This window comes from Pseudomonas sp. NPDC087346, from assembly GCF_044744235.1.
In the GTDB taxonomy this organism is placed as follows: Bacteria; Pseudomonadota; Gammaproteobacteria; order Pseudomonadales; family Pseudomonadaceae; genus Aquipseudomonas.
Window position 1 is genome coordinate 175807 of the sequence record NZ_JBIUXX010000001.1, and the last position, 57671, is coordinate 233477.

A 57671-nucleotide genomic window follows, 5' to 3' on the forward strand; every position below is an offset into this window, starting at 1 on the left:
TTTCCAGACCCCAACTGCGTGCCGGCGGGGTGAACGACAACCAACTGCCATCGACCAGTTGCACCATCGCGACATAGTGCGCCCGGGGGCTGCCAGCCGGCCAATCACCGGGGCTGAAGCCCTCGATCTTGCGTTCATCACCTAACAATTGTTGCAGCACAGGCACTCTGCCCGCCTGAATCTGACTGCCATCGCCGGGCAATTTGAAGTCGGCTCGCTGTGCTTTCCACAAAACATCGAGCATCGGGCTGCTGGCCGCGCTCGCCAGTTGTGGTCGCAAACTCGCGGGGGCGGCTTCGATCACCCGCGCGGTCGCGGCAATCTGCTCGAGCAAACCCGTGCGTTCAATTGGCGGCCGCGCCCAAATGCCCGCGACCTGAACGAACACGGCATTGAGCGCCAGTGATGCGAGCATGGCTGCAACAATGGTCAGAGCAATGCGTCGGCTCAGCGTATCGCGGCGCAGGAATCGGCGGATCATCAGCGGCTGACCTTGGCGGTGAACATATAGCCGCCATTGCGCACGGTGCGAATCAGGTCCGGGCGTTTGCTGTCCGGTTCGATTTTGCGGCGCAAGCGGCTGACTTGCACATCGATGCTGCGGTCGAACGCTTCGTGGCCCTGGCCGTGAGTGAGGTCGATCAGTTGTTCTCGCGTGAGGATGCGCTGCGGATGATCGAGAAACACCACCAGCAAATCGAACTCGCCACCGGACAGCGGAATCATCACGTTCTCCGGCGAGCGCAGCTCACGGCAGGTGATATCCAGATGCCAACCGGCGAAGCCAATCACCGGCCGCGAGGGCTCGCTGGTCTGGCTCGGCTGATCGCCTGCACGACGCTGCACCGCACGCAACCGTGCGAGCAACTCCCGTGGGGCGAAGGGTTTGGTCAGATAGTCGTCCGCGCCCAGCTCAAGACCGACGATTCGATCACTGAGTTCGCCCATCGCCGTGAGCATGATGATCGGGATCGACATCTGTGCCCGCACTTTCTGGCACAGGCTGAGGCCGCCTTCACCGGGCAGCATCAGATCGAGAATGATCGTGTCCGGACGTTGCCGGGCAATTGACGCCCACATCGCCTCGCCATCCGCAGCCACCTCGACGTCGTAGGCATGCTGGACGAAGAATTTCTTCAGCAGGGACAGAATTTCCACATCGTCGTCGACGATCAGCAGTCTGCTCACGTTCACGGATTCCTTGGCGGGCAAAAAAGCAGCGACTCTAAAACCATTCTGGCCTGCGGGTCATATATTTCAATCGAGCAACATTTCTACGCTGTAGACATCAACCGGACATCGTCCGGCAAAACCCCTCGGGCACCCTGCACGCATTCCATTCGAGGGGGCATCCATGAAGGTTTTGAACTGCAGGTACATCGCCAAGGGCAACGCCACCCAGCGTCCGCTGATTCTCAGCCAGCGCACCACGGCACCCGAACACGATACGCCGATACTGTTCCAGGAAGCATGCCTGGGGTTGAGCGACGATCAGAGCCAGATCGTTTTGCGCCGCTACTACGAGCGTTACAGCCCGTCCGGTTCTCGCTGGGTGGAATACGTCCACTCCATTCCGACCGCCGACCTCATCCACTGGATCATGAGCCATGGCCAGTTGCGCATCGAGTCTTCGCAAGAAACCCCGCAACAATCTGCCCGCGCCTGAAAGCGTTGGCCATCCAGTGACACAAGGAACCTGGTATTGATGAGAAGCCATTGCTTAATGACGTTGCTGTGCACCGCCGGCCTGAGCATGTCGGGATGCAGCAGCAAAAAAATCGAGCCTGAAACGCAAAGCGGTTTTCTGCGCGACTACAGCGTCCTCAAAGAGCAACAGAGCGAATCCGGACAAACCGCTTTGAGCTGGTTCAGCCCGGCACTGGCGCGGGGCCGATACAAGCAGATCTATCTTGCGCCCAGCCAGTTCTACCCGGCCCCGACGCCCACCGAGCGGATTCCGCAAAGCACGCTCACCAGCGTGACCGGCTACTACGACGAGGCGCTGCGCTTTGAGCTGGGAAAAATCGTGCAACTGGCGGCAAAACCCGGGCCGGATACGCTGACGGTGAGACCGGCAATTACCCGGGTCGCCACCAGCACCCAAGGCTTGCGTTTTTATGAGTGGCTGCCGATCACGCTGGTCGCGGCCGGCATAAGCACCGCCACCGGTATCCGCGATCAGGACAGTGAAATCACCACCGAAATATCGTTGGAAGACGGTACGACCGGCGACGTCGTTGCCGAAGTGGTCCGCAGCGGCACGGGCGTAGCGCTGGACAACGACAAGCAGGTGATGACCGCCGACAACGTCAAGGCTGTGCTCGATGGCTGGGCCAGTGATTTGCGTGAATCCTACGTCGCGGTTCACCGCTGACCGGGCGGAAGCCGGTAGAAAAGCTCAATGCTCTTGAGCGTTTCGATCATCAAAAACAATACAGCCAGACTGTATAGTTTCTCTGCGCTGATGCTATCGTCAGCGCATGACCAAATCCTCGATCAACTCCGCAACCCAATCAGCCGCCCTGGCTGCCGATCTGCGTATCTCTTTGGGCAAGTTGATCCGCAGGCTGCGAGAGCAAACCCATCCGAACGACTTCACCTCCGCGCAGAAATCAGTGTTGCTGCGTCTGGATCGTGACGGCCCCTGCACTGTTTCTGCTTTGGCCCGGGCGGAAAGCGTTCGTCCGCAGTCGATGCGTGTCACCGTCGCCGGGCTGGAGGCGATGCAGGCCGTCAGCGGCAAACCTGATCCCGGTGATGGACGGCAAACGCTGATTGAGCTGACACCGGGTTTGCGCAAACACCTCAACGCCAGTCGGGCTGCCAAAGACGACTGGCTGTTACGTGCCCTGCAAGAACAACTCTCCCCTCAAGAGCAAGACCAACTCGCTGCGGCAATCAAACTGCTGGAGCGCCTCGCCGATTTCTGAATCATTCCAAACCTGTTTGAGGTAATCGCATGGCCCTGACTTCGCTTGATCCAGACACAGCGCTCATCATGAGCCTGTTTATCGCACGCCATTCTGGCCAGTTTCACGGTGGCAACACACCGCAGTCGTCGTAAGCGGCATGGCTATGTTCCGCTCGCTACGCAGCGTCAATTATCGTATCTGGGCCGCCGGTGCGCTGGTGTCGAATATCGGCACTTGGATGCAACGCACGGCGCAGGACTGGTTGGTGCTGACCCAACTCACCGCGCACAACGCCTCGGCGGTCGGGATCGTCATGGCGCTGCAATTCGGCCCGCAACTTTTGTTGCTGCCGTGGACTGGTTTTGCCGCCGATCACTACAACCAGCGCAAACTGTTGATGATCACCCAAGGCTTGATGGGCGCGCTGGCTCTGGTGTTGGGGTTGCTGACCCTGACCGGGATTGTGCAGCTCTGGCACGTTTACCTGTTTGCCTTTTTATCCGGTTGCGCCTCGGCGTTCGATGCTCCGGTACGGCAAGTGTTCGTCGCGGAATTGGTGGGTGAAAAAGACCTGTCGAACGCCATCGCACTCAACTCGACCTCGTTCAACGCCGCGCGGATGATCGGCCCGGCCGTGGCCGGCCTGACCATCGCTTCGGTGGGCACTGGCTGGGCATTTTTGATCAATGGCGCGAGTTTTTTCGCGGTGCTGGCTTCGTTGTTTCTGCTGCGCGTCTCGGGGCTGCATGCCAATCTGCGGGCGCTGCGAACCAAAGGCAGCCTTACCGAAGGCCTGCGTTACGTGTGGGGCCGGCCTGATCTGAAAGCGATTCTGCTGATGCTGTTCCTGATCGGCACCTTCGGGATGAACTTCCCGATATTCATCTCGACCATGGCCGTCGGTGCCTTTCATACCGATGCGCGTGGTTACGGCTTGCTGTCATCGACGCTGGCCATCGGCACCGTTGCCGGTGCACTGCTCGCCGCCCGTCGCGAGCGGCCGCAGTTCAAGTCATTGCTGATCGGCGCAGCAGTCTTCGGACTCGGCTGCACACTGGCCGCCGTTGCGCCGAACTATTGGTTGTTCGCCGCAGCGCTGGTGATCATCGGCGTCGGCGCCCTCACCTTCAGCAACACCACCAACAGCCTGATGCAACTCAGCACCGAGCCGGCGATGCGCGGGCGAGTGGTTGCGCTGCGCGTCGGCGTGGCGCTTGGCGGCACGCCGATTGGTGCGCCCATTGTCGGTTGGGTCGCCGACAATCTGGGGCCGCGCTGGGCACTCGCGGTGGGCGCGGCATCGGGGATTCTGGCTGCCGGCGTGGCGATCTATACGATGCGCAAGCGCCTGGATCAACCGAAATAGATCCTCTGCCCATTCAAACCGCAATCTCTTGGCTGTCTGGCTGCACTTTACGACGCCGACGCTCAAACCACAGGTAGACAACCGGCGTGGTGTACAGCGTCAGGATCTGTGACACCGCGAGCCCGCCAACAATCGCGATACCCAGCGGTTGCCGCAGTTCAGAGCCTGCACCATGACCGAACGCCAGCGGCACGGCCCCGAGCAGTGCGGCCAGCGAGGTCATCAGAATCGGTCGCAGGCGCAACAGACAGCCCTCCCTGACCGCGTCACGCGGTGACAACCCGCGCTGTTGGGCCTGCAAAGTGAAGTCGACGATCATGATCGCGTTTTTCTTGACGATGCCGATCAGCAGAATAATGCCGATCATCCCCAATACCGACAGATCCTGCCCGCACAGCATCAGCGCCAGCAGCGCGCCGAATCCGCCGGATGGCAGCGTGGAAATGATTGTCAGCGGGTGAATGGCATTTTCGTAGAGCACGCCGAGCACGATGTAGACCGTGAGAATCGCCGCCAGAATCAGCCACGGTTGCGACTTCAGAGAATCCTGAAATGCCTGCGCGGTACCCTGAAAACTGCCCGTCACGGTATCGGGCAGCGCGATGGCCAGCGATGCCTGATTGATCGCATTGACTGCGTCACCCAAGGCTTGCCCCGGTGCGAGGTCGAACGACAGGGTAATGGCCGGAAACACCCCCTGATGGTTGATGATGATCGGCACTTGCTCGGCCTTGACGCTGGCCAACAGGCTCAAAGGCACCAGCCCGCCGGAACTGGCGCGCACAAACAGGTGCTCCAGTGTGGCCGTGGATGTTTGCCAGTGCGGGTCCAGTTCGAGGATCACATGGTTCTGATCGAGCTGAGTGAACATCGTCGCGATCTGCCGCTGGCCGAAAGCGTCGTATAGAACATCGTCGATTGCCTGCACCGTCACCCCGAGTCGCGCAGCGGTAGGCCGGTCGATAACCAGCGTCGATTGCGCGATGGCCTGTTGCTGATCGGAAGTCACATGTTGCAGTTGCGGCAACGTTTTGAGTTTGGCCAGCAGCAGTCCGCTCCAGTGGTCCAGTTCGGCGCTGTCCGGGTCCTGCAGGGTGTATTGATATTGGGTCTTGCTGGCGCGGCCGCCGATCTGAATGTCCTGGTTGGCCTGCATGTAAACCTTGATCCCGGACAACGCATCCAGCGCCGGTTGCAGGCGGCGGATGACTTCACCAGCGCTGACCGAGCGTTCGCTGAACGGCTTGAGATTGATCATCACCTTGCCTTGGCTGACCGTCGGGTTCGGGCCGATCCAGAAATACACGCGGGCCACTGCCGGGTCCTGGCCGATGACTTCGGCGGCGCGGTTGACCTGCGCACGCATGGCGATCGGCGAAATGTCCGCCGCCGCTTCGGCCACGCCCTGAATCAAGCCGTTGTCTTGCTGCGGAAAGAAACCCTTGGGTATAGCGACATACAACACCGCCGTCACCGCGAGCGTGGCGATGGCCACCGCCAGCGTTATGCGCTGGTGATCGAGCACCCAGTCCAGACTCCGGCGATAACCGTTGTGCAAACCGTCGAACACACGTTCACAGGCTCGGGCAAAACGTCCGTCTTCACTCTCGGCATGGGGTTTGAGCAACCAGGCGCAGAGCATCGGCGTGATGGTCAGGGAAACGATGCAGGACATGATGATCGCAACGCTGACAGTTACCGCGAACTCGCGCATCAGACGCCCGACAATCCCGGACATCAGCAGAATCGGCAGAAACACCGCAATCAGCGAAACCGTCATCGAAACGATGGTAAACGCCACTTCGCGCAGGCCATCAACCGCCGATTGCAGGCGCGTTTTGCCCATCTCCAGATGGCGGACAATGTTCTCCATCACCACAATTGCATCGTCGACGACAAAGCCGACGGCAATCGCCAGGCCCATGATCGACAGGTTGTCGAGGCTGTAGCCCAACAGGTACATCACGCCGAACGTGGCCACCAGCGACAGCGGAATGGTCAGGCTGGGAATCAACGTCGCCGTGGCTTTGCGCAGAAAGACGAAGATCACCACGACCACCAGGGCAATCGACAGCAGCAAAGTGAACTGCATGTCATTGACCGAGGCTTCGATAGTCTGGGTGCGATCCCCCACTACTTGGACCTGTACGTCCCGGGGTAACGATGCCGTCAGTTCGGGCAATTTGGCCTTGATCGTGGCGATGGTCGACAACAGGTTGAAACCCGGTTGCTTGTGAATGTCGACGATCACCGTCGGTTCGGCACCCAACTGCGCGGCTTGCTGAGTGTCCTCGGCGCCGGCGATGACCCGGCCGAGATCGCCCAGCTTGATCGGCATCCCGTTTTTGTAGGCGATGACCTGATCGCGATAGTGCTGCGGATCTAGCAGTTGATCGGTTGCACCCAGAGTGATCGAGCGACTTTGCCCATCGAGACTGCCCTTGGGCTGATCCAGCGTGCTGACGCCAATCACACTGCGCACATCTTCCAGGGTCAGACCGCGCGCGGCCAATGCATCGGGATCGATCTGTACGCGCACTGCGGGTTTCTGTTCGCCATGAAAATCCACCAGACCCACACCGGGCATTTGCGACAGGCGCTGGGCAATGTAGTTGTCGGCGTAACGGTCGAGTTCCGGCAAGGTGCGGGTTGGCGAGGTGACGGCCAGCGAAAGCACGGTTCCTTCTGCGGGGTTGACCTTGTTGAAGGTCGGCGCGCTGGACATGGTTTTCGGCAGGTTAGGCGTGGCGGTGTTGATCGCGGTCTGCACGTCCTGCGCTGCGCCATCGATGTCCCGGGACAAGTCGAATTGCAGCACCACCTGAGTCTTGCCGGCGGCGCTCGATGAAGTCATCGAGGTTACTTGCGGCACAGCGGCAAAGGCGCGTTCCAGAGGTGTTGCCACCGAGGACGCCATGGTCTCGGCGCTGGCGCCGGACAGTTTGGCGGTGACCTGAATGGTCGGGAAGTCCACCGTCGGCAGCGGCGCCACCGGCAGTTGAAAGTACGCAAAAGCACCCAGCAACATGACCCCGAGCGCCAACAGGCACAGGCCCACACGGCGTTGAATCAATCCGGTCAGGGCATTCATCGGCTCGCCTCCGCCAGATCAATGGTTGTGTCGGCTTTGACTGGCATGACTTTCAGCCCCGGAGCAATCCGCGACTGGCCTTGCACCACAACCGTCTCACCGGCCGCCAGGCCCTGGCGAATCCATTGTTTGCCGCCGACCACGGCGGCAGCGTCCACCAGACGCGGTTGCACGCGCTGATCGGCACCGACCACGTAAACGAAATTGCCCTGCCGTCCCACTTGCACCGCATCGGCGGGCACCACTGCGACATTGCGTCGGGTTTGCACCAGCAAGCGTGCACTGACCAGTTCGCCCGGCCAGAGTTTTGCCGCAGCGTTATCAAACTGCGCCTTGAGCTGAATCTGGCCGCTGGCCGCCGTAACCTGACTGTCGATGAAACTCAGTTGCCCCCGGGCGATTTCCTGACGGCCATCGCGGGTCATGGCGACCACCTGCAACGCGCCTTTGGCGTTTTCTTCGAGGATTTCTGCAAGGTCATCCTGTGACACGGCAAACGCCACGGAGATCGGGTTCATCTGGGTAATCGTCACCAGACCGGTGGCCTCGGCGCCATGGGCAATCGAGCCGACATCCAGCAGGCGCTGCCCGGTGCGTCCGGTCAACGGTGCCTTGACCTGAGTGAACTCCAATTGCAGGCGGGCGTTGTCCAGCGCTGCTTGATCGGCCTGCACGGTGGCTTGTTGGGCAGCCAGTTGCGCCCGGAAGGTGTCGACATCCTGTGTTGGCCCGGCCTTGGCGGCAGCCAGTTTGCTGGCGCGATCCAGATTGACCCGCAAGTTCGCCAGTTGCGCCTGATCCTTGGCCACCAAAGCCTGAGCCTGAGCGACTTGAGCCTGATAGACCCGAGGATCGATCACCGCCAGCAGACTGCCGGCCGTCACCGTTTGCCCTTCGCTGAACAGCACTTTTTGCAGTTCGCCATCCACCCTCACCCGCACATTCACGCTATTGAGCGCCTGCACATTGCCGATGGCACTGATCCAGATCGGCAAGTCCTCGACGCTGACTTGCGCCATTTGCACCGGCACCGCGCCGGGATCGGTTTTCACCGGGGCGGCCTGGGCATGTCTGATCCATTGAAACCCGCTGAAGGCCACGGCCAGCGAAATGGCGGCGAGGCTCCAGAAAACAACGCGACGACGTGAGTACGGGACATTCATGGGTGAGCCACCTGGGCAGGAGATTGGGAAGCGAGGGTGTTCGGCGCAAAGTCTCCACCCAGTGCGCGGAACAGGCCGACTGCGGCTTGCAGGTGTTGCAGGCGTACTTGCAGCAAGGTGTCTTCTGCCTGGTATTGAGTGCGCTCAACGATCAGCAGCGTCTGGAAATCCGTGGAGCCCAGGCGATAACGCACTTGCGCCAGACGCGCCGCTTCCCGCGCAGAATCGACGGCGGCCTGATTCAGTGCGTAGCTTTTGTCGAGTTCGCGGGCGGCGCTGAGCTGAGTTTCGACGTCTTGCAAGGCCTCGACGATTGACTCGCGGTAACTGGCGGTCAGCTCCTGGACGTGGGCCTGATCAAAGTGCAGTTGCCCCTTGAGCTGGCCGCCAGCAAATAACGGCTGGCTGAGCGTGCCGATAGCGCTCCAGATTTGCCCGCCGGCAATCGTGTCGATCCCGCCGAGCAAGTCCAGCGACAGATTGGGCAGGAACGCGGCGCGAGCCACACCGACATCGAAGTTCGCTGACACCAGCCGCGCCTCGGCGGCCTGAATGTCCGGGCGTTGGCGCAACAAACCAATCGGCAGTCCGGTCGCCGGTTGCGGAACTTGCAGGGCGTCCAGCCCGTTGCCTTGCAGATGAAAACCTTCGGGTGGCGCACCGACCAGCACCGCCAATTGATACAACGCCAGATCCCGTTGCTGACGCAGCGGCGGCATCGCGGCCTCGAAGGTCTGCATGGCATTGCGCTGCTGGGCAACTTCCAGATTCGACACCGCGCCCTGACTGGCCTGAACTTCGACCAGGGCGAGGACTTGTCGTGCATCGTTGGCAATCGACTGAGCCAGGCGCAAGCGATCTTCCAGCGACAACACCTGAAAGTAACTGTCGGCGATGCTCGCCCCCAGACTCATGCGCAGGGTACTGGCATCAAAAACCGTGGCCTTGGCCAAGGCGTCGGCGGAATCCGTAGCGGCCCGTTGTTTGCCCCAGAAATCCACTTCATAAGTGGCCTCGGCAAACACACTGCGCTTGGGTGTGGTGCCGTAATTGTTCTGGCGCTGAAAGTTACCGCCCAGATTCAGCGCCGGGTATTGCCCCGCGCCCGCCACTTGCGCGGAGGCTCGTGCCTCGTCTATTCGGCTGACCGCCGCTTTAAGGCTGTAGTTGGAGGCCAGGCCACGCGCAATCAATGCATTCAGTTCCGCGCTGTGAAATTCAGTCCACCACTGCCCTCCCGCCGCCGCTTGGCTGTTGGCCGCGTCATTCCATTGCCGGGCCAGCGGCAACGGCGGTTGCTGATACTCGGGCACCATCGAGCAGCCGCCGAGCAGTAAAGCCCCGACCAGCATCAACGAAACAGGTGAGTGACATGCGGCGCGCAAACTGCGCATCGCCAAGGTTGAAACCGACATGGGCACGCTATCCCCCGCTAGAGCCGCAGTGGATTGCTCCACGAATGCGTCGAAGATAGCGAGGGCCGCCTGCCAGAGCGTTCGCCGGCAGATAAACTTTTATTTAAATGCGCCTGAGCCAGAGAATTTGCGCACCCTCAGTCTCAGCTAAGTTTCGCGCCGTAGCCTCTCTCCCATGCACTCAATGCACTGCTCAGGAGAGGCCCCACAGATGAATTCCAGCACAGCCGGATGGCTCAACAAAGTACCCGAAGTGACGTTGTCATTCTGGGTGATCAAGATCATGTCGACGACCGTCGGTGAAACCGGAGCGGACTTTCTTGCGGTCGATGCCGGTTTCGGCGCTGGCTGGACCAGCATCGGCATGGCCGCGCTGCTGGCCATCGCGCTGTTTTGCCAGATGCGCACGAAAGCCTACACCCCGTGGATCTACTGGCTGACCGTGGTGCTGGTGAGCATCGTCGGTACGCAGATCACCGACATTCTGACCGACATGCTCGACGTCAGCCTCTACACCAGCACCGCAGTGTTTTCGGTGTTACTGGTGATCAACTTTCTAGTCTGGTACCGAACCGAGCGCTCTCTGTCTATTCGCGAAATCGTTACGCCACGGCGCGAATTGTTTTACTGGGCAACTGTTCTCTGCACCTTTGCGCTTGGCACCGCCGCCGGCGACCTGGCGACCGAAGCGCTGGGTCTGGGCTTCACCGTCGGCGCAGTGATTTTCGGTGCACTGATCGCCGCCACTCTGGTCGCCTGGCGTCTGGGCGGCAACGTGGTGCTGACCTTCTGGATCGCCTACATCCTCACCCGCCCGTTCGGCGCATCCCTCGGCGACTTGCTGACCCAAGCCAAGACTTATGGCGGCCTCGGCATGGGCGCCACCTGGACCAGCGCGCTGTTTCTGACCGTCATCGTGATTCTGGTAGGCGCCGCACAGATCAGCGTCGGCCAACGCAAATCCATCACTCAGTAAATTCACTTAATAAACCCTCAAGGAATCGTTATGCGCCCGATTAAAAACTTCGTTCGTCACGTTTGCATCATGTCCGCCATTGCCTTGCTGAGCGTCGCCACCGGTTGCTCGAAACCAGCCGACAAAACCAAGACCGACGCCACCTCGCCAGCGGCAATGACCCAAGGTGCGGGCTCGAAACTGGGCGACTTGTCGGAGTTCCGCAACATTGCCGCCGACGTCGCCGGTCTGGTCGATAAAAACGACCTGCCTGCCGCCAAAACGCGAATCAAGGATCTGGAAACCTCGTGGGATTCGGCCGAAGCCGGAATCAAGCCCCGCGCCGCGAGCGACTGGCATGTTCTGGACAAAGCCATCGACCACGCACTCAGTGCCTTGCGTGCCGGCAGCCCGCAACAGAGCGACTGCAAGTCGGCCATGAATGAATTGCTGCAGGCCTTCGACTCGATGAAAGGGAAGCAGTAACCGAGCACAGATGCTTCAATACAGGCGCGAGGGTCATGACCTTCGCGCCTTTTTTTCTGGAGTGGACATGCGGATATTGCTGGTCGAAGACGACCCGATGATTGGCGATGCGATTCACGGTGCCCTGAGTGATGCGAGCTATGCCGCTGACTGGGTCAAGGACGGCCTCACGGCACTGGCGGCGCTGGAAACTCAACATTACGATCTGGTGCTGCTCGATCTGGGACTGCCCGGCAAGGACGGTTTGCAAGTGCTGAGCCGGATTCGCGCAAATAACAACCCGGTCCCGCTGTTGATCATCACCGCGCGTGACAGTCTTGATGATCGCCTGCGCGGGCTCGACGGCGGTGCCGACGATTACCTGCTCAAACCCTTCGATATCGCCGAGTTGCTGGCACGTATGCGCGCGGTTCTGCGGCGCAAGGGTGGCAGCGCCCTCTCGGTTCTGGAAAACGGTGTGGTGTCGCTGGATCTGGTTTCGAAAGAAGCCTCGACGGCGGAGAACCCCGGCGTGCTGCTTTCCAGCCGTGAATTCGCTTTGTTGCAGGCGCTGTTGATTCGCCCGGGCGCGATCCTCTCGCGCAGTGAACTCGAAGACCGCCTCTATGGCTGGGGCAATGAAGTGGAAAGCAACGCGGTGGAATTTTTAATCCACGCACTGCGACGCAAACTCGGCAGTCAGGTCATCAAAAACGTCAGGGGTGTGGGATGGATGGTTTCAAAAAGCGCTTGAGGGAATCGGTACAACTCAGGCTCTCCGTCACTCTGTCGCTGGCAATCCTGATCGTCGCGATTTTGGCCGGCATCTTTGCCTTCGTTTCCGCGTTCGACGAAGCCCACGAAATGCAGGACGAAACCTTGCGCCATGTGGCGGTGCTGTTCGATCGGCAACACATGACGCTGAAGTATCCCGAAGGCAAAAACACGCTCGGCGACGATGAGGAGTCGCGGCTGATCATTCAGTACCTGGCCGATGGCAGCAATGCTTCCGGAGTTGATGATGACGCGATCCCGCTGCCCTTCCCGACGACGCTGGCCGATGGTTTGTTCACGGTAAATGTCGGTGGCGAAGCGTTTCGCGTTCTGGTCAGAACCACCGCCCATGGCGAGCGCATCGCGGTCGCCCAGGAAACCGGCGCCAGGGATGCCGATGCGCGGGAAAGTGCCTGGCGCAGTCTGTTGCCGTTTCTGGTGTTGTTTCCGGTATTGCTGTTGGTGGTGGGTGATCTGGTGCGCAAGCTTTTTCGGCCCATCGCGACACTCTCGGCGGAGATCGATCAGCGTGCCGAACAGGAACTCCATCCTATCGACGAGAACCATCTACCCACCGAGGTCCGGCCGTTCGTTGTCGCGATCAACCGCTTGCTTGCACGCGTGGCGAACACCCTGGAAACCCAGCGCCGCTTTGTCGCCGACGCGGCCCATGAACTGCGCTCGCCGTTGACCGCGTTGTCACTGCAGGCCGAACGTCTGGCCGCCGCCGACATGTCTGCGCAGGCCCATGAGCGTTTGCTGCCGCTACGCCGAGGCATCGAGCGCGGCAGGAATCTGGTCGATCAACTGCTCAATCTGGCCAAGGCGCAAGCCGACAATCGTGTGGCGTTGCCGGTGCAGGTTTTGACGGTTTCGGTGCATCAGGTCTATCGGCAGGTGCTGGAAGACCTACTGCCGCTGGCCGAATTCAAGCAGATCGACATCGGTGTCGAAGGCGAGACCGACGCGCAGGTGCGCATCAGTGAATCCGAGCTGCACACGCTGGTGAAGAACCTGGTGGATAACGCCATTCGTTATACCCCGCCCGGTGGCCGGGTCGATCTTTCGGTGAGCGTCGTGAATGGCGCTGCGTTGCTGCAAATCAAGGACACCGGCCCGGGGATCGCCCCGCAGGAACGCGAGCGGGTGTTTGATCCGTTTTACCGTAGCCTTGGGACTGATGAAGCCGGCTCCGGGCTTGGCTTGTCGATTGTTCAGGCGATAGCCGAGCGCAACGGTGCGCGGATTGACCTGGCGTACAGCGATGAAACGCAAAACAGCGGTCTATGCGTCTCGGTATCACTGAAGCTCGGCACTGATGACTAGCGCTCCTCGACCGGTGTCACCTGAAAGCTGTAACCGGCACCCGGTACGGTTTTGATCAGCGAATGTGCAAAACCCTCGTCGAGTTTGCGTCGCAGACGGTGGATGTGTTTGTCGATGACGTTGTCATTGGGATCGAAGGCGTAGTCCCAGGCACTGTCGAGCAACATGTCGCGGGTGACCACCTGACCGCTGTGGCGCATCAGCTTTTCCAGCAGCAACGCTTCGCGATGCTGGAGGGCGATGACCCGGCCAGCGCGCGTGGCGGTACGGGTTGCGCAGTCGAGTTTCAGCTCGCCGACTTCCACTTGGCGCACCGGGCCGCTCGGTTGATCGCGACCACGCAGCAAGCCTTCGAGTCGTGCCAGCACTTCGGCGAACGCATAAGGTTTGGCCAGGTAATCGTCGCAACCGGCTTGCAGGCCTTCGACCTTTTGCTCGGTGGACGCTTGCGCGCTGAGCATCAGGATTGGCACTCGCAGTTGTTGCGCACGCACGGCTTTGACCAGGCCGATGCCGTCGAGGCCGGGCAAGCGACGATCGACAATCAGGGCATCGTGGATTTGTTCAAGGGCCATGCCCAGGCCGGTGTTGCCATCGCTGGCGATATCGACGACATGCCCGCTTTCGGTCAGCCCGCGCAGCAGGTATCCGGCAGTTTGGGCATCGTCTTCAACCACTAGAATGCGCAAGTAACCGTCTCCATGAATCGAACCTGAACTTTTATTTAACTGGCGGGAACGTGACGCGCCCCCGGGGTTTGCCACACTATGCCACCTCTGCCTGACAATGTGAGCGGTTCAACTGCCATGACCCATGTTCTGGTCGTCGAAGACGACTTGCCGACTTGCCGTGAAATCGAAGCAGCCTTGTGTGACCACGGTTTCACGGTGAGCTGCGTCCATAATGGTCGCGAGGGCCTGCTGAAGGCTTTGAGCGAACCGTTCGACCTGATCGTGCTCGATCGCATGTTACCCGGTGGCCTTGACGGACTGGGCGTATTGACCGCGTTGCGGGCAGCCAGCGTCAGCACCCCGGTGCTGATTCTCAGCGCTCTGAGCGCTTTGGATGAACGGGTGCGTGGCTTGCGAGCCGGTGGCGACGATTACTTGACCAAGCCATTCGAGTTCATCGAGTTGACTGCACGCCTGGATGCCTTGAACCGGCGCCGCACCGAACCGCCCTCGCAGGTGCAGGAGACACGCCTGCGGCTGGCCAGTCTTGAGGTCGATCTGCTGAGCCGAACCGTGCGACGCGGCGAGCGAATCATCGATCTGGTGCCCCGTGAATACGCTTTGCTTGAGCACTTGATCCGCAACGCCGGGCAAGTGGTCACCCGCACCATGCTCTTCGAAGCCGTGTGGAATTACAGCTACGACGAGCGCACCAATGTCATCGAAGTCCATATGAGCCGCTTGCGGCGCAAGATCGACGGTGAAGGCGAACCGCCGATGATTCATACCATTCGTGGAGCCGGTTATGTTCTCCGTTCACCTGAGTGAAATACCGCGCACCATCAGCTTTCGCACCGGTTTGCTGTTTCTCGCACTGTTCGGTTGCTCGTTCCTCGCGCTGTTCGGCTACATCTATTGGCAGACTGCGTTCTACCTGAAAACCGAGGCCGACACAGCGCTCTATCGTCAGGTGGAAAACCGCAGCGCCCAGGCCCCCGACTTGCAACTGCTGGAGATCCGCAAGCATGCCGTGCAGGATGCCGAGGCACGCTTGCCGCACAGTCTGTTCGACGCGGACGGCAAGTTCATTGCCGGGGCGATTCATCAGTTGCCGCCCTACTCTGCCTTCGACAAGCCGCAGGAGTTTCGCTGGCTCAAAGCCAACGGTCATCACCGCACGATACGATTCATCGTCCATCGTCAGGCCGACGGCAAGATTCTGCTGGTGGCGCAGGATATCCATGACATTCGCGAGTTCGACGAACTGCTGATCAATGCGCTGATTTCCGGCGGCATTCTGTTATTGGTGGTTGGATTGTTTGGCGCGGTGGCCCTGGGTTATTCGGCTCATCGGCGCCTGGACAAGGTCAGTCGCTCGATCAAAGGCATCATCGAGGGCGATTTGACCGGGCGCCTGCCGATTCAGGGCACCAATGACGATATCGACCGTCTCGCATCGGTGGTCAACGGCATGCTCGATGAACTCGAGCGCCTGATGAAGGAGGTCAAGGGTGTATGCGATGACATCGCCCACGATTTGCGCACGCCGCTGACCCGGTTGATTGCCGGGCTTGAACGCGCACAACGGCGCGGGCTCGATGAAGAGCAATACGCCGGCAGCATCAACGCAGCATTAACCGAAGCCAAAGCCCTGCTGCTGACGTTCAAGGCCTTGCTGCGCATCTCGGAAATTGAAAACAGCGCCCGTCGCAGTCATTTTGCGCCGCTCGACCTGAACCTGATCTGCGCCGACGCCGCCGAACTCTACGAGCCATTGGCCGAAGAGCGCGGTATTCAGCTGACGCTTGCTGAAAGCCAGACTCCAGCGATCATTGCCGGTGACGCCCAGCTAATGTTCGATGCAATTTGCAACTTGCTGGATAACGCCATCAAGTTTTGCCCCGATCAAAGTCAGGTGCGCCTGACCGTGATCGCTGAGCATTCGGCAGTCGGCATTCGCATCTCGGACAACGGCCCGGGGATTGCGCCGGCAGAACGCGAAGCGGTGTTGCGTCGCCTGTACCGCGCCGAATCGAGTCGCCATACACCGGGTAATGGCCTGGGGCTGAGCATGGTTTCGGCTGTCGCCCGTTTGCACGATATGCAATTGGCGGTCAGCGATGCGGCACCGGGCTGCCAAATCGATTTACTCGGCAAAACGCCTTCGGCAACAAGCGCGCTTCTTTTAAATCCCGGCGTTCAAAACCAATTGTAAAAATTGCTGCTTTTTTGACGTTTTTTTTCCAATCAGATTCGTAGGGTGGCGTATCCCAGCCCTACAGGTAGCCGTCAATGAATCCTCAAAGCCCTGGCGAGATCGAAGACGAAATTCTCAATCAAGCCGCCCTCTGGTGCATGTGTTTGCAGGACGAAACCTGCACGAGCGAAGAGCGCCTGGCTTTTCAGGAGTGGATTCAGCTCGACCCGCGTCACGCGTTCGAATACGCCAAGATGCTTGAGATCTGGGATCTCAGTGATCAATTGCCTGCCAATCCAGGTACATCGAAAAAGCTTCTGACCGAGCCATCAGCGCGTCGTGACGGTATGCGCAAAATGTAACGCGAACGTTGAAATCCGCGTTGCTGCGCTCCATCATTCGCCATTCTTTATGGCGTACCTGCGGCTTTGCCTTTGCGCCCTGAAACCTCTCATCCATTCTGAAATTCCAGGGCCATTGATGTCATTGCCAAAAAAGTGGTTGGTGCTTGCGAGCCTGACCGCGTGCTTGCTTAGCTTTGAATCCGCCCGTGCGGCCGAACCGTTGCTGTACACCGTCGACGCGGCACGCGCCTTGCCGGGTGAAGGTCATAGTTGGGGATTCGCTGCGCTGGAATCGGCGCGACCGTATCTGTTTATCGCTCGACGGGAGAATGGCCTGTCGGTGTTCGATGTAGAACAGCAACGCTTGCTCAAGACCCTCGACAATTCCGCAGGTGCCAATGCCGTCGCATTCGTGCCCCGGCATAACCGCGCGTATGTCGCCAATATGGACGGCTCGCTGGGCATCGTTGAGCTGGATCGTCTGCAAGTCGTTCGCCGTCTTAAGCTCGACTCGGGCAACCTCAATAATCTGCTTTACGATGCGAGCCGCGACCGGGTGATCGTCACCAGCGGTCGTCGTGGCGATCATTCGACGCTGTACCTGATCGATGCCAAAACCGACCAGTTACAAGCCTCGGTCGACCTGCCGGCAGAAAAGCTCGATGGCCCGGTCATTCTCGAAAACGGCACCTTTATTGTGCCGATGCGCGATGAGGATCAAGTGGCGGTGTTGTCCGGCGCAAAACTGCAGCAACAGACGTTCTTGAAATTTGACGCCTGCAAGAAGCCCGGCGCAATCGCGGTGGATGAAGCACACCAGCGTTTGTTTGTAGCCTGCCGAGGCGGCAATCCCACGCTGATCGTTGCAGATCTGCTCACGGGCAAAGCGCTCAGCACCCTGCCGATTGGCCGTGCGGTCAATACGCTGGCTTACGATCATCAGCGCGATCAGTTGCTGGTACCCAGTGGCGCCGATGCCAGCCTGACCGTTATCCAGCGTGATCCGCTAGGGCAGTATCAAGCGCTCGGCGCGATTGGCACTCGTCCCTGGGCACACAACATGGTGCTGGATGCCAAGCGCGGGCAGGCCTATCTGCTCAGCGCGGATTTCACCCAGCCTGCCCCGAGTCAGGAACAACCCAAGCAGGACCCGGTGTTTCACGCAGGCACCTTCACCGTGCTGACGCTCAAGGCAAACTAATGATTCATTGCAGACGCTTGAGCGTTGCCCAGGCGTCTGCGGTAAATCGGTAGTTTCTGTCTGCCTCTAAAAGAATCAACCCTTCGTCGCTCAGACCCGGGATACCCGCAGGCGCCCTGCTCTTTTGCGTCAGAAATCGACGGTGGCCGACAGCTGCAGCGTGCGCGGATAGCCCGGTGAGAACGCGCCATAGGACGCTACGCCCGACCAGTACTCACGATCAAAGACGTTTTGCACGGTGGCGCGGAATGTCGTCGGGCGACCTTCGATTTTCATCGCGTATCGCGCGCCGGCATCTATACGTGTCCAGGAATCCAGCTCCTGGGTATTGGCCTGATTGACGTATTGGCTGTCGGTATAAATCGCACCGCCGGTGAGGGTGAAGCCTTCCAGCCACGGCGTGTCGTATTCGGCCCAGATATTGGCTTGCACGTCAGGCACGCCGACCGGTTTGTTGCCACGGTTCGCGGCAGTTGCCGAATCGGTCAGCTCGCCATCGAGGAAGGTCACGCCACCCATCAGGCGCGTGCCTTTGGCCACTTCGCCGAACATGCTCAGCTCCACACCACGGTTGCGTTGTTCGGCCTGTACCGAGAACACATTGCCCGCGCCCACTTCGCCGCTGGGTTTCTCGATCTGGAACAACGCCAGCGTCGTCATGAACGTACCGTGCTCATACTTGACGCCGACTTCATGTTGTCTGGACTCGTAAGGCGCAAAGGTTTCGCCGGCGTTAGCCGCAGTGCCCGGGGCGATGTCACCTTTACTCAAGCCTTCTACATAGTTGTAGTAAAGCGAGACGTCTTCCCACGGCTTGACCACCACGCCAACCAGCGGCGATGTGGCGCTGTCGTTATAACGGGAACTGACCGCACCCGACGCCGCATAGTTACGCGACTCGATGTCCTGACGACGTAAGCCGAGGGTCAGTTGAATGCGATCATCCAGCACCGACAAGGTGTCGGTGACTGCAACGCCGGACAGTTCCGACTCGGAAACCCGCAGCACTTTTGGCGAGTTGATGTATTGCTTCGGCGCGTCAATCGGATGGTAGATGTTCGAGCGGATTTCCGTGCCGTTGTTGATGCCCCGGGACAATTCATCCTGATACCGCGTCGCCATGACCGTCGTCGTGTGCGTGACAGGCCCGGTGGCGAAGATGCCGCGAATACCGACATCGGCGGTCGAGCGATCAACGTTGAATTTGTAATAACCCGGAATGTTGCTGGTATCGCCGGCATCGTTGAGGATTCTCGGCACCTGGTCAGACATGCGCTTGACGTCGGATTTACCGCCGCCGGCATGGGCGAATACGGTGACTGCATCGTTCAGGTCATATTCACCGCCGAGCAACGCCGACTGTTCCTTGGTGTCCGACCAGCCCCAATCCTGTGACAGGTTGGTGCGGCCGTTAGGCGCCGACGGAACATCGACGCCCGGCGCGATGGTGAACGGACGCGAGGCGGCGTCGAAACTTTCTTTCTGGCTGATGAAATCGAGGTTCAGGCGCAGTCGCTCGCCTTGGTAATCAAGGGCGATGGCGCCGATATCGAGCGCGCGTTCCTGGTTATCAACGGCGGTGTCGCCACCTTGTGTGCTGCCGTTGAAACGCACGCCGAACTGGTTCTGGTCACCGAAACGGCGGCTGATATCCAGATGGCCGCCGACTTGTGAATCCGAAGCGTAGGTACCGGTGAACCGCGTGAGGTCTTCAGCCAATGGACGCTTGGGAACGATGTTGATCACCCCGCCAACGCCGCTGTTTGGCGAGATCCCGTACATCAGGGCGCCCGGGCCCTTGAGCACTTCGACGCGCTCGGCGTACTCGGTGAATACCCGGTAGTTGGGCGCTACGCCGTAAACACCGTCGTAGGCCAGTTCACCGATGTTGCCTTCGCCAATCGCAAAACCACGAATGAAAAACGAGTCGACGATGCCACCGGTCTGCCCCGTGGAGCGCACTGAAGGATCACGCTCCAGAGCATCAGCGACAGTCACGGTTTGCAGGTCGGCCAAGGTTTTGGCGGTGTAACTGGTTACGCTGAACGGTGTGTCCATCACGTCTTTGTTGCCCAACATGCCGAGCCGCGCACCACGGGCCACCTGCCCTCCGGCCAATACTTCCGGGAGCGCGGTTGCGCTGTTGTAACGGGCATTGACGTTAGTGACATCGAGGGTCAGGCCCTCGGCGCTGGCGTCGGCCGGCGCATTGGCCGCAACGTCGGTGGCCTGATCTGCCGCAACTTCCTGCTGCTCAGGGGCTGCCGCCCAGGCATTGGCGCTTCCTGCGACCAGAACAAAATTCAGCATGGCGGTATGAATGGCGAGTGTTAACACGCGCTCACCGCAAGGTCGACTGACAACAGGCATGACGTGAGGATCCTTTCAACGAGAGAAAATGGGAATCACTCCTAATGCCAGTCGACTTGCGAAAAAGTATCACCCTCGTCCGATATTTTTTATGCGGTGGTAGCTGATGCGATCACATCGTCAGCCATACAGGCAGTCCAGCGGGATCGCGACGACCGGGAGCGCCGGGTCAAATGCGTGCCGCGTGGTCTTGTACGGAAACAGCTCACCCCGGGCAATCGTGGTGAAAATCCGCGAGACCTCGAACGCCTGACCGGTCTGCCAATGCCGCACACGGACTCGCGGATCGGTGTAATCGAGCTGGATGCACGGCACTCGCTTCAAGCCCAATTGCAACGCAGCTTTGAAACGATGATTGCCGTCCATGACGATGCCTGACGTGCGCTCGATGATGATCGGTTCCAGCCAATGCCCGGCCCGCGAAATCGATTCACGGAGCATCCGCACATTGGCCGGATCGACCTGCTCGGACTGCAACACCTCGCACAGTGGCCGCAGCGAAATCCGATAACCGTGATCCATGGTTTGCCTCCTGATGACACCCGGCTCAGCAGGCTTCGGCCTTGGCCACGAGTGAGTGTTGGTCGGCGACATCGAGCAATCGTTGCGCGAGTTCAATCAGCGGCAGATCGACCATCTCGCCGTCCACTTGCACCGCGTGACTGCCGTCGGCCACGGCTCGCATCACCCTGTCTGCCCAGGCCAGTTGTCGGGCGTCGGGCAGGAAAGCTTTTTGCACGATGCTCAACTGCGCGGGATGAATGCACAGCTTGGCGCCGAACCCCAGGGATCGGGCGTAATGCGACTCCTGCTTGACCACGGCCAGCTCGCTGATTGCCGGTGTCACACCGTCGATGGGCGCCGGCAGCTGCGCCGTTCGCGAAGCCAGTACGATCCGGTTGCGGGCGTACAGAAACGCTTCGGGAATCTGGCTGCAATTGATATCGAGCGAGAAATCCAGCGAGCCGAATGCAAGGCGCGCAAGCCCGGGAATCGCCGCTATCGCCTCGACCTGTTGCAGGCCTTTGGCGGTCTCGATGATGGCGACAATCTGCAATTGCGGATTCCACGCCAACAAGCGCTCGACCACTTGCGAAAGGGCCTCGGGGCATTCGGCTTTGGGCAAGAAAATACCGGCGCAGCGCTCGGGATATCGCATGTCCCCAAGCCATGTCATGTCTTGGCGAAACAGCGCGCTGCTGACGCTGTTCAAGCGGATGTAGCGCTGACAGGTGACGCTCGGCGTTCGTTCCTGCCAGGCCCAGATTGCAGCGCGAGCCGCCGATTTGCTGTCCGGATGAACGGCGTCTTCCAGGTCGAGAATGATCGCATCCGGAGCGGCATCCACCGCTTTGGAAAAGCGTTCAGGACGGTTGCCCGGGACGAACAGGTAGCTGATCGGAAGCCTGGCGATGGTGTTGAGACGTTCAGTTTTCATGGAATCTCTCCTTGGCGTGCGTCAGTCGTGGTTTTTCAAAAATTTTCCGCTGTCGACAGCAAGCAAATTTCACTGCCGGCGCGGGCGGGTTTCAGCGAGCCTTAACGCCTTATTCATCAAGGTATTAAGGGAGTTTTTAATGTCGGGACGAACGAGTACAAGAGCGTGTAAATACACGTCTCTGTACGTCGCCTCGCCAGGTGTTTATTGGAAAATATTTGAAAACCTTACTTGATAACTGTTCGCGTTCGCAATATTGTTCAAGCAGCCAAGCGAAACTAATCTCGTATCAATGCGAAGCGTAATGTTCACCGGAAGTGCCCAGCAGTGATGTCATTTGAATGTCAGTTAATGGTTCTTCACAACGCAAAGGCCAGGAACTAATGGCTGACAGCTATATCCGTATAAACCTTATGGAACGGGGTTCTCATGTCAGATATTTGTGAACCATTTATTACGATCGATGGCTTCAAGTTATTTTCAGGCCTGGTCTGGCATCCGCCACCGAAGTCGAAATTCGTTTATGCCTGATTGGCAGAAAAAATAGTCCTGTCGATAGCGATCAGTTATCGATGCATCAATGGCGAGATATTCGGCGCCAGGGGTTTGCCATGCCTAATATAATTCCGACCTCAATAGATAGCTGTATTAAAGTCCATACGCCCGAGATGCTTCCGCCGTTGCTGGACTCCGTTGTTTCGCATTTGATCCACAATAAATCGCAGGACTTGTTTGAATTAACCACACAGTACGGCTCGCCATTAAATCTGGTATGGCCACATGCCTTTGAGTTGAATTCGGCCGCCCTGCTTGGGGTGTTGAATCAATATAAAGTCGATCACGCTATTTTTTACGGCGCCAAGGCCAACAAGTCCCAGTGTTTACTCGAAGCGGCCAGCAATTCGGGCATCGGCGTCGATGTTTCGAGCATCCATGAACTGCGTGCAGCGCTTCGTGCAGGCGTTCCGGCGCAGCGGCTATGCGCCACGGGGCCGGCCAAGACCACCGAGTTTCATCAAGCTTTGGTGGAAGGTGGATCGCTGATTTGCGTCGACTCACTGGAAGAATTCAGCCACCTGAACACTTTGCTCGAAGCACTGCCAGGCGCCGTGAAACCGAGGATATTACTGCGTTACAGACCAAGCAGCTGCCCGAGCAGCCGATTCGGTATGGGTGCAGATGACTTGCTTGAATGCCTGCAAATTCTGACGCGGGAACGCGACAAATTTCACTTCGAAGGTTTGCATTTCCACCTCGGTGGCTACGGATTTGAATCTCGGGCGCAAGCTTTTCGCGAGGTGACAGCGTTCATCACCGCCGCAAGGGAAATGGGTTTGAACCCGAGCATGATCGATATTGGCGGTGGTTTGCCGATGCGTTATGTCGAACCACAGAGGTACAGTAATTTTTTGCAGAATGACAATGTAGCCAGTCATTACTACAACGGTTGCGTCCCCGGCTCTTATTACCCTTATGGCAGTAGCCTGACGGCGTGTCAGTGGTTGACGTTATTCCTTGAGGCCGAACATTCGCCGGGACAAACCATCGCGAATTACTTGAAACTAAACAATATTACACTTGCGCTTGAGCCCGGGCGCAGCCTGGTGGATCAAGCGGCGATATCGGTGTTTCGGGTGACGCGCACCAAGCAGATCGCTGAAAACAAGACCGTCATTTTTATTGAAGGCAGTAGTTTCAGCGCTTGTGAAACATGGTTTTCGTCGGAGTATCTGGTTGATCCGATATTGATCAGTACTGAACATTCGCCACATAAACCGATGCAGGCTTACATTGCCGGCCATAGCTGTCTGGATGACGACGTCATCACCCACCGACTGATCAACTTCAATTGCACACCAAACGCTGGCGATCTATTGGTATATGCCAATACAGCCGGGTATCAGATGGACTTGCTGGAAAATGAATTCCATCGCCACCCCCTGCCCCAACGAATAAAAGCCACCTGTTGTACGGAAGGTAATTACGCATTCTCACCTGACTACTGAAAGGGAATACTTCATATGATACTGAATAAAGTTTCAGACCTTATTGGTAACACGCCAATATTGGGTATTGATATTCCGGATACCAACGCCCGACTGTTGTTGAAGATCGAGAAGAACAATCCCGGTGGCAGCATAAAAGACCGCATGGCACGCAACATGGTGTTGGGCGCGCTCAAGTCGGGTCGCCTGAAGCCCGGCGGTGTGGTGGTCGAATCGTCTTCGGGCAATACCGGCATCGGACTGGCCATGGCCGCCGTTGAGTTCGGTCTGCAATTCATTGCCGTGGTCGATCACCACGCAGCTCAGGACAAGATTGCGGTGATGAAGGCATTGGGCGCCGACATCCGATTTGTCGCCGGCACCTACCGCGAAGATGAAGTCGCCGTGGTCGAGCGTCAGCGCCTGGCGGCTGAACTCGCGCAGCAGATCCCCGGCGCAGTGTTCATGAACCAATCCGATAACGCCGCCAACGCTGGCGGTTACAGCGATTTTGTCCGCGAAACCATCGCCCAGTCAGCAGGCTCCATCGGCGCCTATGTCGGTTGCGTCGGAACTGGCGGCTCGATGACCGGCATCGCTCGCGGTCTTAAACAGCACAACCCGGACACAGTCACCGTCGCCGTTGAACCCGCCGGTTCAATCGTCTTCGGCCACCCCGGTTATCCGTACTACCAATCGGGTACCGGCACGCCCGCAGGTGACACCGTCGGCCTGGTGCTCGACTACAGCTGCATCGATCTCGGCGTGCAGGTGACCGATTCGCAAGCCTTCGAAACGGCTCGATACATCGCGCGCAACCTGGCATTGCTGGTTGGCGGATCAACCGGTGGTGCGATCTTCAAGGCACTGGAACTGATCCACAAAGGCGTGCTGACCGGCAATGTCGTGGTGCCGATTGCCGATGGCGGCGAAAAGTATCTGCACACCGTGTTCAACGAGAACTGGCTGCAAGAGCGCGACTTGCTCGACCCGAGTGTCGCCCCGCAACTGGATAACTGGCTAGGCAAGACTCAATGGCTGGAATCCAGTTCTGCGCCACTGCAATTGAGCGTCGCATGACCCTCCTCCCACACAGGAACGCCTCTCGATGAAACTGCTGAAAGTCGCCATCTGTGGCGGTGGCAGAACCGGACACCTTAATGCCGTCCTGTTCAAACAGATCCCCGATGTTCAGGTTTCGATGCTCACCAGCAACCTGGAAATCATTGAGCAACATGCCCGTCAGACACCGATGCAGGCATTGTTGCCGGACGGCTCGACACTGAGCGCACGACTGGATCGGGTCACCACCGATGCCAAAACTGCCGTCGAGGATGCCGACATCGTCATCATCACCGTCCCGGCGCATGCCCGACCGCAAACCCTGCAAGCCGTCGCACCGCATCTGGCCACCGGCAAACCGGTTTACGTCGGTGCCATTCCGGGGTTCTGCGGCTTCGACTGGCTGGCCGAAGCGCAATTGACCGAACGTCCGAACGTGGTGATCTGGGGAATGAAAGATGTCCCGCACACCGCGTTCGATCTGAAACCCGGGCTGTCGATCAAGATGGGCGGCGGCAAGAGTCAGCTGTATGTCGCAACGCATGCCCGTGAATCGCAGGCATCCCGCGAGCACCTGCAAGACATGCTCACCCTGCTTTACGGGCCGTGCGTGACGATGCTCGACAACTACCTTGAAATCACCCTGACACCGGGCAATCCGATCATGCACAGCTCGGTGATTTACGGGTTGATCGGCCCTTATGGACAGTGGCATCGCAAGATTTTCCCGCAGCGCATGTGCTGGTGGACCGAGTGCCCCGAGCTGGGCGCGTATTTCCTTGAACGCATGGATCAGGAAAGCCAGGACCTGTGCGCGGTCATCAGCCAGCGCATGGGCGTCGATCTGTCTTCGGTGAAATCCCTCAAGCAGGAAATTGTCGAGGCGTACGGCGAACAGATTCGCGACAAGAGCAGCATGCTGGCGATTCTGCGGACCAATCAGGCCTACAACGACATCCTCGCGCCCATGGTGCCCGCCGATGACAACCGCGCCGGTTATGTGATCGAGCGTGAAAGCCGCGCCTTCAATGAAGACGTCGCCTACGGCCTGGTGCTGTTGGTGGAAATGGCCCGGCGTTTCGACCTCAAGGTGCCTTACATCGAAGAAGTCCTGCAGTGGAGCGTTGGCTACATGCAAGGCCTGCGCGACTCGGCCCTCGATTACTTTCCAAGCCATTGGCCACGCCCGGCAAACGCCGCCGCTTGATTTCTCAATTCAATTTTCGACGAGCAGACCGCTGATATGGATGACTTCAAGACACTGATCGCCTACTCCCGTAAGAACGCCATGCGCCGCTTGATTCGCTGCCTTTTCGCCGAAAACATCCTCGACCGTGCGGCCCTGAGCTTTGCCGTCGAGGGCAACCGGGCGACGTACCCGCTTAAGTCCGGCCGCGCGCATCTGGCCTTTTCCGACATCAGCAAAGGCCCGGCCGACACCGTGGTCAATGAGGGTGACGTGGTACTGGTCACCGATGAAGGCGTACGCCAGATCATCACCAGCCATCAGGACATGCTCGATGTGCTGCGCGACAGCTTCGACTTTGAACCCACCGACGAAGGCGTCGCCGGGCTCAAGTCCGACATGGAAAACAGCCTGACCAATGACGCGCACGCCCGTCAGCATCGCCAGCAGTGGAACGCCCGACTGCATCAGGCGGCCAAGGATCAGGGACTCGATAGCTTCACCGACTACCTGCGCAAACATGCCAAGACCAAGGACGCGGCGATTCTGCTGGATCAATGGGGTTCGCTGGAAGGCCATCCGTACTATCCGACGTGGAAGTCGCGCCCGGGGCTGACTGATGAGGAAGTCGAGCAACTGTCCCCCGAGTTCAACGCGCAGGTGCCGTTGCGCATTGCCGCGTTGCGTGCCGACAACGCGAAAAGCGAAAGCATGCCGCACGTAACCAGTTACCACGACTGGTTCGCCAGCAATTTCCCGGTGCAATGGGAGCAATGGAAAGCCTCGCTTAACAGCAAAGGGCTGGATGAACGCCAATGGCTGCCGCTACCGATTCACGCCTGGCACTTGCAGGCCTTCGTCCTCAAGACGTTTGCCGCCGAGATTGAACACGGCATCCTGATCACCGACGGCCCCGACATCGTCACCCTGCCGACCATGTCTTATCGCACGATGATGCCGGTGCTGGACGACTGCGCGCCGCTGATCAAACTGCCGATTGCGGTGTGGATGACCAGCGAACTGCGCAGTCTGCAAGCCAAGTCGATTCACATGGGGCCGCGCATCAGTACGGTCATCAGCCAGATTCTCGCGGCTGAAAACGGCTTCGATCAGCGTCTGGAGATCTTCCCCGAGGAAATCGGTGTTCGCTATAAAAACGCAGTCACTCAGGACGATGCGCCCGGGCGGCATTTGTCGGTGGTCTATCGTGCCAGTCAGCAAGCGTTCGAACGCAGTGACGATTGCCTGCCGATTACCGTGGCCTCGTTGTTCACCCGTTTGCCTGGAACTGGTCGGCCACTGTTTACCGATCTGATCGAGCGCGACGGTGTACGGGCCAGTGCCGCGAGCGTCGAGAACTGGTTTCGCCAGTACGCCAAAGTCGTCACTCATCCGGTGGTGGCGATCTACTTGATGTACGGCGTCGGGCTTGAGGCGCATCAGCAAAACACCATGGTGCTGTTTGCTCCCGATGGCAAAGCACGTAGTCTGCTGATCCGTGATTTTGGCGATGGCCGCACTTACGCGCCGCTGTTGGAGGCGCGCGGCTACACGCTACAGCCGCATGTGCAGCCCGGTATCCTGCCGACTGTATTCGTCGGAGATATCGAGCCGGTGCGCATGTTCGTGCTCGACGCGGCATTCCTCACTCACCTGCACGAAATGGCGTTGTGGCTGACGAAAGAATACGGTCTGGACAACAATCGCATGTGGGAAGTGTTGCGTGAGGAAACCGAAAGCGCCTTCGCCGCTGTGCGTGAGCGTGTCTCGCCAGCGCTGTGGGAAGTCGAACGCAAAGCGTTCATTCAGGACCCGTGGCCAACCCGGTCGTTGTTGCGCATGCATTTGATGCAGTACTCCAACTATCGTTTACAGCACACCCTGACCAACCCGCTCGACATCGTTTAACCACCGAGGCTGACTAATGTCCCATGCAGGTGCCATCCAGGGTTCGAGAGTAAGAATCCTGATTTATCTTCTATTTGCCATTCAGCTCATCTCGATGGGCGCGATGGAAATGAGCGGGCCGTTCTGGCCCGTCCACCTGCGTGGGCTGACCGACTCGGAGTCAGTTTTCAGTTTCGCCAGCATCGCCGTGTACGTCGGGCCGATGCTGGGCATTATTCTGACCAGCGCATTCTGGGGCCGTATCGGCGATCGTTACGGCCACAAATTGATGATGATCCGCGCCCTCGCCGGTTTGTCCCTGACCCAGCTTGGGCTGGCGCTGTTCAGCGATATCTGGATCATCCTGATCCTGCGGTTTCTGCAAGGCGCGTTTGCCGGGTATATCGCGCCGGCACAGGCTTATGGCGTCAGTATCGAAGCGCCTTCGCGACGGGCGCGGCTGTTTGCGATTCTGCAAATATCGACCAACGTCGGCTCGCTGCTGGGAGCGGTTGTTGGCGGTCTGATCCTCGATTACGCGACGTTCTTCTGGATCAACATTATCGCCTCGGTGCTGTGCGCCATTTGTACCGTGGTGGCGGCCGTGACGTTGCCGGATGTGCCGCCAGTGAAAAAAGCCCAGGTGGCCGATAACGCGGCGCCGCCCCCTCGTTCCGGCAGTCTCTGGCAGGGTTCACCGTTGCTCTCACTGCTGGGCGTCATGGGCATTCTGTTGCTGGCGCGGATGCTTCCGCAGACCTCGTTCTCGCTGTACGTCAGTTCGATTTTCGAGGTCAGCAACTCGGTGGTTGGCCTGTGCTACGGCTTGCTCGCACTGGGTTTCATTCTTTCGGCAACGGCCTGGTCACGCTACTTCGAGCATCGAACCCAACAGGAAACCCTGCAACGCATTACCTACATCGTCATCGGTTGCATCGCCCTGACCGCCGTGGCCGGCATCACCCGAAATCCGCTGGTGTTCGTCATTGCCTACTTCATTTGGGGCGTGCTGCTGGGTGCCACGACGCCGGTGCTGATGGCGTTGATCTCAAAAACCGCCGACAGCTCGCAACAAGGTCATGTTCTGGGCATTGCCCAAGGCACCGCGCAGTTCGCTTCGATTGCCGGGATCTCGGCGGGTGGTTTGCTCAGTCAGGTTTATGGCTTGCAATACACTTACCTGTTCGTGTGTCTGGCGTACGTGCTCGCGTTGATTCCCATTGTCGCGCTGCGCTTCTGGCCGGTGGCCATGCAACCCAGCCCCGCTCCGCCCGGGGATTGATCAAGGAACTGCGTTTTGAACATTGAACAATTGCGCGTCGACACGCCGGCAGTCGAGCAACTGATCCACTTCAATAACGCCGGCGCAGCGCTGATGCCCAAACCGGTGATCGAGGTCATGACCCGCCACCTGCAACTTGAGGCGCAACTGGGTGGCTATGAAGCGGCGGCGCAGCATTCGCCGGAACTGGAAAACGTCTATGGCGCCATTGGCCGCTTGATCAATGCCTGCCCTGACGAAATTGCAGTGATCGAAAACGCTACCCGAGCCTGGGACATGGCGTTCTATTCACTGCCGCTGCAACCCGGCGATGTGGTGCTGACGTCGACCACCGAATACGCCGGTAACTACATTCCCTACCTGCAATTGAAAAAACGCCGCGGCATCGAAATCAGGATCATCCCCAACGATGAACAGGGGCAGGTCTCACTGTCGGCCCTGAAAGATATGCTCGGCGATGATCGGGTCGCGCTGGTGTCTTTGCCGGTGATCGCCACCAACGGTGGGCCGGTGCAGCCTATCGAGCAGATTGGTGCACTGGCCCGGGCCGCGGGTGTGCTGTTTTTGCTCGACGCCTGCCAGGGTGTCGGGCAGATGCCGATCGATGTGCAGAAAATCGGTTGCCACATGCTCGCCGCCACCAGTCGCAAATACCTGCGTGGGCCGAGGGGCATGGGATTCTTGTATGTCGAAAAGTCGCTGTGTCAGAACCTGGAACCGGCGTTTCTTGACCTGCATGCGGCCTCCCTGCTGACCCCGGAGACCTTCAAGATTCGTGAGGACGCCCGGCGCTTTGAAAACTGGGAATGCAACGTAGTGGCCAAACTTGGCCTGGGTGCTGCGGTGGATTACGCACTGGCGCAAGGCCTCGAACCGATGTGGCAGCGCATTCAGCATTTGGCTGCGTATTTGCGTGATCGGCTCGGCGAGGTTACCGGTATCAAACCCACGGATTCGGGCATCATCAAGTCCGGTATCGTCACATTCACCTGTCAGGGCAGCAGCGCCGCGCAAGTGCAGCAATGGCTGGCGGCACGGGACAAACGGATCAACGTCAGCACCTCGACGTTCCGTTCGACCATGCTTGATATGCAACAACGCAACCTGCTTGAAGTCAGTCGCGCATCGCTGCACGCCTACAACACCGAGGCTGAAATCGACGAGATGATTGAAGCATTGCTGCGCATGCCACGAAGCTGACACGCGATGCCGAATCGCGCTTGCGCGGCGCAGGCGTTGTCAATTAGCATTGGGAATACTTCTCAATTGCACAAAACAATTGCCATGAGCGAATCTCTTCCCGCGAATAACCACAATCATCTGCGCGTGATCGAAGACCTGTACAGCGGCCATCACGGCTGGCTGTACGCCACGCTCAGGAAAAAACTCGGCAACGCCATGGATGCGGCGGATCTGGCGCAAGACACCTTCACCCGCATCCTCGCTTCGCAAGTCACGGTCATCGAGCAGCCACGGGCTTACTTGAGCTGTGTGGCCAAGGGCATTCTGATCAACTGGTATCAGCGCAAGGCGCTGGAGCGCGCCTACCTCGATGCCCTCGCGCATCTGCCAGCGCCGGAAGTGCCTTCGCCAGAGTTGCGCTTCATGGTTCTGGAAACCCTGCACGAGATCGATGCGATGCTCGATGCCCTGCCGCCACTGGTCAAGCGTGCGTTCCTGTTGTCGCAGATCAGCGGCTTGAAGTACGACGATATCGCCGAGCAATTGAATGTGTCGCTGATCACCGTCAAGCGCTACATGAAACAAGCCTTCGTGCAGTGCCTGATGCTGGTGGAATAAATGTTCGCTCGCCGCAATGAACCACCGCTCGACCCCAAGGTTCTCGAAGAAGCCGCCGAATGGCTGATGCGCTTGAGTGAAAACGACCTCAGCGAGACCGAGCATGCCGAATGGGAGTGCTGGAAAGTCAGCTCGCCGGAGCGCAATCGCGCGTGGTCGCGGGCACAACTGCTGCAAAGCAAACTCGGCGGCCTGCCCCCTTCCCTGGCGATGTCGGCGCTGGACCGTCCGAGCAATCCGGAACGTCGTGCGGCGTTGGGCAAACTGGCGATGATTCTTGCAGTGCTGCCAGCTGGCTGGGGCAGCTGGAAACTCGCGGAGTCACAGCAATGGACCGCCGATTACCGCACGGCGGTGGGCCAGCGCCGCGAGTTGACCCTGGCCGACGGCTCACGCATCACGCTCAATACCGACACCGCCATCGACGTGCTGTTCGATTCCAATCAACGGCTGATCAACTTGCGCGAAGGCGAAATTCTGGTCGAGACCGCGCCAGACGTCGCACCGCTGCCACGACCGTTTCTGGTCAGCACCCGCCAAGGCCGAATGCAAGCCTTGGGCACGCGATTTACCGTTCGCGAACTTCAGCCCCGCACCCATCTCGCCGTGCTTGAAGGTGCGGTAAGAGTGGTGCTGGCAGACAGCGGGCAAACCGCCCCGCTGATCGTCAATGCCGGGCAACGTACCGATTTTTCCTCACAAGACTTTGGCCAGGTGAGCCTGACGGATCGCTACGTCGGCGCCTGGACGCAAGGCATGTTGATGGCGGACAAGATGCGCCTCGCCGACTTCGTCGCGGAGCTGGCGCGCTACCGCCGAGGGTTCGTACGTTGCGACCCGGCGATTGGAGACCTGCGCATTTCCGGGGCGTACCCGATCAGCGATACCCAGCGCACGCTCAACATGCTGACGCAAACCTACCCGGTCCTTGTCACCGGCCACCTGAGTGGCTATTGGGTGACGCTGTCGCCCGCCTGATCTGAAAAAGCTGCGCAGAAAAATATTCACTGCGCTGCTGATACTTTTTTCGATCTCGACTGGCAATGAAAGGAACAACCTTTTTCTCTCGCCTACAGGGCCATCCATTCATGCTCGTTGCACGACCCTTGCGCCCGGATTGCCCGCTCAAGCCCGCTATTTGCAGTGCGTTGCTGAGTCTGGCCCTGGTCTGTGCCGCGTGCCCGCAAGCGCTCGCCGCGGTGCCGGTGCAACTTGATTCCGCGGTCGTGCGTTCGTACAACATCGCTCCGGGCCCGCTCGGTGCAACCCTGTCGAGTTTTGCCGTGGACGCCGGCATCGCCCTGTCGTTCCAGCCTTCGTTGACCGAGGGTCTGATGAGCCCGGGGCTTAAAGGTAAGTATTCCACTCAGGAAGCGTCCAGCCGGTTGTTGGCCGGCAGCGGCCTGGACATGCTTGCGCGCAGCGATGGCAGCTACACCCTGGCGCCACGCAGTTTGACGCTGAGCGAAACCACCATCGGCGGCATCGATAAAAGCAGTGACAGCCTGCCTGCGGTGTACTCGGGAAATCAGGTCGCCCAGGGCGGACGCCTCGGCATGCTCGGCAACACCGATGTGATGGACGCGCCCTTCAGCGTCAGCAGCTACACCTCGGAAATGATCAAGGATCAGCAGGCCGTTACCGTCGGCGATTTGCTCGAACGCGATTCCTCGGTGCGTTCCACCGGGCAGACCGGCGGGATTGTCGACTCGTTCTTCATTCGTGGCTTTCCGGTGGGTGAAGGCAATCTCGGCGAGATAGCCTTCGATGGTGTCTACGGCGTTGCGCCCAACTATCGAGTGTTCACCGAGTTCGCCGAGCGTATCGAAGTGGTCAAAGGCCCCGGCGCCCTGCTTTATGGCATGTCTCCGAACAGCGCCGTCGGCGGCGTGATCAACGTAGTGCCAAAGCGCTCTCTCGATGAAGACCTGACCCGATTCACCGCCAGCTATGCGATGGACACGCAGCTCGGCGGTCACTTCGACCTCAGTCGGCGTTTTGGCCCTGAGCGTCGGTTCGGGGTGCGCATTAACGGCAGCACGCAACAGGGCAACACGGCCATTGACGAGCAATCGCGAAATGTCGATATCGGCGCCATCTCGTTCGACTATCAGGGGGACCGCTTGCGCACCACCCTGGATCTGCTCAGCCAGAAGGAAAAAATCGATGCCGCGTCCCGACCGTTTCTGATCGCCAGCGGCGTCGACATTCCCTCGGCGGCCAATGGCCGTACCAACGTCAGCCAGGACTGGGGCTGGTCGAGGACCCGGGACAAATCGGCGTTGCTCGGTGGTGAATATGATCTGAACGACGACCTGACGGTATTTGCTCACGCCGGTGCTGGCAGATCGAACGTCGCGCGCATGTCCGATCAGACGCCGACCATCATCAACGAAGCCGGTGATACCTCGTCGATCCCCGGTTACTACAAGTTCGAAGTCGAGCGCTACACAATCGACGCCGGAGCGCGCCTGCGCTTTGACACCGGGCCGATCAGCCACAGCACCGCCCTTCAGGTCACGCGTTACCGCGATGAATTGTCCCGGGGGATTATTTCCGGGCCCGCCATCCTGTCGAACATCTACCACCCGATTGATCGTCCGAAACCTGATATCCCTACGCCGGACGCGTTGAAAGTCTCCGAAACCGAACTGTCAGGCGTGGCCCTCGCCGACACATTGTCGGTGCTGGATGAGCGTTTGAAAGTCACCGCTGGCCTGCGCAAGCAGAACATCAAGTCCGACAACTACAACCCGGCCGGCGTGGTCACCACCTCCTACGATGACGGCAAGACCACGCCACTGTTCGGCGCTGTGGTCAAACCCTGGGATCACGTTTCGTTCTACTACAACTACATCGAAGGCCTGAGCAAAGGCGACATCGCGCCCTCGACCGCATCGAATGCCGGCGAGATTTTTGCGCCTTACGTGTCCCGGCAACATGAAGTCGGGGTCAAGGTCGACTACGGCACCTTCACCTCGACTCTCGCGCTGTTCCAGATCAAGAAACCCAGCGGCGAACAGACCTCGGGGCTGTTCTCGGTACAGGGCGAACAGCGCAATCGCGGCGTGGAGCTGAACATGTTCGGCGAAGTCGCCAAAGGCACGCGCCTGCTGGGCGGCGTGACCCTGCTCGATGCCGAACTCACCAAAACCGGGGTTGCCGCCAATCGAGGCAACAAGCCGGTCGGCGTGCCTGAAGTCCAGGCCAACCTCTGGGCCGAATGGGACACGCCGCAAGTCGAAGGATTGACCCTGACCAGCGGCGCGATCTTCACCGGCAGCCAATACGTGAATCAGGCCAACACCCAGGAGCTGGATGCCTGGACCCGTTTTGATGTCGGCGCGCGGTACGCCACTCGCATCGCCGAGCGACCAACGACATTCCGCGCCACTGTGCAGAACGTATTCGATCGCGAGTATTGGTCTGGCGTGGCGTCCTACGGCGCGTTTTCTCAAGGTTCGCCACGCACATTGCTGCTGTCGGCCACTGTCGATTTCTAAACCACCGGGTCTTGGCGACAGTGTTTGCCGTTACCTGATCCGGCTTCTGCAAAGGCACCAACCATGGTTACTATTTTTCGACGCAGCCACGCCTTCGCTGCACTGCTGCTGGCGATTTTGTCCGGCGTGGCGTTGTTATCCCTTGCACCTCGCAGCGCACAGGCAGCCGATGCTGATCCAGCGCTGAGCACGGTGACTGACTTGCTCGGACGCAAGGTCAAAGTGCACCTGCCGGTCAGACGGGTGATCCTCGGTGAAGGTCGCCAGCTCTATCTGGTCGCCGCGCTGGACACGCAAAACCCCATCGAGCGCATCGTTGGCTGGCGCAAGGATCTGATCCAGTCTGATCCGGATACTTATGGCGCGTATCTGCGAAAGTTTCCCGACATCGCCAAGATCCCGACCTTTGGCGGCTTTGAGGACGGCACGTTCGACATCGAACAAGCGATCTCCCAGCGTCCCGACGTGATTATCCTCAACGTCGAGGCACAGCACGCCACTGAAGATGCGCGCTATATCGAGAAGCTTGATGCCCTCGGCATTCCGGTGGTCTACGTCGATTTTCGCAATAACCCGATGCAGAACACCGAGCCGACCATGCGCCTGTTCGGCCAGCTTTTCGGCAAAGAAGAACGCGCCGAAGCGTTCATCGACTTTCGCAACCAGCAGATCCGTCGCGTCACCGACGTAATCGAGGCCAATCACCCTGCCCGGCCCAACGTGTTCATCGAGCGCATTGGCGGCTACACCGACGATTGCTGCCTGAGCTTTGGCAATGAAAACTTTGGTCGTTTCGTTGAGATGGCCGGTGGCAACAACATCGCCAAACGCATCATTCCCACCACGTTCGGCCAGTTGAACCCCGAGCAAGTCATAGTCGCCAATCCAGACCATGTGGTAGTCACCACTGCCAACTGGGAAGCCTTTGCCCCCGGCGGCCACTGGGTTGGCGTCGGCCCGGGCGCGGACATGGCACAAGCCCGGAAAAAACTCGCGTGGTACACCCAGCGTGCGGCATACGCCGGCATCAAGGCGCAGGACGATCAAGCGTTCCATGCCATTTGGCATCAGTTCTACAACAGCCCCTATCAGTTCGTCGCGATCCAGCAATTGGCGAAGTGGTTTCACCCGACGCTGTTTGCCGATCTCGACCCGGACGCCTCGTTTCGCGAACTGCATGAGCGCTTCCTGCCTGTGCCCTATGAGCCCGGTTACTTTGTCAGCCTGAAACCCGAGGTCAAACCATGAGTTCGCTGAACGAAGCCATGGTCGTGCAGCGCGATACCTACCGCCGACTGGTGCTGCGCAAACGGCTGATCCTCGGCGCACTGGTGTTGCTGCTGATGTGCAGCGTGCTGCTTGATCTGGCGCTGGGGCCGGCGAGCTACAGCCTCAGCGAAGTGCTCGGCGCACTGTTTTCGCCGGACAGCGCTTCGCCGCAAGTGCGGGTGGTGATGTGGGAAATTCGCTTGCCGGTGGCACTGATGGCCGTCGCGGTGGGTGCCGCATTGTCGCTGGCCGGCGCGCAGATGCAGACCATCCTCAACAATCCGCTGGCCAGCCCGTTCACCCTGGGCATTTCCGCTGCCGCCAGTTTCGGCGCGGCCATGGGCCTGGCATTTGGCGTCGCGCTATTCCCGTTTGCGGCGCAATACATGGTGCCGGTGAACGCGTTCATCATGGCCATGCTGTCAGCGCTGCTGATTCACTTCTTGAGCATGCGCCGTGGCGTGACGGCCGAGACCATCGTATTGCTCGGCATTGCGCTGGTATTCACCTTCAACGCGTTGCTGGCGTTGGTGCAGTTCTTTGCCACCGAACAAGCCGTGGCCGCCGTGGTGTTCTGGACCATGGGTAGCCTGACCAAAGCGACGTGGCCGAAACTTGGGGTGATTTGTCTGGTGATCCTCATCACCCTGCCGATTTTCGCCAAACGCGCCTGGGCACTGACCGCTTTGCGCCTGGGCGATGACAAAGCCGCGAGTTTCGGCATCAATGTGCGCAGCCTGCGCTTTCAGACGCTGATCATGGTCAGCCTGCTCGCTTCGTTTCCGGTGGCGTTTGTCGGCACCATCGGTTTTATCGGATTAGTTGGACCGCATATCGCCCGCATGCTGATCGGCGAAGACCAGCGATTCTTCCTGCCCGCTTCACTGCTCACTGGTTCGTTGATCCTGTCCGCCAGTTCGGTGGTCAGCAAAACCCTGATCCCGGGGGCGATATTCCCCATCGGTGTGGTCACGTCACTGATCGGCGTGCCGTTCTTCATATCTCTGATTCTGGGCGGGAAGAAAAACTCATGGTGAAGATTCAGTTGGAGAATCTCGGCGCGCGTTACGGTCAACGCACGATCATCAGCGGCGTCAGCACAGGCACCTTTACCGGCGGCCAGGTGGTCGCGGTGGTCGGCCCGAATGCGGCGGGCAAATCCACTCTGTTCAAACGCATGGCCGGGTTGATCGATGGCCCCGGCCAAGTGATTTTGCAGGACTCGAAAAAAGGCGCGCAGGGCATCAGCTACATGCCCCAGGGCCTGAACGCCAGTGCCAGACTGACCGTGTACGAGTCGGTCCTGCTGGCGCGCAAGCAATTGACGCCGGGGTGGGTCGTCCACAATGACGAATTGAAACTGGTCGACGACATCCTCGGAGCGTTGGGCATCACCGAACTGTCCTTCCGCAATCTCGGCGAACTCAGCGGCGGTCAACAACAATTGGTGTCGATTGCCCAGACACTGGTGCGCGAACCGGAAATCCTGTTGATGGACGAGCCGACCAGCGCACTCGACATGCATCGTCAGGTGCAGGTACTGAACTTCATGCGCGCACTGGCACGCAAGCGTTCGGTCATCGTGTTTATCGCGATCCATGACCTGAATCAGGCGTTACGGTTTGCCGATCAAGTGCTGGTCATCGCCGATGGCACCGCGCAGGGCAGCGGGCCGAGTCATGAGGTAATCACTGAGTTGATGTTGCGAAACGTCTACAAGGTCGAGGCGCGAATCGAGCAATGCAGTCGCGGCCAGCATCACATCCTGATCGACGATATTGTCTGAGGCTGCTGCGTTGAGCCTTTTGGCCCAATACACCGGCATATTTTAAGATTCGTCTGATGCTCCACCAGTCTCTGCGCCGCTACAGTCGGCGCATGAGATTCAGAAGTTACCTGCACCAGATCAACCCCTTCCTTTCCAGCCCCGAAGCCGCCCGCCGATTATTGCGCTTGTTCGCGCTGGTGCTCGTCGCCGGGATTCTCAGTGCTGCCTATAACTTCTTGCGCTCGACCCTGGCCAACGATATTTCCCAACGCCGTGGCTACATGAGCAGCGCGATTGCCGAGGCGCAGACCTTTTTCACCACCCGCGAAGCCTTGCTGGAAAGCCTCAGTCTCTCGGCGGTGCGCAGATCGATGCAGGCCGAGCCGGTCAGTTATTGGCCTTCCATCGAAGAAGTCCCTGTGCAATTGAGCAACGCCGAGGGCACGCAGTGGACGCTTTGGCTGACCCGGCGCATGCGTGAGTACATGCAGCGCAATCAACTTGATCTGATTTACGTATCCGGCGGCGAAAATGCCCAAAGTAACCGGCTGTACAGCGTTCATTCGAGTCAGCCAGATCTGCCCCAGTCATTGCTGAACAGGTTGCAGGCACTGAACGATCTGCCCCCCAGCCAGGATCAGGAACTGTGGCTGACGGATGAAACGGCGCCGACTTCCCAGCTATTTATCTTTATTCGCCTGGACGACAGCGTGAGGAACTCCGGTTGGCTGGGCTTGAAAATGGAGGGTCAGGCGGTGTCGGCGGCACTCGGCGATCGTAGCGCCGGGACCTTCATGATGTTCAACTCGCAGGGCACGTTGCTGTTCGCCAACTCACCGACTCAGCGTTTGTGCGAGGCGCTGACCCGCCAGTTGCAGACTAACGACTACTTCGGTTTTGTCGGCAACGGCTGGCTGCCCGACCATCTGGTGATCCGCAAACAGCTGCAATCCACTGATTGGCAACTGGTCTATTCGTTCGATCTGGGCGACTTGCTCAAGGCATTGATGCCACAATTGCTCGGGGTTCTGTTGTTTTGTGTGTTGAGCCTGATCCTGATCGGCCTGTTGATCCGCCGTGTCGAGCAGCGTTTTATCGTGCCGGCGCTGAACCGCTTGCAGGCGTTGATCGAGAGTGAGGCTTTCAGCCGCGATGTGATCCAGACCGCCCCGGTTGCCCTCTGCGTACTGCGCCGCACTGACGGCCAGGTGATGCTGGAAAATACCTTGTCGCAAAACTGGCTGGGCAGCGGCGTGGAGCGCGATTTGCTGTGCAGCAGTTGGATCGAGCAGGCCTTCGCGCCCACCCAGCCCAATCGCAGCGACTACTTCGCCACGGCCGACGGTCGTCATCTGTACCTGAGTTCCGCTCCGACGCGCTACAAGGGTGAGGACGTGCTGTTCTGTGCCTTCAGCGATATCAGCGCACGTAAACAGATCGAAGCCACCCTCGAAGAAGCCCGGCAACTGGCCGATGCCGCGAATGAAGCCAAAACACTGTTTCTGGCGACCATGAGCCACGAAATCCGCACGCCACTGTATAGCGTGCTCGGCACACTGGAATTACTGGCGCGCACGCATCTGGACCCGCAACAAAAAGACTATCTACGGGCCATTGAAGGCTCGTCGGCGACCTTGCTGCAATTGATCTGCGACGTACTTGATGTGTCGAAGATAGAGGCCGGGCAACTGGCGCTTGAACTGCAAGAGTTCTCGCCGACCGCGCTGGTTCACGACGTCATCCAGGGTTATGCCGCCGCTGCGCGCAGCAAAGGTTTACAGCTTTATGCCTGTTTCGACCCGCAGTTGCCCGATCTGCTGCGCGGCGATGTCACGCGCATCCGCCAGATTCTGAGTAACCTGCTGAGCAACGCGGTGAAGTTCACCGATTCCGGCCGCGTAGTGTTGCGTGTTCGTCTGAAAAGTCGCAGCGGCGAGCAGGCGCGGATTCTCTGGCAGGTTTCCGATACCGGGCGCGGTATATCAAGCGATGACCAGATCCACATCTTCGACCCCTTCTACCAGACTGAAGGCAACACCAACGTGGTGGCTGGCACCGGCCTTGGATTGCCGATCTGCAAACGATTGGCGCATTTGATGAATGGCAGCATCCGCATGGTCAGCGAGCGAGGGCTGGGCGCCAGTTTCACGCTGGTTCTGCCGCTGGAAATGGTCTTGCGGCCCCTGCCCTTGCCAACCATCGGCAGTCTGTTGCCTGACACGGTTTATGTGGTTTCCACAGTACGGGAACTGGCGGAATCGGTGACGGGCTGGCTGCGCAAATGGGGGGCGCGGGCGCAGATTGGTCCGCCGGACAAAGCCGCAATGGCGGAAGGGGTGCTGATTGAACTGCATCCCGGCGACATCCATCAGCGTCTGATACCCGACTGGTCGGGCGCTTTGATCCTTGTCGCTGGCAATGCCTGCAGCGAGCCGCAACTGCGCCCGGACTATTCGCTGGTCAACCTCAGCCACATCCAGGCCCTGCATCAGGCGGTGAGTCAGGCTCAGGGTTTGTGGGTAGCGAAGATCGAGGAACCGGCAACCGAACTCGGGCTGACGCCACTGAACCTGCGCGTTCTGGTTGCGGAGGACAACCTGATCAATCAACTGATACTGAAGAATCAGCTCGAGGAACTCGGTTGCCAGGTCGAATTGGCATCCGATGGCAAAGAGGCGTTGATCTTGTGGCAAAGCAGCGCGTTTGACGTGATCCTGAGTGACGTCAACATGCCGCTCATCAACGGTTATGAACTGGCCAGAACCTTGCGCAATCTCGGTTGCACCCTGCCGATCATTGGTGCAACGGCCAATGCCATGCGTGGCGAGGAAGCATTGTGTATGGCTGCCGGCATGGATCATTGCCTGGTCAAGCCGTTCACGTTACGTGCGCTGTTCAACTGCCTGTTGCCCTTTCAGGCGGATCATTGATTTTTCGATGCAGCGCCAGCCTTAGAGACAAATTCAGCAGCAAAGGTAATATTCCCGAGGGCGCCCTCCTTTTATGCCTTTCTGGAAGTCTTTAATGAAACAAAGCCGTATGACCCTTGATAACCTCACTCGCAGTTCAATGCGCTTGAACAAGGGGCTATTGGCGTCGCTGGGCGTTGGCCTGCTGTTGGTTGGCTTCAGCTATTGGGCGATGCAGCGATTGCTCGCCGAGGAGCAGGACACCGTTAGTTTTCACTTCGCCCGGCTGATGGAAAACGTCAAACGCCATGAAGCCTTCCTGCATGAAGTCTCGCGGACCAGTATTCAGGGCGATCTGCAGAATCCTGATGTAGCTGTGCGCTACACACACCAGCGACTGAACGAGCAAGGACGAGAAATTTTCGACGTCCGTGAATTCTCTTACTCCATCCCTTTTAGCGTGCATTTCGTTCGCAAAGCACCTGACGCGGCAAATATGGGCAGGGTTTTCGACCTTGGCGTGCATCTCGCCAGTCTCTACAGCTCATTCTGGTCGACTTCGCACTACCAGGCGCCGCAGGTTTTCCTGTTCAACACGTCAGGCAACTTCGACATCGTCGTGCCATCGTCCGGAGCGCTGCACACTTATGTGCAGCCACCTGTCGAACCGTTCAATGACGTCGTCAATCGTGTGGCTCGGCATTTCGTGCTGAACAACGGTGACGGCGCCGACGAACAGGTGCATTGGGAGAAATACAACGTCCCGCAGGATCAGCCCCGCCCCATGCAAATGCTGGCCTACGTCAATGTTCGCTTGAACCCTGCGGCGCTACGGATTCAGGGTGCCAGTGAACATGTAGTCGTGGCCTCGTTACTGAACATGGATCAGGTCAATGACATCGAGCGCGTCATGGATTGGACCATCTACGATCAACTCAGCCTGATTGCCCCGAATGAGCTCACCGTGATCGGTTCGGTCGATTCGCAGCAAACACTCAACGACGGGCTCAACATCAATCGCCAAGGACTGGTGTTCAAGGTGTCATCCACGGACGTCAATCCATGGGTAGCGATTTACACCATCTCCTTCAGCCGCTTTTTCGGGCAGATCATGTGGCCGTTGCTGGGGCTGGCATTGCTGATCGTCAGCAGCGTAGTGGCTGGCGGGTTGATCAGCCGCTGGTATCGCCGCCGCGTCGTACGCCCGGCAGAACAGGCGCATCAGCACATTGCCGAGAGCGAAGCGTTCAGTCGGCTGGTGATTGACACTGCACCGACCGGCCTCTGCGTGGTGCGTCGCACCGACTTTCAGGTGTTGCTAGAAAACCAGCAAGCGCGGCAATGGCAAGGCACGGCGAAACTGGTGGCGCTGTTCAGTCGTCGCGAAAACCTGACTGACAGCGGCGAAACCCGTCTGGAAATCGACGGCAGACATTTACAGGTTGGCTTCACGCCCACCCGCTATCAGGGGCAGGACGCGTTGTTGTGTGCATTCAATGACGTCACCCGGCATATCGAGGACGCGCAGGCCCTGCAGGAGGCACGGCACGATGCCGATGCCGCCAACGCCGCGAAGACGCTGTTTCTGGCGACCATGAGCCATGAAATTCGCACACCGTTGTATGGCGTGCTCGGCACCCTCGAACTGTTGGCTCTGACCCGTCTGGAGCCGCGTCAGCAAGGCTATCTGCAAACCATCGAGCGATCTTCGGCAACGTTGTTCCAATTGATCAGCGACGTACTCGACGTGTCGAAAATCGAGTCCGGCGAAATGGTCATCGACTTGATCGAGTTCTGTCCGCTGGACCTGATCGAGGACACCTTGCACACCTATGCCGCTTTCGCCGAGCGCAAAGGGCTGCTGCTGTATGCCTGCATCGATGCAGCATTACCGGATCGTTTGATTGGCGATCCGGTACGAATTCGGCAGATTCTCAACAACCTGCTGAGCAATGCGATCAAGTTCACTGACAGCGGCCGCGTGGTGTTGCGCGTTCGGGTGGTCGAGATCGAGGACGATCAGGCCAGTATCGAATGGCAGGTGACGGACTCCGGGATCGGTATCAGCGAGGCCCAGCAAATCGAACTGTTTGCGCCATTTTTCCAGGTGCGCGATGCCTCCAGCGAGGCCGGTGCCGGCCTGGGGCTGGCGATCTGTCAGTCGCTGACGCAAATGATGCAGGGTCAATTGAAGGTCGTCAGCGAGCCGGGGCTCGGCAGCAGTTTTTCCCTGCAATTGCCGTTCACGCAAGCTGCGGGGCAACTGGCAGTCGAAACCGATTGCGCTACAGAAGCCGTTTATGTGCGCGCTGCCGTCCCGGAACTGGCACAAAGCGTCTGCGCTTGGCTCAATCGCCTCGGACTGGCGGCCACCCTGCTGCCGGCGAACGCACCCGCCACAGCAGTGCTGGTGGATATTCTGCCGAACGAGACGACAGCGATTTGGCACGGCCCTTGGGTAGTGGCGTTGTCGAACGGACAAAACCGCCCGGCAAACACCACGGGCGCGATTGAAGTCGATCTGTTTGATCTGCGGGCGATCGCTCGGGCAGTGTGTCTGTCGCAATGGGGGCCTGAGGCGCAGGTTGAGACGCCGCAACCATCCCTCATCGGCCTCAATCTGCATGTTCTGGTGGCCGAGGACAATCCGATCAATCAGGCGATTATCAAGGAGCAGCTTGAAGCGCTGGGATGTACGGTGGTCGCGACGTCCAATGGTGAACAGGCCTTGAATCAATGGCAGCCACAGGTCTTCGATCTGGTGCTGACCGACGTCAATATGCCGGTCATCAATGGCTATGAATTGGCCCGCACGCTCCGTCGCTCCGACCCTCGGATTCCAATCATCGGCATCACCGCCAATGCCATGCGCGAAGAAGGCGCGCGGTGCCTGGAAGTCGGCATGAACGCGTGGCTGGTGAAACCGTTGAGCCTGCACATTCTGCGCGAGCAAATGCTCAAATTATGTGGTTCGACGGCGAAAACGCCAGTAGCACCGCAGCCCCAGCCGGAAGTCGAGCAAGGGGATGCGATCACCTTGTCGGCAAAAATGCGCGAGTTGTTCGTCACCACCATGCAACAGGATATTCAGGCACTGAAATCCGCCCTTGAACGCGAGGACAGGCAAGATCTGGCGCAACGACTTCACAGTATCGCCGGCGCCATGGGTGCGGTGCAGGCTCGGGCACTGGCTGACGATTGCGTTGAGCTGGAATGCCAAATACTGGAGGCCCCTTCAACGCTTTCACTACAGCAGCAGATCAACCCGATAGTGCAGAGGCTGGAAGCGCTTCTACAGAATATTGAGCATTGAAATCCCCAGCGCGGGAACGATTCTCCAGATACTTTAGCTACATCAAAGGACGCACTACAGGATGTCAGTCATGAAAAAAATCAATGTGGTCATCGTCGATGATCATCCGATTGTGTTGCTCGGGGTGCGCGAGCTGGTCGAACGTGATTCGCGATTTTGCGTGGTCGGCGAAGCAGTGTCGTCGCCCGGTCTGATCGAAATCCTTGAACAGCAGACCGTGGACATTGTCATCACCGATTTCAACATGCCAACCGAGTCGCCCTACGGTGACGGCTTCAAACTGATTGAATACCTGAGCCGCCAGTTCCCGCTGACGCAGATTCTGGTGCTGACGATGATCTCCAATCCGCTGATCCTGACTCGCCTGCACGAACTGGGTGTGGTCGGTGTGATCCAGAAAAACCAACTGCATGACGAAATCGAAAAAGCCCTCGAAAGCATCGCCCGGCAAACGCGCTACAAAAGCCTGGAGCAGGCGCCAACTTCGGTGATCAAGTCCAATGCCGCCGTCGAAGAGCGGTTTGCCAGACTGTCACCGAAAGAGTTCGAAATACTGCGTTTGTTTATCGCTGGGAAGAGCGTTACCGATATCGCCCACAGTCAGAACCGCAGCACCAAAACCATCAGTTCGCAGAAGATATCGGCAATGCGCAAACTTGAAGTCGAGAGTGATCAGGACCTGTTGAGCTATTGCCATCAGAGCAATATTTTCAACTGATCAGAGCTACTCGCAGAGCCGATCCAGAGCGCTATTAAGATTCGTCTGATGTCCCGCAAAACAGTCGCTGTTTAAGGTGTGCAGGCATTTTCATGCAGCACTTAATACCTCGATAAAGGGACATCAAGATGAACAAGTTTTCCATGGCTCTGCTGGCTGTTGCCGTTATGGGCACCTGCACTTTCGCCAGCGCCGCAGACGAAACCCCGGTCAAGGGTGGCAGCGGTCAGATTGCCTTTACCGGTGTAATCAACAACGACGCTTGCTCGGTTGATGGTGCCAATGCTGACCGTATGATTTCGGTCGATATGGGCAGTGTTTCGATCAAGGACATGGGCACCGCTGAAAGCCCGGCCTCCGGCCGTGTGACCGGTAAAGACTTCAATCTGAACGTCAACTGCAACGCAGGGACCAAGGTGTCGATGGTTTTCGATCCAGCCAGCGGCGGTTCGGGTCTGGTCACAGGTAAAAAGGTTCTGGCGCTGACCAAGGGCAGCGGCACCGCGGCCAACATCGGTATCGCCCTGCTCGACAGCAACGGCCAACTGATTGACCTGAGCTCCAAGACCACCGCGAAAATCACCGCCGAAACCCACGGCACTGGCGCTGCCGGTGGCGACAGCACCCTGAGCTTCTCCGCAGCCTACGTGACCACTGGCGCTGCTGGCACCGCCACTGCCGGTCGTGGCGACGCGACCCTGCCGTTCATTCTTGAATACCAATAAGTCTGGCAGTTGGCTGTAAACGCGCGGGGCCTGGAGCCCCGCCGTCCAATTCGATCAAAGCGGTAATTCCCTATGTTGCGTCGTTCCCTTCCCGCCTGCCTGGGTTTGCTGGGCATTCTGTTGCTGCCTCAGGCTCAGGCGAGCATTTCGCTGAGTGCCACGCGGATCATCTTTGATGGTGCTCACCCTGAAGCCAATATCACCGTGCGAAACGGCAACCAAAACGTGTTGATCCAGTCGTGGATCGACGCTGAAACCCCAAGCGAAACGACGCTGCCATTTGCAGTGACGCCGCCGTTGACGCGAATTTTTGCCAAGCAGCAGCAACTGCTGCGCATTCTGTATGAAGGGCAAGGCATGCCGGCGGACAAAGAGTCGGTGGTCTGGCTCAACGTCCAGGAAATCCCCCAGGCCGCCGCTCAGGCCAACACCCTGCAATTGGCGGTTCGTCAGCGAATCAAAGTTTTTTTCCGCCCGGCTGGCTTGACGGGAGATCCGTTGCAGGCGCCTGCGCAGTTGCAATGGCAGTTGTCCCGTGAAGATGGCAAAGCCCTGCTGAACGTTTCCAACCCGAGCCGGTATCACGTCTCGATGGCCGACGTGATGCTCAAGAGTTCAACTAAAACCGAAACACTGACTGAAGGCGTGATGATTGCGCCCGGACAGGCAAAAAGCTTTCCTCTGCCGGTGCTGGCCAGCGACAAAGCGCCGACCCTGAGCTTTATCAGCATCAACGACTACGGTGCACAAACCCGTTATTCAGCCGTCATTTCCAGCGATCAGGCACATACCGCGAAAGTTGCCGAGGGCTCTTCCGCCCCTTAGGCAACAACTCTTTGAACTCCATCGTCGCCCCTGTTTGAACGGCGCGGCTCAGGCTATTGCATGTCGATTTCTATGAGCAACAATATCAATCGTTGTGTGCATGGACGCGCGGGCGCTGTTGCGTATGCGGCTTGCAGTCCCTCATTGAAGATGAATGCGTTGTCACTCTCGATTGTCATGGCGTTGCCAGCATTCGCTCACGCAACGTCACAGCCAGATGTCGCCAGTAACGAAGCGCAAGTCGAAAGTTACAACACTACTTTCCTTCAGGGTGCATCGTCCGCCGTCGATGTTCAGCAACTGCTGGCGACCAATAGTGTCTTGCCCGGCAACTATCGCGTGGACTTGTACAGCAATGAAGTTCTGGTCGGTCGTCGCGATATCGAATTCAAGCGTAATCCGGATAACGGTCGGGTCGAAGCCTGTCTGAGCATCGATTTGATCGAACAACTGGGCGCTGACGTACGCAGCTTGCAAGCACAGGGCAAGCTCGATCCGCAGCATCCGCAGGAATGCTACGACCTGTCGACCCTGATCGATAAAGCCAGCCTGCGCTATGACTCCGGCCGCTTGCGATTGATCGCGAGCATTCCGCAAATCGCCATGAAAAAAGGCCAGCGCGGCTATGTCGATCCACAGCTGTGGGACGAGGGCGTGCCCGCAGCCTTCATCAACTATCAACTCAACAGCAGCCGTACCGGTGGTGATCAAAAGACCCGCTTTTCAAACAATCTGGGCCTGCGCAACGGCATCAATTTCGGTGGCTGGCGTTTTCGTAACGAGGCCAACCTCAGCGGCGGCACCGATCGTTCGAACACCTTCAAAAGCAATCGCAGCTACGTGCAGCACGACGTCACCGCAATCAAGGGCCAGTTCAGCGCTGGCGATATGTTCTCTGATCCCGATCTGTTCGACAGCGTGCGTTATCGCGGGCTGAAACTGGCCTCCGACGAAGGCATGCGTGCCGACAGCGAGCGCGGCTATGCGCCGATCATTCGTGGCGTGGCGCAAACCAATGCGACCGTGGAAATCCGCCAGAACAACTACGTGCTGTACACCACCACCGTGGCGCCGGGCCCGTTTGAAATCAGCGATATCTATCCCAGCGGCTCCAACGGCGATCTGCAAATCACCGTGATCGAGGCCGATGGCAGCCGTCACGTGACCCAACAGGCGTTTTCCAGCCTGCCAATCATGGTGCGCGAAGGTCAGGTGAAATACAGCCTTTCGGCGGGCAAGTTCAGCAGCAACACGGATGATCTCGCTTCGCCGCAGTTCCTCAGCAGCACGCTCGCCTACGGCATGACCAGCAATCTCACCGGCATCGTCGGTTTACAAGCCAGTGACGCCTACAAAGCGCTGTCGCTGGGCGTCGGCAAGAACACGGCGTACGGCGCAATGTCGGTCGATGTGACCCACTCTTCCAGCCGGGCCCAGGATCAAACCACCACGGGTAACAGTGTGCGGGCGCTATACGCGAAAACCTTCACCGGCACCGACACCAGTTTCACCCTCGCGGCCTATCGTTATTCGACCGAAGGCTTTCGCACGTTGAATGATCACGTCGAAGACATCAGCGAAGGTGCGCTCAAACGCACCGGCAACTCCAAGACTCGCACCGATCTAACCATCAGCCAGAGCCTGGGGCGCGACCGCGAGTTGGGCAGCGTGTACGTCAACGCCAGCGATCAGCGCTATTGGGAGCGTGGTGGTTCGCAGAGTTTTTCGGCGGGCTACAGCAACAACTGGGGCGATCTGAGCTACAACGTCGGCATCACGCATACCCGGGATTCCGGTAGTTGGGGCGAGTCGAACAATGACACCCAATTCAACCTGTCGCTGTCATTCCCGCTGGGTTCACGACCACGTTCGCCTCGGGCTTTCGTAACCACTACTACGCAAAAGCACAACACCAGCACCCAGGCCGGGGTCAATGGCTATCTCAATGACAGCGGCGACACCTTTTACTCGGTTCAAGGGGGCTACAGCGACACCGGTGGCCGCACTGCATCCGCCAGTGTCAACAATCGCACGTCGATGGGCGACTTCAGTGCCGGGTATAGCACCGGACGCGGATATGACTCGCAGAACCTCAATATCGCCGGTTCCGTTGTCGCGCATCCCGGTGGCATCAACCTCGGGCAGACCCTCAGCGAAACATTCGCCCTGGTCGAAGTGCCGGGCGTCAAAGGCGCCAACATCAGCAGCTACAGCGGTGTGACCACCGGTAACAACGGTTATGCGGTTATTCCCAATGCCCAGCCTTACCGGGTCAACTGGATCAGCCTCGACACCCGCGATCTGGGAGCTGATGTCGAGATCGAAAACGCCAGCCAGCAACTGGTGCCGCGTCGCGGTGCCGTAGCGGTTGCGCATTACATCGGTACTACCGGGCGACGCGTGCAGTTCGAACTGTTTGATGCGCAACGCAAGCGCATGCCCTTCGGCGCTTCGCTGGAGGATATGGATGGCAAGCAACTGGCGATTGCCGATCCCGGCGGCAAGGCGTTGGCCCTGGTCGAAAGCGAGCAAGGCACGCTGGTCATCAAATGGTCCGGCGAGCAATGCCAGGCCCCCTACTCCCTGCCGGAAAAGAGCAAAACGCAAAACTACGAACGTTTGCCATTGATCTGCAGGCCCTGAATAAGGGCAACAAAAAAAAGGCTCTGGATCGATGATTCAGAGCCTTTTTTACAAGCGAAAAACAGCTACAAATAACTGATCTGCACCGTCAGCGAAGCGTTGGCATCGCCGGCCCGCACCACGTTTTCGACTTGATAATAGGCTGCGGTGAAGGTGTAACTGGCATCGCTACCGGTAGGTTTTGGCAATTCACCGGCGCCGCCGACCGGTACCAGCCGACCGTCTTTCAAGAGCTGGATACCCAGCCCGGTGACGCTGCCCGGATCGAGTTTGATCACCGCGTTGGCAGGGTCCCGCCAGCCTTGCCCCGGGGTCATGGTGTACTGAACCTTGTTGATGGTCCCCGAGCAATTGTTCAAGCGCACAGTGAAATCGATCGGCTTGCTGGTGTAGCCGATTCGGCTGAACTCCGAAGCCGCATGTTCACCCATTGGCACATCAGACGTCGCCAGTTCGCAACTTCCAGGCGTTACTACCACGGGGCCGCTGAGTACTCCCGTATAGACATACAGACTGCCTGCCATGTAATTGACAAAAGTTCCGGCAGAGATGGTCACGGTATTGGCTATCGGACCGATCTTGTAGATCCGCAAACGATAGGGATTGCTGGTGGTCGTGCCGGTGCCGGGAGTCCGATAAGTCGGATAAATCGCGTCCGGACCACCGCCGGAGTTGATAGAGAATCCCAGACCGGTTTTACCAAACGGGATGATTTGATTGACAGCAGGCTCCCCAGTTGCGCTTTTGATGCCCTGCGGGTCGCTGCCTGAATTACAGGTAAATGCGATGGTTGGGTTATTGGAGGCGGTAACTGCCAATATTTCCGTACCGTCAGCGGTGTCCAGAGGAATGGAAATCGGCGGGACTGTGAAACGGATACTCTGATGGTACCCTTGAGTCATCGTGCAAGAAGCCCACGCCTCTGCGGGTGCACAAGCGCCGGCAATCAACAGACAACCGGCGGCTGCCTTGAAACCCTGTAGTGGTCCACGCATAAAAATGTATCTGCCTGAGAAATTTTCGACAGATCATTGTTCATGCGCGGCTCGTCTGCAGACATGAGGCAAATCCGAAAGTCACTATAACGACGGCCTATGCAGATGCAGCCATGGTTGCCGAAGGCCTGAACCGGATCTACTGCGGCGGTTGCGGATCTTTCGATTCTTGCGCAGGCGCCGTAAACCACTGGTCTTTCGGCACCCACTTCTGCTCTTTCGGATCACCCAGATAGTGCGGCGACATGATTTGTACGCCGTACTCGTTGAACACATCCTGAATATTTGCGTGCAGCATGCTCAGCAGCACCGCCCGTGGCCGTGGCTGACTCGGAATCGCCTGGGCCACCAGTCGATACTCGGGATAAAAATCTGATAAAGCCGTCTGGAACACCTGCGCCGCCGGGTCTTCGAGAATACCGGGCGTGCGTTTGGCGGCTTCCAGCAACATCGCCTCGACCTGCCGCCACGGCGTGTCGTAGCCGATGGTCACCACCGTGTCGACCACATAGCCCGGGCCTTGCACCGTGCGCGAATAGTTTTTGGTAACGGTGCCGGTGATCATCGAATTGGGTAGCGTCAGCACTTCGCCGAGGCCCGTGCGTATGCGCGTGGTGAACATGCCCAGCTCCGTCACGGTGCCTTCGTATTCGCCAATCTTCACGAACTCGCCCGGGCGCAAGGTGCGCGTGTAGGTAAGGATCAACCCCGCTGCTGCTTGCCCGACCACGCTGGTCGCGCCCAGCGAAATCATCAGGCCGATCAACACCGACAAGCCTTTGAACGCATCGGTGCCCGCGCCTGGCAAATACGGATAGGCCATCGCCAGCGCAAACAGCCAGATCGCCAGTGATGTCAGGCGTTGGGTGGGTTGCAGGGTTTCGCTGTTCAGCCAACTGAACGTTCCCGGCGTCGCCATGCGTCGCAGCACCCGCCGACTGAACGCGGTGGCGCCACGGGCAATAAAGAAAATTGCCAGCGCCACACCGAGCCCGGGAATCGCCCCGACGATGCCTTGCAGCAAGTAACCGGCCACTTCCAGCAGATAGTTATTGAGGCTTTCACCCCACGGCCTCGTGTAGGGAAACCGCGACAGGACAAAGCCCAGCCACTCGTAAGTCAGCAACAGAATGACCAGCCAGCGCAGCAGCAACAGCAAACGGCTGGCCAATGGATACAGGTAGTTGGCATCGATCAGTTGCACCCGCCCGACTTTCAGCGCCTGAGTGTGACGTTCCATCAACTCGGGCAGTTTTGTCAGCAAGCGGCGGCGCAGATACGCCAGACACCAGAGCAATGAGAGGTAAATCAGCGTGGCCACGGCGGCCATCGCGAGGGATCTGAGGATCAGATGCAGGCTGCGCGCTTCTTGGGTTTCGGCGACTACCTGGCGCAGCTTCGCGGCAGCACCTTCGGCGGCTTGTTGCACCGAGGCGTATTCGAGTGTGTCGACATCCTTGGGTGAAACGATGAATGCACGCTTGTCGCCCAGCAGCACCATGTAACTATTCTGGATCGGATCGACCGTGACATTGAGATTGTCGGTTTCATCCAGCGCTTCGCTGATGACCACCTTCGCTCGTTTGACCCGCGATACCGGCGCCTCGCCGAGAATCGTTGCGCGAAACAGCATGATGCTGCGATTGGCGATCTTCAGTTCAACTGCTTCATTCGCCGGTTTGTCCGTCTCATCGACAGCCCAGAGAAGCCCGGACCAGAGCATTGCGAACACCACCATCGATACCGCCAACAGCTTGCTTCGCATGCGCCTTTTTCCTTACGCCCGGTCAGTGAGGGATACGTAAGGCAGCGTAGTTCAGCGATGAGCGGTTGTCAGACCGGGTTCTCGAGCATTCCATGACACAGCAGATGCAACACGCTGCGCATGTGCAGGGCATGCGCTTGTCTATCCGGCGTGGTTTCGGTCGCGAGACGAATAAACGCCATGTTGGCGTACTGATTGAACAGCGTCGCGGCGACGTCGATATCGATCGATTCACGCACTTTGCCCGCGCGCTGAAAATGTTCCAGCAGTGCCTTGGTCTCTTCGATCACCGCCGCGTTCCACGGACTCAATGCCTGAGCCAATTCGCCCGTGAGCAGAAATGGCGCCAGCTCGCGCCACAACGATGCCGGCATGGCTTGCAGTTGGTAGTCGGTCATCAAGCCTTCGAATTCGCACAACGCGTCGAGCGGGTCGCTCTGCTCATCCAGATTGGCCCGGGCGTCACGCATGGCCTGCTCGTCCGGCTGCTTGAGCAACGCCAGCAGAATTTCCTGTTTACCGCCGAAGTAATTGACCACGGTCGGTGCCGACACACCGGCCTGATTGGCGATCTGTTCCAGGGTGGTTGCGCCAAAGCCGTTGGCTCTGAACAACTCCAGCGCTGCTTGAGCGATGACTTCCCTGCGCTGTTCTTTCTGTCGCTCTCTGAGTCCGCTCATCTTGTCTCTGCCGTGCCTTGCTTGATGAGTGACAGCTTAAGATTATTCTTTTTAACAACAAATTATTTTCTTTACAAAAATATTTTAAGGTGACAAATATTAGCTCGTGCAGTGCAGACCCAATGCACCCACCCGCCCTGTTTTCCTGGAGATCAGCCATGTCTGTCGAACTCGATCCGACCCGTACCACTCGCGATTATCAGGCCGCCGACGCCGCTCACCATATCCACGCGTTCGTCGACCAGAAAGCCCTCAACGAAGAAGGCCCGCGAGTAATGGTCAGCGGTGATCGCCTGGCATTGTGGGACAACGACGGCAATCGCTACCTCGACGGCATGTCCGGCCTGTGGTGCACCAATCTCGGCTATGGCCGCAAGGATCTGGCCGCCGCCGCGACCGCGCAACTGGAACAACTGCCCTACTACAACATGTTCTTCCACACCACTCACCCTGCGGTGATCGAGCTGTCGGAGCTGCTGTTCAGCCTGCTGCCGAAGCACTACAGCCACGCGATCTACACCAACTCAGGCTCCGAGGCCAACGAAGTGCTGATCCGCACCGTGCGCAAATTCTGGCAGGTGATGGGCCAGCCCGAGAAGAAAATCATGATTGGCCGCTGGAACGGATATCACGGTTCGACCCTGGCCGCGACCGCGTTGGGCGGGATGAAATTCATGCACGAAATGGGCGGCACCATTCCCGATGTTGCGCACATTGATGAACCGTACTGGTTCGCTCACGAAGGTGATTTGAGCCCCGAGGAATTCGGCCTGCGCGCCGCACGGCAACTGGAAGACAAGATTCTCGAACTTGGCGCCGACAAGGTCGCGGCGTTCGTCGCCGAACCGTTTCAGGGCGCTGGCGGAATGATCATTCCGCCAGCGACTTACTGGCCTGAAATCCAGCGCATCTGCCGCAAATATGATGTGTTGCTCTGTGCCGATGAAGTGATCGGTGGTTTCGGCCGGACTGGCGAGTGGTTTGCGCACCAGGCTTTCGGTTTTGAACCGGATACGTTGTCGATCGCCAAGGGCCTGACCTCTGGCTACATCCCTATGGGCGGGCTGATTCTGTCGCGACGCATGGCCGAGGCACTGGTGGAAAAAGGTGGGGTGTTTGCCCACGGCCTCACCTACTCCGGTCACCCGGTTGCGGCGGCGGTAGCGATTGCCAACCTCAAGGCGTTGCGTGATGAAGGTGTGGTCACACAGGTCAAGACCGATACCGGCCCGTATCTGCAAAACTGCCTGCGCGAAGTGTTTGGCAGCCATCCGCTAGTGGGTGAAATTCAGGGTATTGGTCTGGTAGCCGCGTTGCAGTTTGCCGAAGACAAAGCCACCCGCAAGCGCTTTGCCAACGAAAACGACATTGCCTGGCGCTGCCGCACGATTGGCTTCGAGGAAGGCTTGATCATTCGCTCGACCCTGGGCCGGATGATCATGGCGCCGGCGCTGGTTGCCACGCGAGCAGAGCTGGATGAACTGGTCGACAAAACCCGCATCGCGGTAGATCGCACCGCACAGGAATACGGAATCCTGTAACGGGTTGAGAGGGAATCTGTCCTCTGTAACCACCACCAAGCCAGCTCCCACAGTTTTTTGTGTGCTGCCATCATCGGTGGGCACTCCCTGAACCCTGTGGGAGCTGGCTTGCCAGCGATAGCGGTGGGTCAGCCAAATCATCGTTGAATGTGCAGGCCTCTTCGCTGGCAAGCCAGCTCCCACAGTTTTTTGTGTGTTGCCATCATCGGTGGGCACACCCTGACCCCTGTGGGAGCTGGCTTGCCAGCGATAGCGTCAGCACATTCACCGCCTCAGACCTGACAACCACAACAATGCAGCACATCAGCTCAATCACCATCCCCGCATAAACGCGACCATCAGCGCACTTTCCGCTATCCCGGTCGCTGACACATGCTGCTTTCCAAATCGCGCATCACCTCGCTCATCATGCTCTGCGGGCTGACCGGGCCTGCGTTTGCCGAAGGTTTTCTCGAAGACGCCAAGACCGGGTTACTCCTGCGCAACTTCTATTTGAGCAACGATTACCGCTCGCCCTCACCCGCCGATAAAAACTACAAACAGGAATGGGCTCAGGGGTTTATCGGCACCTTTGAATCCGGTTTCACACCCGGCACGCTTGGTTTTGGTCTGGATGCCCACGCCTTTGCAGGCCAGAAACTCGATGGCGGCAAAGGCCATTCCGGCACCGGCCTGCTACCGCTCGACAGTGACGGTCGCAGCGAAAACAATTTCTCCAGTGGCGGCGGCGCGCTCAAGTTGAAAGCCTCGCGCACTACCCTCGCGTTCGGCGAAATGACCGTCGAGACGCCAGTCTTCGACACCTCAGACAAACGCCTGCAACCGGAATACGCCACGGGGTTTCTGCTCAACAGTCGGGAAATCGACAATGTGAACCTGGTCGCCGGGCACTTCACCGCGTTCAAGAATCAGGACAGCTCCTCCGGCAAAGGCAATTTTTACGGCTACGGCGCCAATACCGAAGCGGGTGGAATCACCTTCATTGGCACCGATCTGTTTAGTCAGAGCCCGGTGGGCGGCGCGCTGTATGCATCCGAGCTGACCGACACTTGGCACCAGTACTACGCCAACCTGCATTTCAAGCAGTCCGGCGTGCTGCTCGACGCCAACCTCTATCACACCCGCGATACCGGGCAAGCGTTGGCCGGTGCCATCGACAACACAGCGTTCAGCCTCTCGGGCAAATACACTTTCGGCCCGCACGCGGTGATGTTGGGCTGGCAGCGGATCATCGGCGACACGCCGTTCGATTTTGTCGGAGGTGACTCGATTTATCTGGCCAACTCGATCAAGTACGCCGACTTCAACGGCGCCAACGAACGCTCCTGGCAGGCACGATACGATTTTGATCTGGGCGCATTCGGCATTCCCGGGCTCAATTTCATGACCCGCTACGTCTCCGGCAGCCACATCGACGGCACTCACGCGCCAAAGGGCGGCGCCTACAATCCGTTCGATGCGCAAAGCGGCGAATACCAACCGCAACAAGGCGATGGCGGCAAACATTGGGAGCGCGATATCGACTTGCGCTACATCGTCCAGTCCGGCGCAGCCAAGGATCTGTCGGTGCAGCTGTCACAGGTTTCACACCGGGCCAACAGTGCTCAGGCAGGCGACGATATCGACCGGATTTACGTGGTCATCCAATACCCGCTGAACTTCTGAGACCTGTTCGACTGCCTGCTTCCTGTAGGAGCTCACGAGTGAAACGAGGCAGCGATCTTTTGACTTTAAATTGGCGGAAGGCAGCCGGAGTCGAACCTGCCCGGGAACGGATGCCGTCCCCAACCGGGTTTGAAGCCCGGCCGCGCCACCGGGCGCGATTGCCTTCCTTGAAATCAGTTTGCGCCGCTGCTGGCCAGCGCATTGTCATGGCGGATCAGCCGGGACTCGCCCATGCGCCGGGTCAGGCCGATGCGGTCGAAGTATTCGAGAAACTGAATACAGCGTTTGCGTCCCAAGCCTAGCGCATCACGGAAGCTTGTCACCTGGATCTGCGGATTTTCCTCTGCCAGATGCAGCAGCACCGCCGCCATCCGCCGCAGTTGCGTGTCGCTGATAAATAGATCGCGCACCACTTGATGCATCAAACCCAGTCGCGCCAGTTTGCGCAGCAACAGACGCACGACGGCATCCTCCTGGCCCAAAGCTTTCGCAACATCGCGCACCCACGGCGGATCAAAACCGGCCAGCTCAAACAGCGGTTGCAGTTGTAACCAGAGGATTTCATCTTCGGCATTCAAGCGTACCTGATGATCCGGCAGATGCAGCCACGGCCCGCTGGCGTCGATTGAGCCAGCAGCGCGCAACTCATCCAGCAGACTGGCGAACGTCGAACGCTCCAGCGGCAACGCACTGAAACGCCGCAGACGATCACGGTCCGGGCCCATTTGATCGGGCTCCAGTTCATGAAAGCGCGCAAGTTGTTCCAGCAAGGTGAATTTCAACCGAGCCCAACGCTGAGCGTTGAACAGCACCGGGCCTTGTCGCGTGTCGATCATGCGTACGTTTTGCGGTAATGACCAATCTGCACGAGGGCGATTGAACTGGCGTTCCAGTCGTTGCGGATCAAGCCCGGCGACGCCGTGATTGAGCAATACCGGCAGGGTTTGTTCCAGGTTGTGGCTCCCGGCCAGCGCCTTCAATTGCGCCAACCGCTCAGGACTACGCCGTTGCCGCGCCGGGGCAAACGGGTCCAGCACTCGCCCGCCGCCAAGCGTCCGTTGCGCACTCTGGTCACGAATGATCAAGCGATCACCTTTCACCGCATGCACCGGCGCATTGGTCAGCAATTGCGCGAACATCCGTCCGCCCGGTTTCAGCGTCGTCCCCTCAAGTAACGCAACCCGGGCGATCACATCCTGCGTACCAAGATGCACATGCACCGGTTGAAAATGTTCGAAGGTACGAGGCTCGTCAGCCAACAACTGCAACTCGATATCCAGCCGTTGCGTCGGCGCAAACAGCCATTCGGCCAGCAACCATTGGCCGCGATGAATCTGCCCGAGTTCCAGGCGCTCGCCGCTGAGGTTCAATGCCACGCGCTGCCCGGCGAAGGCTTGCTCGGCCGGCTGATTCTGCGCATGCAACCCGCGCACACGAACAGTCTTGCCCGATGGCCCGAGGATCAATTTGTCACCGACCGCCACCGAACCCGACAGCGCCGTCCCCGTCACCACAATCCCGGCACCCGCCACACTGAACGCCCGATCAATCGCCAGACGAAAGCCGCCGATAACCCCGCGATCCTCGACATCGCCCTGCGCCCGTATCAACGCATCACGCAAAGTCTCGACGCCGTCCCCGGTCACGCTCGACACGTCGAGCAACGGCGCCTCGGCAAACGGCCCGGGCGCGAGCAAATCGCTCACCTGCCGACGTACCTCCGCCACCCTGCCCGCCTCGACCCGGTCACACTTGGTGATCGCCACCAACGCCCGGGGAATCCCCAGTAGTTCAACAATCGCCAGATGCTCGCGGGTCTGCGGCATCACGCCGTCATCCGCCGCGACCACCAGCAACACCAGATCAATGCCCTGCGCGCCGGCAAGCATGTTGTGAGTGAATTTCTCGTGCCCCGGCACGTCGATAAACCCGGTCAGCCCGGCACCGGACGCCAGTTCAGCGTAGAGATAACCAAGGTCGATGGTCATGCCTCGCTCGCGCTCCTGCGGGCGGCGATCACCGCTTTGCCCGGTCAACGCTTGCAGCAGCGACGTCTTGCCGTGGTCGATGTGCCCTGCGGTGCCGACGATCACGTTTCGAGCTGCCCAAGCTGCGCCAACCACGCCGGCTCATCGTCGAGTTGCCGCAGATCCAGCCACAGCGCATCGTCGTCAATCCGCCCGAGTACCGGGATCGGCAGCGCCCGCAGTGCCGCTTCAAGATTGAGCAGACAACGCCCGCGCAAACGTTTCGATACCACAGGACGCATGCACAACGCCGCACTCGGCAGACGCGCAACCGGCTGGCTGCCGCTGCCGATCATGCCCAACGCCTGCACCGCGCTGACACTCCAGGTTTCGCCAAGCACTTCAGCCAGCAACGGTTGCAAGCGCAAGGCTTGAGCGAAAATCTCGGTTTGCGGACGGGTCAGCAGACGCAGACTCGGCAAGCGTTCAGCCAGA

46 protein-coding genes and 1 tRNA gene (2 of these 47 only partly in view) are annotated in these 57671 nt (G+C 58.9%); 32 read left to right on the plus strand and 15 right to left on the minus strand.

All coding sequences use genetic code 11. From position 1 onward, the window contains the following. Together ACIOZM_RS00755 and ACIOZM_RS00760 are read right to left on the minus strand one after the other, a co-directional pair. Positions 1 to 481, minus strand: partial view of an ATP-binding protein gene (locus tag ACIOZM_RS00755; RefSeq protein WP_401208278.1) — the 5' portion only. 851 nt of this gene lie to the left of the window's left edge; the window shows 481 of its 1332 coding nt (coding positions 1-481); the start codon lies at positions 479 to 481; its stop codon lies beyond the left edge, outside the window. Further along, complete coding sequence (locus ACIOZM_RS00760) at positions 481 to 1188, minus strand: response regulator (RefSeq protein WP_401208281.1); 708 nt, start codon at positions 1186 to 1188, stop codon at positions 481 to 483. The genes ACIOZM_RS00755 and ACIOZM_RS00760 overlap by 1 nt, the downstream gene beginning before the upstream one ends. Positions 1189 to 1354: 166 nt before the next feature. Here ACIOZM_RS00760 and ACIOZM_RS00765 point away from each other — a divergent pair, with 166 nt between their 5' ends. The 4 genes from ACIOZM_RS00765 to ACIOZM_RS00780 all read left to right on the plus strand — a co-directional run bounded on the left by ACIOZM_RS00765 (position 1355) and on the right by ACIOZM_RS00780 (position 4278). Next, complete coding sequence (locus ACIOZM_RS00765; RefSeq protein WP_401208284.1) at positions 1355 to 1666, plus strand: hypothetical protein; 312 nt, start codon at positions 1355 to 1357, stop codon at positions 1664 to 1666. A 39-nt stretch (positions 1667 to 1705) separates the two neighbouring features. After that, positions 1706 to 2374 carry a DUF3313 domain-containing protein gene (locus tag ACIOZM_RS00770; RefSeq protein ID WP_401208287.1) on the plus strand — a complete coding sequence of 223 codons (669 nt, stop codon included), beginning with the start codon at positions 1706 to 1708 and terminating at the stop codon, positions 2372 to 2374. A 106-nt stretch (positions 2375 to 2480) separates the two neighbouring features. Continuing rightward, entirely contained in the window at positions 2481 to 2930 is a 450-nt protein-coding gene (locus ACIOZM_RS00775; protein WP_401208289.1) for a MarR family winged helix-turn-helix transcriptional regulator, read from the plus strand. A gap of 139 nt (positions 2931 to 3069) precedes the next feature. Further along, on the plus strand, positions 3070 to 4278 hold the full coding sequence (locus ACIOZM_RS00780; protein ID WP_401208291.1) for an MFS transporter: 1209 nt from the start codon (positions 3070 to 3072) through the stop codon (positions 4276 to 4278). 13 nt (positions 4279 to 4291) lie between these two features. Here ACIOZM_RS00780 and ACIOZM_RS00785 read toward each other — a convergent pair whose 3' ends face one another. Genes ACIOZM_RS00785 through ACIOZM_RS00795 form a run of 3 tightly spaced genes read right to left on the minus strand, consistent with a single transcriptional unit; the run spans position 4292 to position 9947 of the window. After that, positions 4292 to 7369, minus strand: a complete 3078-nt coding sequence (locus tag ACIOZM_RS00785; RefSeq protein WP_401208293.1) for an efflux RND transporter permease subunit — start codon at positions 7367 to 7369, stop codon at positions 4292 to 4294. Further along, positions 7366 to 8532, minus strand: a complete 1167-nt coding sequence (locus ACIOZM_RS00790; RefSeq protein ID WP_401208296.1) for an efflux RND transporter periplasmic adaptor subunit — start codon at positions 8530 to 8532, stop codon at positions 7366 to 7368. Before ACIOZM_RS00790 ends, ACIOZM_RS00785 begins: the two co-directional genes overlap by 4 nt. Continuing rightward, on the minus strand, positions 8529 to 9947 hold the full coding sequence (locus ACIOZM_RS00795) for an efflux transporter outer membrane subunit (protein WP_401208299.1): 1419 nt from the start codon (positions 9945 to 9947) through the stop codon (positions 8529 to 8531). Before ACIOZM_RS00795 ends, ACIOZM_RS00790 begins: the two co-directional genes overlap by 4 nt. Before the next feature lie 211 nt (positions 9948 to 10158). On the opposite strand from ACIOZM_RS00795, the gene ACIOZM_RS00800 reads away from it, so the two are divergent. The 4 genes from ACIOZM_RS00800 (at position 10159) to ACIOZM_RS00815 (ending at position 13467) form a co-directional block, all read left to right on the plus strand. Beyond that, entirely contained in the window at positions 10159 to 10923 is a 765-nt protein-coding gene (locus ACIOZM_RS00800; protein ID WP_401208300.1) for a hypothetical protein, read from the plus strand. A gap of 30 nt (positions 10924 to 10953) precedes the next feature. Then, positions 10954 to 11388 carry a hypothetical protein gene (locus ACIOZM_RS00805; RefSeq protein WP_401208303.1) on the plus strand — a complete coding sequence of 145 codons (435 nt, stop codon included), beginning with the start codon at positions 10954 to 10956 and terminating at the stop codon, positions 11386 to 11388. Positions 11389 to 11455: 67 nt separating this feature from the next. Continuing rightward, positions 11456 to 12121 (plus strand): response regulator, encoded by a 666-nt coding sequence (locus ACIOZM_RS00810; protein WP_401208306.1) that lies wholly within the window; start codon positions 11456 to 11458, stop codon positions 12119 to 12121. After that, the gene (locus tag ACIOZM_RS00815) at positions 12097 to 13467 is read left to right on the plus strand and encodes an ATP-binding protein (protein WP_401208309.1); all 1371 of its coding nucleotides are present in this window, start codon (positions 12097 to 12099) and stop codon (positions 13465 to 13467) included. Before ACIOZM_RS00810 ends, ACIOZM_RS00815 begins: the two co-directional genes overlap by 25 nt. Here the strand turns inward: ACIOZM_RS00815 and ACIOZM_RS00820 are convergent. Next, positions 13464 to 14156 (minus strand): response regulator transcription factor, encoded by a 693-nt coding sequence (locus ACIOZM_RS00820; protein WP_401208312.1) that lies wholly within the window; start codon positions 14154 to 14156, stop codon positions 13464 to 13466. The genes ACIOZM_RS00815 and ACIOZM_RS00820 overlap by 4 nt on opposite strands. 117 nt (positions 14157 to 14273) lie before the next feature. On the opposite strand from ACIOZM_RS00820, the gene ACIOZM_RS00825 reads away from it, so the two are divergent. The 4 genes from ACIOZM_RS00825 to ACIOZM_RS00840 all read left to right on the plus strand — a co-directional run bounded on the left by ACIOZM_RS00825 (position 14274) and on the right by ACIOZM_RS00840 (position 17880). Then, positions 14274 to 14966 (plus strand): response regulator transcription factor, encoded by a 693-nt coding sequence (locus ACIOZM_RS00825; protein ID WP_401208316.1) that lies wholly within the window; start codon positions 14274 to 14276, stop codon positions 14964 to 14966. Then, a complete protein-coding gene (locus ACIOZM_RS00830; RefSeq protein WP_401208318.1) occupies positions 14944 to 16353 on the plus strand; it encodes a sensor histidine kinase in 1410 nt (469 codons plus the stop codon). Before ACIOZM_RS00825 ends, ACIOZM_RS00830 begins: the two co-directional genes overlap by 23 nt. A 77-nt stretch (positions 16354 to 16430) precedes the next feature. Next, positions 16431 to 16697, plus strand: a complete 267-nt coding sequence (locus ACIOZM_RS00835) for a FecR/PupR family sigma factor regulator (RefSeq protein WP_401208321.1) — start codon at positions 16431 to 16433, stop codon at positions 16695 to 16697. Between the two features lie 118 nt (positions 16698 to 16815). After that, on the plus strand, positions 16816 to 17880 hold the full coding sequence (locus ACIOZM_RS00840) for a YncE family protein (RefSeq protein WP_401208324.1): 1065 nt from the start codon (positions 16816 to 16818) through the stop codon (positions 17878 to 17880). Between the two features lie 129 nt (positions 17881 to 18009). Here ACIOZM_RS00840 and ACIOZM_RS00845 read toward each other — a convergent pair whose 3' ends face one another. From ACIOZM_RS00845 to ACIOZM_RS00855, 3 genes are all read right to left on the minus strand, one after another. Next, complete coding sequence (locus ACIOZM_RS00845; RefSeq protein ID WP_401208327.1) at positions 18010 to 20250, minus strand: TonB-dependent receptor; 2241 nt, start codon at positions 20248 to 20250, stop codon at positions 18010 to 18012. Between the two features lie 120 nt (positions 20251 to 20370). Then, complete coding sequence (locus ACIOZM_RS00850; protein WP_401208330.1) at positions 20371 to 20772, minus strand: ParB N-terminal domain-containing protein; 402 nt, start codon at positions 20770 to 20772, stop codon at positions 20371 to 20373. Positions 20773 to 20797: 25 nt separating this feature from the next. Next, positions 20798 to 21688: an HpcH/HpaI aldolase/citrate lyase family protein gene (locus tag ACIOZM_RS00855; RefSeq protein WP_401208332.1), complete on the minus strand. Its 891-nt coding sequence runs from the start codon at positions 21686 to 21688 to the stop codon at positions 20798 to 20800. Positions 21689 to 22299: 611 nt separating this feature from the next. Between ACIOZM_RS00855 and ACIOZM_RS00860 the strand changes: the two genes are divergently transcribed. The 18 genes from ACIOZM_RS00860 (at position 22300) to ACIOZM_RS00945 (ending at position 48563) form a co-directional block, all read left to right on the plus strand. Next, positions 22300 to 23694 (plus strand): Y4yA family PLP-dependent enzyme, encoded by a 1395-nt coding sequence (locus ACIOZM_RS00860; protein WP_401208334.1) that lies wholly within the window; start codon positions 22300 to 22302, stop codon positions 23692 to 23694. Positions 23695 to 23709: 15 nt separating this feature from the next. Continuing rightward, positions 23710 to 24753 (plus strand): PLP-dependent cysteine synthase family protein, encoded by a 1044-nt coding sequence (locus ACIOZM_RS00865; RefSeq protein WP_401208337.1) that lies wholly within the window; start codon positions 23710 to 23712, stop codon positions 24751 to 24753. Between the two features lie 28 nt (positions 24754 to 24781). Further along, a complete protein-coding gene (locus ACIOZM_RS00870) occupies positions 24782 to 25942 on the plus strand; it encodes an NAD/NADP octopine/nopaline dehydrogenase family protein (protein WP_401208340.1) in 1161 nt (386 codons plus the stop codon). Between the two features lie 36 nt (positions 25943 to 25978). Next, positions 25979 to 27829: an IucA/IucC family protein gene (locus ACIOZM_RS00875; protein WP_401208343.1), complete on the plus strand. Its 1851-nt coding sequence runs from the start codon at positions 25979 to 25981 to the stop codon at positions 27827 to 27829. Positions 27830 to 27845: 16 nt separating this feature from the next. Continuing rightward, entirely contained in the window at positions 27846 to 29090 is a 1245-nt protein-coding gene (locus ACIOZM_RS00880; protein WP_401208346.1) for an MFS transporter, read from the plus strand. A 15-nt stretch (positions 29091 to 29105) separates the two neighbouring features. After that, on the plus strand, positions 29106 to 30290 hold the full coding sequence (locus tag ACIOZM_RS00885; RefSeq protein ID WP_401208349.1) for an aminotransferase class V-fold PLP-dependent enzyme: 1185 nt from the start codon (positions 29106 to 29108) through the stop codon (positions 30288 to 30290). Positions 30291 to 30374: 84 nt separating this feature from the next. Then, positions 30375 to 30890, plus strand: coding sequence for a sigma-70 family RNA polymerase sigma factor (locus ACIOZM_RS00890; protein WP_401208352.1), 516 nt, complete (start codon positions 30375 to 30377; stop codon positions 30888 to 30890). Then, positions 30891 to 31868 (plus strand): FecR domain-containing protein, encoded by a 978-nt coding sequence (locus tag ACIOZM_RS00895; RefSeq protein WP_401208354.1) that lies wholly within the window; start codon positions 30891 to 30893, stop codon positions 31866 to 31868. It begins immediately after the preceding gene. A 110-nt stretch (positions 31869 to 31978) separates the two neighbouring features. Then, complete coding sequence (locus ACIOZM_RS00900) at positions 31979 to 34393, plus strand: TonB-dependent siderophore receptor (RefSeq protein WP_401208357.1); 2415 nt, start codon at positions 31979 to 31981, stop codon at positions 34391 to 34393. 63 nt (positions 34394 to 34456) lie between these two features. After that, positions 34457 to 35641 carry an ABC transporter substrate-binding protein gene (locus ACIOZM_RS00905; RefSeq protein WP_401208360.1) on the plus strand — a complete coding sequence of 395 codons (1185 nt, stop codon included), beginning with the start codon at positions 34457 to 34459 and terminating at the stop codon, positions 35639 to 35641. Beyond that, on the plus strand, positions 35638 to 36699 hold the full coding sequence (locus ACIOZM_RS00910) for a FecCD family ABC transporter permease (protein ID WP_401208362.1): 1062 nt from the start codon (positions 35638 to 35640) through the stop codon (positions 36697 to 36699). The genes ACIOZM_RS00905 and ACIOZM_RS00910 overlap by 4 nt, the downstream gene beginning before the upstream one ends. Beyond that, on the plus strand, positions 36693 to 37448 hold the full coding sequence (locus ACIOZM_RS00915) for an ABC transporter ATP-binding protein (protein WP_401208365.1): 756 nt from the start codon (positions 36693 to 36695) through the stop codon (positions 37446 to 37448). The genes ACIOZM_RS00910 and ACIOZM_RS00915 overlap by 7 nt, the downstream gene beginning before the upstream one ends. A gap of 92 nt (positions 37449 to 37540) precedes the next feature. Continuing rightward, positions 37541 to 40360 carry an ATP-binding protein gene (locus ACIOZM_RS00920; RefSeq protein WP_401208367.1) on the plus strand — a complete coding sequence of 940 codons (2820 nt, stop codon included), beginning with the start codon at positions 37541 to 37543 and terminating at the stop codon, positions 40358 to 40360. 94 nt (positions 40361 to 40454) lie between these two features. Further along, entirely contained in the window at positions 40455 to 43652 is a 3198-nt protein-coding gene (locus ACIOZM_RS00925; RefSeq protein ID WP_401208370.1) for a response regulator, read from the plus strand. A 70-nt stretch (positions 43653 to 43722) separates the two neighbouring features. After that, positions 43723 to 44370, plus strand: a complete 648-nt coding sequence (locus ACIOZM_RS00930) for a response regulator (protein ID WP_401208373.1) — start codon at positions 43723 to 43725, stop codon at positions 44368 to 44370. A 128-nt stretch (positions 44371 to 44498) separates the two neighbouring features. After that, the gene (locus ACIOZM_RS00935; RefSeq protein ID WP_401208376.1) at positions 44499 to 45095 is read left to right on the plus strand and encodes a fimbrial protein; all 597 of its coding nucleotides are present in this window, start codon (positions 44499 to 44501) and stop codon (positions 45093 to 45095) included. 72 nt (positions 45096 to 45167) lie between these two features. Beyond that, positions 45168 to 45920, plus strand: coding sequence for a molecular chaperone (locus tag ACIOZM_RS00940; RefSeq protein WP_401208379.1), 753 nt, complete (start codon positions 45168 to 45170; stop codon positions 45918 to 45920). A 72-nt stretch (positions 45921 to 45992) separates the two neighbouring features. Continuing rightward, complete coding sequence (locus tag ACIOZM_RS00945) at positions 45993 to 48563, plus strand: fimbria/pilus outer membrane usher protein (RefSeq protein ID WP_401208620.1); 2571 nt, start codon at positions 45993 to 45995, stop codon at positions 48561 to 48563. Positions 48564 to 48628: 65 nt separating this feature from the next. Here the strand turns inward: ACIOZM_RS00945 and ACIOZM_RS00950 are convergent, their stop codons facing one another. From ACIOZM_RS00950 to ACIOZM_RS00960, 3 genes are all read right to left on the minus strand, one after another. Further along, a complete protein-coding gene (locus ACIOZM_RS00950) occupies positions 48629 to 49381 on the minus strand; it encodes a fimbrial protein (RefSeq protein ID WP_401208382.1) in 753 nt (250 codons plus the stop codon). A gap of 316 nt (positions 49382 to 49697) precedes the next feature. Further along, on the minus strand, positions 49698 to 51323 hold the full coding sequence (locus ACIOZM_RS00955) for a mechanosensitive ion channel family protein (RefSeq protein WP_401208385.1): 1626 nt from the start codon (positions 51321 to 51323) through the stop codon (positions 49698 to 49700). Positions 51324 to 51391: 68 nt separating this feature from the next. Next, a complete protein-coding gene (locus ACIOZM_RS00960) occupies positions 51392 to 52003 on the minus strand; it encodes a TetR/AcrR family transcriptional regulator (RefSeq protein ID WP_401208388.1) in 612 nt (203 codons plus the stop codon). A gap of 158 nt (positions 52004 to 52161) precedes the next feature. Between ACIOZM_RS00960 and ACIOZM_RS00965 the strand changes: the two genes are divergently transcribed. Together ACIOZM_RS00965 and ACIOZM_RS00970 are read left to right on the plus strand one after the other, a co-directional pair. Beyond that, positions 52162 to 53544: an aspartate aminotransferase family protein gene (locus ACIOZM_RS00965; protein ID WP_401208390.1), complete on the plus strand. Its 1383-nt coding sequence runs from the start codon at positions 52162 to 52164 to the stop codon at positions 53542 to 53544. A 408-nt stretch (positions 53545 to 53952) separates the two neighbouring features. Beyond that, positions 53953 to 55209, plus strand: a complete 1257-nt coding sequence (locus ACIOZM_RS00970; RefSeq protein WP_401208622.1) for an OprD family porin — start codon at positions 53953 to 53955, stop codon at positions 55207 to 55209. A gap of 71 nt (positions 55210 to 55280) precedes the next feature. Here ACIOZM_RS00970 and ACIOZM_RS00975 read toward each other — a convergent pair. From ACIOZM_RS00975 to selA, 3 genes are all read right to left on the minus strand, one after another. Next, a tRNA-Sec gene (locus ACIOZM_RS00975) sits at positions 55281 to 55376 on the minus strand. A gap of 6 nt (positions 55377 to 55382) precedes the next feature. Next, positions 55383 to 57302 (minus strand): selenocysteine-specific translation elongation factor, encoded by a 1920-nt coding sequence (gene selB / locus ACIOZM_RS00980; RefSeq protein ID WP_401208624.1) that lies wholly within the window; start codon positions 57300 to 57302, stop codon positions 55383 to 55385. Continuing rightward, a protein-coding gene (selA, locus tag ACIOZM_RS00985) for an L-seryl-tRNA(Sec) selenium transferase (protein WP_401208393.1) crosses the window boundary here: on the minus strand, positions 57299 to 57671 show its 3' portion. 1034 nt of this gene lie beyond the right edge of the window; the window shows 373 of its 1407 coding nt (coding positions 1035-1407); its start codon lies beyond the right edge, outside the window; it ends in the stop codon at positions 57299 to 57301. Before selA ends, selB begins: the two co-directional genes overlap by 4 nt.

Excerpts from the sequence above, each read along its gene's own strand:
- ACIOZM_RS00765 (WP_401208284.1), top strand. The coding sequence starts at position 1,355 with ATGAAGGTTTTGAACTGCAGGTACATCGCCAAGGGCAACGCCACCCAG.
- ACIOZM_RS00770 (WP_401208287.1), top strand. The coding sequence starts at position 1,706 with ATGAGAAGCCATTGCTTAATGACGTTGCTGTGCACCGCCGGCCTGAGC.
- ACIOZM_RS00775 (WP_401208289.1), top strand. The coding sequence starts at position 2,481 with ATGACCAAATCCTCGATCAACTCCGCAACCCAATCAGCCGCCCTGGCT.
- ACIOZM_RS00780 (WP_401208291.1), top strand. The coding sequence starts at position 3,070 with ATGGCTATGTTCCGCTCGCTACGCAGCGTCAATTATCGTATCTGGGCC.
- ACIOZM_RS00785 (WP_401208293.1), bottom strand. The coding sequence starts at position 7,369 with ATGAATGCCCTGACCGGATTGATTCAACGCCGTGTGGGCCTGTGCCTG.
- ACIOZM_RS00790 (WP_401208296.1), bottom strand. The coding sequence starts at position 8,532 with ATGAATGTCCCGTACTCACGTCGTCGCGTTGTTTTCTGGAGCCTCGCC.
- ACIOZM_RS00795 (WP_401208299.1), bottom strand. The coding sequence starts at position 9,947 with ATGTCGGTTTCAACCTTGGCGATGCGCAGTTTGCGCGCCGCATGTCAC.
- ACIOZM_RS00800 (WP_401208300.1), top strand. The coding sequence starts at position 10,159 with ATGAATTCCAGCACAGCCGGATGGCTCAACAAAGTACCCGAAGTGACG.
- ACIOZM_RS00805 (WP_401208303.1), top strand. The coding sequence starts at position 10,954 with ATGCGCCCGATTAAAAACTTCGTTCGTCACGTTTGCATCATGTCCGCC.
- ACIOZM_RS00810 (WP_401208306.1), top strand. The coding sequence starts at position 11,456 with ATGCGGATATTGCTGGTCGAAGACGACCCGATGATTGGCGATGCGATT.
- ACIOZM_RS00815 (WP_401208309.1), top strand. The coding sequence starts at position 12,097 with ATGGATGGTTTCAAAAAGCGCTTGAGGGAATCGGTACAACTCAGGCTC.
- ACIOZM_RS00825 (WP_401208316.1), top strand. The coding sequence starts at position 14,274 with ATGACCCATGTTCTGGTCGTCGAAGACGACTTGCCGACTTGCCGTGAA.
- ACIOZM_RS00830 (WP_401208318.1), top strand. The coding sequence starts at position 14,944 with ATGTTCTCCGTTCACCTGAGTGAAATACCGCGCACCATCAGCTTTCGC.
- ACIOZM_RS00835 (WP_401208321.1), top strand. The coding sequence starts at position 16,431 with ATGAATCCTCAAAGCCCTGGCGAGATCGAAGACGAAATTCTCAATCAA.
- ACIOZM_RS00840 (WP_401208324.1), top strand. The coding sequence starts at position 16,816 with ATGTCATTGCCAAAAAAGTGGTTGGTGCTTGCGAGCCTGACCGCGTGC.
- ACIOZM_RS00845 (WP_401208327.1), bottom strand. The coding sequence starts at position 20,250 with ATGCCTGTTGTCAGTCGACCTTGCGGTGAGCGCGTGTTAACACTCGCC.
- ACIOZM_RS00850 (WP_401208330.1), bottom strand. The coding sequence starts at position 20,772 with ATGGATCACGGTTATCGGATTTCGCTGCGGCCACTGTGCGAGGTGTTG.
- ACIOZM_RS00855 (WP_401208332.1), bottom strand. The coding sequence starts at position 21,688 with ATGAAAACTGAACGTCTCAACACCATCGCCAGGCTTCCGATCAGCTAC.
- ACIOZM_RS00860 (WP_401208334.1), top strand. The coding sequence starts at position 22,300 with ATGCCTAATATAATTCCGACCTCAATAGATAGCTGTATTAAAGTCCAT.
- ACIOZM_RS00865 (WP_401208337.1), top strand. The coding sequence starts at position 23,710 with ATGATACTGAATAAAGTTTCAGACCTTATTGGTAACACGCCAATATTG.
- ACIOZM_RS00870 (WP_401208340.1), top strand. The coding sequence starts at position 24,782 with ATGAAACTGCTGAAAGTCGCCATCTGTGGCGGTGGCAGAACCGGACAC.
- ACIOZM_RS00875 (WP_401208343.1), top strand. The coding sequence starts at position 25,979 with ATGGATGACTTCAAGACACTGATCGCCTACTCCCGTAAGAACGCCATG.
- ACIOZM_RS00880 (WP_401208346.1), top strand. The coding sequence starts at position 27,846 with ATGTCCCATGCAGGTGCCATCCAGGGTTCGAGAGTAAGAATCCTGATT.
- ACIOZM_RS00890 (WP_401208352.1), top strand. The coding sequence starts at position 30,375 with ATGAGCGAATCTCTTCCCGCGAATAACCACAATCATCTGCGCGTGATC.
- ACIOZM_RS00895 (WP_401208354.1), top strand. The coding sequence starts at position 30,891 with ATGTTCGCTCGCCGCAATGAACCACCGCTCGACCCCAAGGTTCTCGAA.
- ACIOZM_RS00900 (WP_401208357.1), top strand. The coding sequence starts at position 31,979 with ATGCTCGTTGCACGACCCTTGCGCCCGGATTGCCCGCTCAAGCCCGCT.
- ACIOZM_RS00905 (WP_401208360.1), top strand. The coding sequence starts at position 34,457 with ATGGTTACTATTTTTCGACGCAGCCACGCCTTCGCTGCACTGCTGCTG.
- ACIOZM_RS00910 (WP_401208362.1), top strand. The coding sequence starts at position 35,638 with ATGAGTTCGCTGAACGAAGCCATGGTCGTGCAGCGCGATACCTACCGC.
- ACIOZM_RS00915 (WP_401208365.1), top strand. The coding sequence starts at position 36,693 with ATGGTGAAGATTCAGTTGGAGAATCTCGGCGCGCGTTACGGTCAACGC.
- ACIOZM_RS00920 (WP_401208367.1), top strand. The coding sequence starts at position 37,541 with ATGAGATTCAGAAGTTACCTGCACCAGATCAACCCCTTCCTTTCCAGC.
- ACIOZM_RS00925 (WP_401208370.1), top strand. The coding sequence starts at position 40,455 with ATGAAACAAAGCCGTATGACCCTTGATAACCTCACTCGCAGTTCAATG.
- ACIOZM_RS00930 (WP_401208373.1), top strand. The coding sequence starts at position 43,723 with ATGAAAAAAATCAATGTGGTCATCGTCGATGATCATCCGATTGTGTTG.
- ACIOZM_RS00935 (WP_401208376.1), top strand. The coding sequence starts at position 44,499 with ATGAACAAGTTTTCCATGGCTCTGCTGGCTGTTGCCGTTATGGGCACC.
- ACIOZM_RS00940 (WP_401208379.1), top strand. The coding sequence starts at position 45,168 with ATGTTGCGTCGTTCCCTTCCCGCCTGCCTGGGTTTGCTGGGCATTCTG.
- ACIOZM_RS00945 (WP_401208620.1), top strand. The coding sequence starts at position 45,993 with ATGAGCAACAATATCAATCGTTGTGTGCATGGACGCGCGGGCGCTGTT.
- ACIOZM_RS00955 (WP_401208385.1), bottom strand. The coding sequence starts at position 51,323 with ATGCGAAGCAAGCTGTTGGCGGTATCGATGGTGGTGTTCGCAATGCTC.
- ACIOZM_RS00960 (WP_401208388.1), bottom strand. The coding sequence starts at position 52,003 with ATGAGCGGACTCAGAGAGCGACAGAAAGAACAGCGCAGGGAAGTCATC.
- ACIOZM_RS00965 (WP_401208390.1), top strand. The coding sequence starts at position 52,162 with ATGTCTGTCGAACTCGATCCGACCCGTACCACTCGCGATTATCAGGCC.
- ACIOZM_RS00970 (WP_401208622.1), top strand. The coding sequence starts at position 53,953 with ATGCTCTGCGGGCTGACCGGGCCTGCGTTTGCCGAAGGTTTTCTCGAA.